This window comes from Serratia sp. FS14, from assembly GCF_000695995.1.
Lineage (GTDB): Bacteria > Pseudomonadota > Gammaproteobacteria > Enterobacterales > Enterobacteriaceae > Serratia > Serratia nematodiphila.
Genome location: NZ_CP005927.1, coordinates 4236659 through 4292761, shown reverse-complemented (window position 1 = coordinate 4292761; position 56103 = coordinate 4236659). Strand labels below are relative to the sequence as shown.

The following is a 56103-nucleotide window of genomic DNA, read 5'->3' as shown; positions in this document are numbered from 1 at the left end:
TGACCGGATCGCCGATAAAGTGGCAACCGAAGAACCATAGGTCCGGATTAATATCCAGCTCCGCTTCCACATAACCTTTGTTGTGAGTCCCGCCGTCTTCGGTCATCTTGACCACGCGGTCCATCATCAACATGTTACCTGCCGGCAACGGTGGGCCACCGGCGCCGAACAGCTCGCCACGGCCGGATGCTTCGAGGTCTTCTTTCGTATAGGAATCGCGTTTATCTACCATGTTCTCAGTAAGCCTTATTTTAATGAAGGACGCAGGTTAGCTAACACGTGTACGCTGAACAAGTCCGATCAGCCGTGGTTGAACCAGTTGAGCCAGCGCAGCGGCCACGGACGACGGCGTTCCTGCAGGCTCACCTGCGCAATCCGTTCCTGAATGGCCGCCAACAAATTCGGCTGTTGTTCGTCAGAGTAGAGGCAACCTGTGAGTAAAGGCAAGGCTTCCGCCGCGCTCTCTACCGCCCACAGATGGAACTGCCCCTCGCGCACCGCGTCGACGATATCTTGACGCAGACACAGATGGCGCACGTTGGTCACGGGCAATACGACACCCTGTTTGCCCGTCAGGCCGCGGCGTACACAAACCTCGAAGAAACCTTCGATCTTTTCGTTAACGCCACCTATCGGCTGTACGTTGCCGAATTGGTCGACGGAGCCGGTGACGGCGATCTGCTGGGTGATCGGTTGCTGTGACAGGGCGCTGACCAATGCGCATAGCTCAGCCAGCGAGGCGCTGTCACCATCCACTTCACCATAAGATTGCTCAAAGACGATGGAAGCGGAGAAGGGCAGCTGCTGATCAAGATCCAGTTCGGCGATCAGAAACGCCTGCATGATCATCATGCCTTTAGCGTGCAGGTTGCCGCCCAGTTCGGCTTTGCGCTCGACGTCGGTGAACTCGCCGTCGCCGAGATGCACAACGCAACTGATCCGTGACGGTTCGCCAAAGCTGCGTGGATGACCGGGATAATCCAGGACAGACAGACCGTTGATCTGTCCGACCACTTCACCCTCGGTCTCAATCAGGATCTGACCCAACTCAATCTCATCCTGCATACGCTCGGCCAGATAGCTTTCGCGCCATTCTCGGGCATTTAACGCCGCCTCGAACGCTTTGGCCGTAATGCGATCTTCTTCGGCATACAGTGCGGCTTCGGATAGCTGCTGGCCAAGCCAAACCGGCGAGAGTGGCAGAATGCCCTGATCGCCACTGTAACGCACAGCCTGGACGATCAGCGGCGGCCAGGCGTCGTTCGCCAGCATCGGCAATTGCTGGTCGGCAATCACGCCGTTGACGTAACCGCACCACTGCGTCATATCATCAACTTCAGTCAGCTGCAGATCGTCTTCGAATTCACCGTAGATCGCTTGTTCACTCAGTTCCGGCTCGATATCGTGAAAATCGGCCAGGCCGTGACGATCGCCGACTACAATCAGCCGCAGATCCAGCGGCATCGGTGGAATGGCTACCGGCAGCGGGCGGGTTTCGTCTGGCGAAACCCAGTGGAACTGACGCTGGCCGATCATTTGCTTCAGCCGCAGCCACAGCAACGGCTGAGCAAGCAGCGCCCGCGCCGACAGAATCAGAATGCCGCCGTTGGCCTGGTGCACCAGACCCGGCTGCAGGGTAATGTCGCCATTGTGGATCCGTACGCAGCCAAACAGCTGTTCCGGTTCAATCCACTCCTGGAACAGACAAGCGCCGCCGGCGGCAAAAGGTTCATCGCCACGGCTGGCTGGCTCGACGCTGACCTTGCCATCCTGAATGACATAGTGGCTGCCGCGGCATGCCGTATTTTTCGGCAGCAGTGGTTTGACGGCGTGAGCGATCAGTTCCAGATACTCTCGCGTTTCTTGCGCTTTCAACAGCATGAAACGCGGTGGCGATTGGGGGTGGCAAAATAGCGTCAGGGCATTTTCCAGCCGAGGCTGAATGGCGGAAAAGGGCACGGGTGCCAACTGAGCGGCGGTATCAAATATCGCCTGATAAGGCGTTACGTCCGGCAATAAAGATTGCCATTCAAGTCGGTTATTGGTCAAAGTGTTAGATGCAATCGTTAAAAAGGGAAAGGGCGATTATACAAGAATAACGGCGGCTTGATACATGTGGAGTGCCAGTTGGCATCAGGGAGTTTGACATCGCGCGGTGACTGTGCAAAAAACAGTCTAAAAGACGGTTTAATTGCCGGGGAAATTCGGCGCAAAGCTGTTATGCTTATTTGAAGTTACGCGGTCACTGAAGAGCTCAAGATGAAATATCAGCAACTGGAAAATCTGGAGAGCGGTTGGAAATGGAAGTACCTGGTGAAAAAGCATCGGGAAGGGGAACTCATTACCCGCTACATTGAAAACAGCGCTGCTCAGGAGGCGGTTAACGAGCTGCTGAAGCTGGAAAATGAGCCGGTAAAGGTACTTGCATGGATTGCCGCTCATATGAATCCGGAACTGGATAACCGGATGAAACAAACGATCCGCGCCCGCCGCAAACGTCATTTTAACGCAGAACATCAGCATACGCGTAAAAAATCTATCGATCTGGAGTTTTTGGTTTGGCAACGATTGGCTGCCCTGGCGCGCCGCCGTGGCGTTACGCTGTCGGAAACCGTCGTGCAGCTTATCGAAGACGCTGAACGCAAAGAAAAGTATGCGAACCAGATGTCGTCGTTGAAAGAAGACTTGAAGGCGATTCTTGGCAAAGATCCCAAGTAAGCGCGTGAGAACGCCCCTATGGCGCCAGGCATTGAATGTTCTGGCAACAAGAGGACGAAAAAAAACCCCGCATTGGCGGGGTTTTTTATTAGGCGAGTAAACTTAGCCCTGAGGCTGAGTTACAACGTCTTTGATACCTTTAACTTCGATCTCTACGCGACGATCTGGTGCCAGGCAAGCGATCTGAGCTTTGGTTGCGCGGCCAGATTTGTAGCCACAGGTGTTGCCTGTAACTGCATCTGCTTCACCCATACCACGTGCAGAGATTTTGTCTGACGGGATGCCTTTGGAGACCAGGTAGTCAACAACGCTCTGTGCGCGTTGTTCAGACAGTTTCTGGTTGTACTGGTCAGAACCAACGGCGTCGGTGTAACCCAGAACAACTACGGAGCCGTCTTTAGGATCCATGGAGCTCAGCTGGGTGTACAGCTGATCCAGAGCCTGCTGGCCTTCTGCTTTCAGAGTAGATTTGTTGAAGTTGAACAGCACGTCAGACTTCAGAGTGAAACGCTTGGTTTCAACAACTGGAGCTGGAGCCGGAGCTGGTGCTGGAGCAACTACGTCATCCTGACCGAAGCGGTAAGAAACGCCCAGGCTCAGCATGGTGTTGTCTGGACGTGCGCCAACGGTACCTGCGTCACCGATGTTGCTTACGAACTGGTAATCCAGGCGGGTAGCCCAGTTTTTGGTCAGTGCGTATTCAACACCAACAGCAGCCAGCGGAGAAACGCCGGTGTCGTGGTCGCTCAGACGCTGACCAGTACGGCCGTAGTTAGCTTTGGAGTCTGCACGCCATACCATACCACCCAGACGAGTGTAGATGTCCAGATCGTCAGCAATTGGGTAGCTCAGTTTAGCGGCCAGTTGAACGCCCTGCGCTTTGAAAGCACCGTTGTTCACGCTGCCTTTGTAAGGCATGCGGCCGAGCCAGTCATAGCCCAGCTCGAAGCCCAAGTATTGGTTTGCCTGGTAGCCCAGGAACGCGCCGGCACCCAGCTGATCTTTGTGGGTTGGGCCGTTGCCGATACCGTTCTGGTAACCGTTACCGTAGAAACCAGTGTCGTGGTACTGGGACCAGCCCAGTTTAGCACCGGTGTACCAGGTGTTATCTTTTGGAGCGGCTTGCGCTACGGTAGCGAAACCTGCCAGTGCCACTGCTAATGCGATAGCTGTCTTTTTCATTTTGCGCCTCGTTATCATCCAAATAGGCAATGAGCTTTAAAGCTGTTTAAGCCCTTGGTTAAATTCCTTCGCCAAGGTTTAAGCCCTCGTTTGTTACTCGCCAGTTTTTCTGACGTTATAGAGCAACCTTGGCGATGTAAAGTCTACAACGTGGCGCGAAAGTTACAAGTGTGATGTGATAAGGCTCTAAAAAAAACGCGGAATCGTACATATTTGCTAACATTCTTAGCCTAAAAAAGCGGCGATTCATCGAGCGTTTTTGCCTGCCAAACCGCAGCCGGACTCGCTTTTTGCCTTCCCCCACAAAGGTTCCGCTTAGGGGGTGCGAAAATGATGGGAAAAATCCTAAATTTACTTAATGATACAAAGAAGAGTGAATTTTTAGGGTAGAACAGTGTCCGTGAGTCGGGCTAATGTCACGTTGAGGGCGCATGATAAACCCATAGGCATTACCCAATTCTGCCGCACGTCTTAATTTTAGACGATCCTCCTCCGTTAGCTCGGGCAACCAGCCGAGAACCACGCTGTAATTTCCCGTTTGCAGCGCTTTTTCCATCGCCTCGACCGTATTCACCGGGCTGATCTGGCTCAGTTGCACCATTTTATCTACAGGCAGACCGGATTGCTGCAGCCATTGCTTGCTTAATTTTTGCTGCGGCGTCAGCCACAGAAGCCAGCGAGACTGCTTGCCCAATTGCAGCAGCAGGGGCAACAGTAATTGAGCCACTGCGGGCTGGCGCTCGTTGTAAACAAGTTCACTGATCAAGCCATTCTCTTTGCCGATATCCGTGTTCTTCGCAACATTGCGCGTTGTATAAGAGCCATGGCCGAAATGAGGTTGGTAGAGTGATTGAGTACGCATAAAGTTCCCGCCCGTCGTGTTACTGTATGTTTATACAGTATCTCTGATTTAGGATAAGATCAACCCAAATTTTCGTAGCGGCTCGCATAATTGCGATCATTTTTTGTACTGGCGGTTTTTGTGATTGGCAGGCGGGCGGATAGTGCGTATTTTTCTAATTAGTTGTTCACGTTACTTTTTTCATTGATGAGAGAAATAATACGGCCAGAACCTAAAAAGGAGGAACGCTATGAAAAGGATGTCGACGAGAAGGATCGCGCAGGCTAAAAATTGCTTTGCGGCGCTGGGCGCCATCACAACACGATCACAGTTTGGCGGCTATGGGCTGCTGGCTGAAGGGGTAATGTTTGCGGTGGTAGCGGAAGGTGAATTGTACTTGCGGGCTACGGCGAGCATGGAACCGGCCTTTCGTGCCCGGGGCATGGTCAATATGGTCTATTCCAAGCGCGGTGTGCCCATCACCTTGCGCTATTACTGGGTTGACGAGTCGCTGTGGCGGGAACGCAACGAGCTGGTAGGGCTGGCCTGGCAGGCCATCAGGGAAGCACGCCGAGAGCAGCGGCTCAAGGCTGGCGATCACGGCAGATTGAAGGCGTTGCCAAATATAGATGTCAACATGGAGCGCTTGCTATGGCGAGCGGGTATTCGCAATGCCTATGACCTGCGGCTGCATGGCGCCAAACGTAGCTATCTTCGCCTGCTGCAACAGCAGACCAATCTGGGGTTGCGCGTGCTGCTGTCGCTGGGCGGCGCGATAGCCGGCTATCATCAGGCGGCATTGCCGACCGAATTGCGCAACGAACTGGTGCGCTGGTTCGATCATACGATGGCTATGCGCCGCCATGGGCATGAGCCAGTAGTTCAGGGCCCATCGAGCGGGCCCTGAAGAATTAGGTTGCCTTATTGATTTGGGTATGGAGTGCGGTGAGTTCCGGCAGCAGCTCGAGCATTAGCCCCACCTGCTGCAAAACCAACTGTTCTTTGCTTTCAGGTTCCGGAACGGCTGTGCGAATGCGCTCCGCCAGCTGTTCCAGCGCTTGCGCAATGCGCTGGCTGTTCCGTTCTTCTTGATGTAAGGCGCCGTCCACGTAACACACGGCATCATTGAGCAGATCGAGTGTGGCAGGGGTATTCAACCGCTCGCGGTGCGCCCCCAACGCCGAGATATAACTCAGGAGAGTGTGGTTCAGGCAGAGCAGACGGAAGGCGGCTTCTTGCAACGCCTTGTCGGCCTTGGGATCGGCGGACATGTTGGAGATGACCGAAGCCAGTTCAGCATCGCTGTTGTGGGCATCTCGCCGCGCGATGCGGTAAGCGAGCCCGTTATCCTTACCCTGATGATATTGCACCAGAATGGCGTCCAGATAGCGACAGTTGGCATTCAGCGTTTTATCCACTATCGCCGGCAGTTGGCGGAACTTCCAGTCCGGCCAGATAAAGCTGACCGCCGCCCAGGCGATGGCGCAACCCAACAAGGTATCGTAAACGCGCGGGGCTGCTACTTCGAAACCTTCACCCAACAGGTTAAAGCACAGCAACACAAGCAGCGTAATGAACATCGTTGCATGGGCATACTGCACGGTGCGAAAAGCGAAGAACAGGACACCGGTGATGACGATCAACACCAGTTGTCCTTCCACGGAAGGCACGAAATAGAGGATTGGCAGGCCGATCAGGATACCGGCCAGAGTGCCGATGATGCGCAGCGCCAGGCGCCGGCGGGTTGCGTTGTAGTTCGGTTGGCAGACGAACAGGCTGGTCAACAGGATCCAGTAACCGTGTTGCATGCCGGTGAACTGGATGAAGGCGTAACCCACGCACAGCACTACCGACATGCGGATCGCATGGCGGAACAGGGCCGACTGCGGCGTCAAATGGCGGCTGATGCGCAGTCGGATGTCGCTCCAGCCGGTTAAGCGATCGTCGGCCAGGCTGTTCTCTTCCGCCTGCCCGCTGGCCAGCGTCTGCTCTGACTCGATATTGGCCAGCTGCGCATCGATCGCATGCAGGTTTTTCAGCAGGTGCGCCAGCGCTTTGGTTTGCTCTGAATTGCCCTGGGTTTCGGTTATGCGTGCCAAGGCATCCTGAATGCGGCTGAAGGCTGGCTCAAAACGCGGGTTGTGCTGGTATTTTTGCCGCAGCAGGATCGATTGTGCCAGCTGGCGGCAGGCGCGCGCCTGCATGCTCAGCAAACGCTGGAAGCGGAATAAAATATCGCTGTGACGGAATTGCCGGCTGAGCGCGTGGTACTGAACATGGGAAGAGCTGGCGCGTTCGTGGATATCCTGCGCGACAAAATAGTAGTGCAAGGTGCGGCGGGTGCCGCGTTGGCCGCGATCGCCTTTCAGGCGCGTCAGCAGCGAGGCTTTGGTCTGGTTCAGCAACGCGACCAACGCGCTGTTGGCCATCGCGACATCCATCCATGGCAGGTCGGCGTCGCGTTCGGCGTCGGGATCGAACAGGTTGGCCTTGGCATCCAGATAGTTGGCCAGCTGCTCGTAGCAGCGTGCCAGGTTCTCTTGCAGCGGCCGGATAGGGAACAGCAGGTGGCCCGCCAGCGTCAGCAGGTTATACCACAGCGCGCCGATCACCAGCAGCAGCGGTTGCTGATACCAGGCATCGTACATGGCGGTGCCGAGCATGGTGTAAACCGCGATCAGCAGCGCGCCGAAGGCGATGGTGGCGTAACGTTGCCCTAAGGCGCCCAGCAGGATAAAACCGCAGGTTGAGGTGGTTAAGCCAAGGGCGAACAACCAGGGATAGGGAAACAGCAGTTCGATTGAAGCGGAGGCGACAAAGAAGCACACCAACGTGATCAGCAGGTTGCGTAACCTGCCGGCCAGGCGGTCGTCCAAATCGGTCAGTGCCGCTGCCACCACGCCCAGCGTCAGCGGGATAGTCAGCTTGGGAATGCCCAGCCACCAGGGAACGGCGGTGGTGCCGATCAGCGCAATAAGAATGCGCAGGTGGTACAGCAGATTGCTGTTGTAGGTATAACGACGTACTGCGGGTGCAAAAGAGAGCACAAAAAACTCCTCAAACGGAGAAAAAATTAACGCTGATGATAGTGGCGGCGAGCATTCTCAATACGCGCTTGCTGAGCCATTTCTACCGAGACGACGCGGCGCCCCACCGGCCACAGCGCGATGGCGGCTATTTTGAAATTGGCGATACCGACCGGAATGCCGATGATTGAAACGCATTGCACGATACCGGCGGCGATGTGCGACAGGCACAGCCACCAGCCGAACAGCACCAGCCAGATAATGTTGAGCAGTGAGCCGCCGGCGGAGAGCAGCGCATTGCTTTTCTCCGGGTACAGTTCATCGACATGTATCGCCTCGTTGCCAAACGGCACCAGCGACAGCTTGGTGATTTCCCAGCAGGAGCGAGTGAGCGGCAGCGTGATGACCAGCAGCACGCTGAACACTGTCGCAATGAGCCAGCCTAGCGTGGTGAAGAAACCGCCCAACACAAAATTAAGAATATTCAGTACAGTACGCATAGACGTCATTCTGCTCTAATGATAGCCAAACCGCGATGCGGGCGTATTCACGATAAAAACGCAAAATCTATTCTACCCTTTTTTTAGCGCTAGAGTGCCACTGCTTATCGCAGGTAAACTGGCAGATATCCGTTATTTACTCTCAACATAGTCATGGCGCGACGATATGGAACTTAAAGCGACATCGCTGGGGAAACACCTGGCTCAGCACCCTTATAACCGCGTGCGGTTGCTGCACGCCGGCGTTGAGGTGAGCGGGGAAAAACATGAATACCTGATCCCCTTCAATCAACTGATTCAGGTCAGGTGCAAGCGTGGCATCGTCTGGGGCGAGCTGGAATTTGAATTGCCGGACGAAAAAGTGGTGCGGCTGCACGGTACCGAATGGCAGGAAACGCAGCGTTTTTATCACTATCTGCAGCAGGCGTGGCAGCACTGGAGCGCCGAAATGAGTGAGGTCAGCGCCGGCGTGCTGCAACAGCAGGTGGCGCAGATTCAGCGCATTGAGCAGCAAGATAAATGGTTCAAAAAGTCTGAGCTGGGCAAGCTGCAGCAGCAAATTCGTGAGGCTTTCTCCGCGCTGCCGATGCCGGTAGCGCGCCTGGATGAATTCGATAACTGCCGGGCCGATTACCATCTGTGTCTGCAATGGCTGCAGCAGGGGCAACGCAGCGTTGAACAACGCAACCGGCAGTGGACCGATCGCATGCTGGAGCAACATCACGACTTCTTCCAGACCGTCGAGAGCTCGCCGCTCAACGACGCCCAGAGCCGGGCGGTGGTCAATGGCGAGGATTCCGTGCTGGTGTTGGCCGGCGCCGGCAGCGGCAAAACGTCGGTGCTGGTGGCGCGCGCCGGCTGGCTGCTGCGCCGTCAGGAGGCGGAGCCGGGGCAAATCTTGCTGTTGGCGTTCGGCCGCCAGGCCGCCGGCGAGATGAACGACCGCATCAAAGAACGTTTGGGCGATGTCGGCATTCAGGCCAAGACCTTCCATGCCTTGGCGCTGCAAATCATTCAACAAGGCAGCCGCAAAGCGCCGGCCATCAGCCGGTTGGAAACTGATGCCAACGCGCGCAAAGCGCTGCTGATTACCCATTGGCGCCAACAGTGCGCGGAGAAGAAAGCCCAGGCCAAGGGGTGGCGTCAATGGTTGGCCGAAGAGCTGGAATGGGAAGTGCCGGAAGGCGACTTCTGGCAAGATAAACGCCTCGCGGATCGCCTGGCGGGCCGGCTCGAGCGGTGGCTGGGGTTGATGCGCATGCACGGCGGCAGCCAGGCGGAAATGATTGAGCAGGCGGATGAAGAAATCCGCGATCTGTTTTCAAAACGCATCCGGCTGATGGCGCCGCTGCTGAAAGCCTGGAAAAGCGCCTTGAAAGAGGAAGGGGCGGTAGACTTCTCCGGCCTGATCCATCAGGCAGTCAACATTCTCGACAAGGGGCGCTTCGTCAGCCCGTGGAAACATATTCTGGTCGACGAATTTCAGGATATCTCACCGCAGCGTGCGTTATTGCTGGCGGCATTGCGCCGACAGAACAAGCAGACCTGCCTGTTTGCGGTGGGGGATGACTGGCAGGCGATTTATCGCTTCAGTGGCGCAGAGTTGACGTTAACCACGGCTTTTGCCACCCACTTCGGCGAAGGGGCGCAGTGCGCGCTGGACACGACTTATCGCTTCAACGAACGTATCGGCGAGGTGGCCAACCGGTTCGTGCAGCAGAATCCGCACCAGCTGAAAAAACCGCTCAACAGCCTGAGCAAGGGCAATAAAAAGTCGGTGGCGATCCTGCCGCACGAGCAGTTGGAACCCTTACTGGACAAGCTGAGTGGCTACGCCAAGCCAGATGAACGCATCCTGGTGCTGGCGCGTTACCATCATCTGAAACCGGAAGCGTTGGCGAAAGCGGCCACCCGCTGGCCTAAACTGAATCTGGAGTTTATGACCATCCACGCCAGCAAGGGGCAGCAGGCGGAATACGTCATCATTGCCGGTTTGCATGAGGGGCGTGACGGTTTCCCCGCCGTGGCGCGCGAGTCGGTGTTGGAAGAGGTGCTACTGCCGCGGCCGGAGGATTTCCCGGATGCCGAAGAACGCCGTCTGCTGTATGTCGCGTTAACTCGCGCTAAACATCAGGTATGGCTGTTGCAGGATCGTGAGCACCCTTCGGTATTCGTTGAACACCTGCAGGATCTTGGCGTACCGGTGCAGAAAAAACCGTAAGCTCGGGCCTGGCGGCAGCCAGGCCGTGAGGACTACTTCAGGCGGTCTTGCAGGTAGCGCTGATAGTCGGGGATAGCGATCTCCACCTCGCTTTTGAACAGCGGAGAGTCGATCAGAAAGTCCGCGGTCGAGCGGTTGGTGGCCACCGGAATATTCCATACGGTCGCCAGCCGTAGCAGCGCCTTCACGTCCGGATCGTGCGGCACCGCGTTCAACGGATCCCAGAAGAAGATCAGCATGTCTATCTTGCCTTCCGCAATCAGTGCGCCAACCTGCTGATCGCCGCCCATCGGCCCACTCAGCATGCTGGTGACGGGAATGCCGCTGGCGCGCTGTATCAGGTTGCCGGTCGTACCGGTGGCGTACAGCTGATGCTGCGCCAGAATAGTCTTGTGGCTTTCTACCCACTCCAACAGGGCCTGTTTGCGGTGATCGTGCGCCACCAGCGCAATGTGTTTGCGCGCGGCGATAGCGCGAGTAGTCAATTCCATCTCGGTGTCCTTCGCTAATCAGGGGGATGTGCGACAGATTACTGAAACTGTTTTTCACTGCCTAGCGTTTGCGCTTGAAAATGCGAAGAAAAGGCGCCTTTGCGGGGAAAGACGCCGGGAGGGATCAGCGAATCGGTTGTTTATTGGCCCAGCGCAGGAAGCGCTTCTGTGTTTCCTTGTCGGCCTGTTGGAACCAGTATTGCAACATCTGTTCCGACACGTTTTCACCTTTCAACGTCACCGTCGGGGCATTCAGCGGTGCGCCGGCCAACGCGGGGGTTGAGGGATTGCCTGCGTTCGCCTGCACAAAGGTCGGAACGGAGGCTGGTCGGTTCTGGCGGTTGTAATCGGTCATCACCTTTTCCAAATCGGTATTGAAGGTGACGCTGTCGGGATGCAGCGCATCATGCCGGAATGGCAAGGCGTTGCCGTCTTTATCGACCACTAGATAATTTAACGTTCTGTCAAAGCGTTGCGCATCACGATCGTTCTCGATGCGCGGCAGTTCGATCGCCACTTGGCTGATCTTTTGCGTATTGAAGCTGGCAACCAGCGGCAGGGAGGTATAGGCCTGTGTATGCTGGCCGGAACGTACGGTTTTGGTCACTTTAAACAGCAACTGGTGCTGTCCGCCATCCAGTTCAAGGCTGTCGGCACCTTTTAACAACGAACCTGTCATTTTCTTGCCGTCGACCACCAGCAGGTCGATGTCCGGGGAGAGTTTCAGGGTCGTAGCCGCGGCAGGCATACTGATGCTGAGCAACGCCGCAACCACCAGACCAAATTTCATCATTATCTCCTTATAAAGTGACGTAGCTCTAAGTGTTGAACACGGCATAGGTTGTGTCAAAATTTTTCAATCGGGTATTTTGTTTACATTTTTACATATTTTATCGCGATTAGACACGGCCGTGCGCAGCTGAACCGCGACAGCCTCTGACCATAAGATTGCGGTGAAGTTTCCTTCGCATTAGCGTTTAACCGAGCGAATGCCGATCGGTTACACTCGAAATGGAAAGTGACGAAGTGATAAACGGGAGTTGAAGATGCAAGATCAAGAGATTGTTGAGCTGTTGCAGCAGGTGAAAACCATCGCGCTGGTCGGCGCCAGCGATAACCCGTCGCGGCCCAGTTATGGTGTGATGGCATATCTGTTGGCACAAGGGTATCAGGTGATCCCGGTCAGCCCAAAACTGGCGGGGCAGACGCTGCTGGGGCAGCAGGTTTACCCTACGCTGGCCGCTATCCCACAGCCGGTGGATATGGTTGACGTGTTTCGCAATTCGGAGGCGGCTTACGGCGTGGCGCAAGAGGCGATAGCGATCGGCGCCAAGGCGCTGTGGTTGCAGATAGGGGTGATCAACGATCAGGCGGCAGCGCTGGCGCAACAGGCTGGGCTGCGCGTGGTGATGGATCGCTGCCCAAAAATAGAAATCCCGCGTTTAGGGCTGGAGCGCTAAATAAAAAAAGGGCCTGGCGCGATGCCGGGCCCTCTCGGGGTTTCTCAGGTCTTGGCGCGGTCAATTGCGCAAACGTGGCGCCTGTAACTGGTGACGGATGGATTCCGCCAGTTCATCCAGCGATGGTTGCTCGGGATGCGCCTCCTGGGGCTCACCATCCAGCTGCGCTTCCGCCAGATAGGTGTGCACCGGTTGGCCTTCCTCGTCTTCCATCACCACGTGGTACCAAGGGGCGGAACGCAGTTCGTCGTTCGCCGCTATCTCGTCAGCTTTGGGTTGTTCTAAAGAGTATTCCGGGTCGATATCGATAACGACCCCCAAATACCCCAGCAGCTTATGCCTAACCTGTTGTCCGATACCGAATTTGCTGGCAATCATGATGACCTCCTGAGAAACAATGCCTTGCTCATATATGGGGGCAAGGCAGCGCATTTCAAGTTACATCACCCGACAAGCGAAGCCTTTCAGATACAGCCCCTCAGGATACGTGGCGATCACCGGGTGATCGGCAGCCTGGCGGAACTGCTCTATAAATTGTACATCACGTCCGGCATCTACAGCGGCATCGGCCAAAATTTTCTGGAACAGGTCGGTCGGCATCAGGCCGGAGCAGGAGAAGCTGAGCAGAATGCCGCCTGGATTCAGCAACTGCAGCGCCAGCATGTTGATGTCTTTGTAACCGCGGCAGGCGCTGGCCAGCTGATTCTTGTTCTCGACGAACTTAGGCGGATCCATGATGATCAGATCGAATTTTTCGCCTTGAGCGCGGTAGTTGCGCAGCAGCTGGAACACGTCATCGCGAACGAACTCCGCCTTGTTCAGATCAAGCTTGTTGAGTTCGACGTTCTGTTTGGCGATGTCCAGCGCCGCCTGCGAGGTATCCACGCTGATCACCTGCGCGCAGCCGCCCATCAGAGCGGAAACGGCGAATGCGCCAGTGTAGGAGAAGCAGTTCAGCACTCGGCGGCCGGCAGAGTAGTTCCGCGCCGCCAGGCGGCTGTCGCGTTGGTCGAGGTAGAAACCGGTCTTGTGCCCTTGCTGAATGTCCACCAGCAGCTTCATGCCGTGCTCGGTAATAGGCAGCAGTTCCGGCGGCAAATCGCCCAGCACCGGGCCCTGCGCCAGCGGCAGGCCTTCTTTTTTACGCACCGCAACGTCGGAGCGATCGTAAATCGAACATTCCGGGTAGCAATGCTGCAGGGCGGAAAGCAGGGCCGGGCGCTGGTATTCGGCACCGGCGGACAGCAGCTGCAGCACCAGGAAATTCTGGAAGCGATCGATAGTGATGCCCGGCAGGCCGTCGGACTCGCCGGCGATCAGGCGGTATCCGTCCAGACCGTCACGCTGCGCGACCCAGTCGCGCCAGCTTTGCGCTTGCTGCAGGCGGCGAATGAAGAAATCGATGTTAATCTCTTCATCCTGCTGGAAAGTCCAGACGCGTGCGCGGATCTGCGACTCGGGCGAATAGGCTCCGCGCGCCAGCCACTTGCCCTGGCTGTCGAGGATATCGATGGTTTCACCGGAGAGGGCTTTACCCTCAACGCGTTGAACGGCGCCGGAGAACACCCAAGGGTGGCGACGGAGTAAGGACTTTTCACGTCCTTTGGCGAGAAACAGGCGTACGGTCATAATTAATAATGCTGCCAGCTAGGATAGAAAGAGTGACACGGCGGTGCAAAGGCACGGCAATGCCATAATGAAAACTGAATTAAGGGGGCGATTATGACACAAGTTTGCATTGCTGCGTATGTGTATGGCGTGGTGCAGGGGGTAGGGTTCCGCTATTCCACTCAGCGGCAGGCTGAGGCGTTGGGGGTGACCGGCTATGCGCGCAATCTCGATGACGGCAGCGTTCAGGTGGTGGCCTGCGGCACACAGGCGCAGGTGGATAAGCTGGTGGAGTGGTTGAAACAGGGCGGCCCGCGCAGCGCGCGCGTCGAACGCGTGCTGGTGGAACCGCAGGGGGTGGCCGATTACGCCGGGTTTGGCATTCGCTATTAAATGCTCGCCTGCAGCGGCGCTGCGGGCGGCGCGGTCAGATGCATTTCACCGGTTTCGGCAAGCCGGCGATTTTGGTGGCTTGTTTGGCTGGCCCTTTCGGGAACAGGCGATACAGATAGCGGCTGTTGCCTTTTTCTTCGCCGTATTTCTGCGCCATGGCTTTGACCAGCATGCGAATAGCCGGCGACGTATTGAATTCCTGATAGAAGTCGCGCACGAAGCGCACCACTTCCCAGTGTGCTTCGGTGAGCACGATCTCTTCCTGCGCGGCCAGCAGCGGCGCCAGGCCCTCATGCCAGTCGGCGCTGTTTTTCAAATAGCCCTGCGCGTCAGTGTCGATAACCTGACCTTCAAACTCCAACATACTGCCTCGATAACGGATAATTCGGAACGGCCGCCAGTTTAGCAAATTTTTTCGGCCGCAAAAAACAAAGCCCCGCCGGAGCGGGGCCTGGAAGACATGCGTAACGCGCGATCAGTTGCTGCGGGCGAAGCCCAGAATGCTCAACAGGCTGATGAACATGTTGTAGAGCGACACGTACAGGCTAACGGTGGCGCGAATGTAGTTGGTCTCGCCGCCGTGAATGATGTTGCTGGTTTCCCACAGGATCGCGCCGGCGGAGAACAGGATGAACAGCGCGCTGATAGCCAGGTGCAGAGCAGGGATCTGCAGGAACAGGTTGGCGATCACCGCCACCAGCAGCACCACAAAACCGGCCATCATCATGCCGGACAGAAACGACATGTCTTTACGAGTGGTCAGCACATACGCCGAGCAGCAGAAGAACACCGCGGCGGTGCCGCCCAGCGCCAGCATGATCAGATCGCCCGCGCCCGCGTTCAGGAACGAACTGAGGATCGGGCCGAGGGCGTATCCCATGAAACCGGTCAGCGCGAAAGCCGCCAGAATGCCCGCCGGGCTGTTGGCCAGTTTATGGGTCAGGAACATCAGGCCGTAGAAACCGACCAGCATCAGCAGCAAGCCTGGTGCAGGCAGACCCAACATTGTACTGGCGGTCGCGGTCAGGGCTGAGAAAGCCAGGGTCAGGGATAACAGGAAATAGGTGTTGCGCAGGACTTTATGCGTGCTGAGCAGCGAGTCGCGCGAAGAAGATGAGACGACAATGCGGTCCATAATGCTCTCTCTTATCAGGCCATCACAAAATAATCCCGATGATAGGCAGCGCAAGGGCTTGATTAAAGTTTGTTTACCAATCTTTACCCTTAGTTATCATTATGGCAACAGCGGGGTGGGTGTTCGTTTGATCGCCGTTTGCTTTGCCTGCGGCGATTTTTCGCGCGGTTGAACGCGTTCGGGCTTTACAAGCGAATAAGGTCTGTTTATAGTGCGCGTCGTTGCGGAGGGGTGGCCGAGTGGCTGAAGGCAACGGTCTTGAAAACCGTCGACGGGAAACCGTTCCAGAGTTCGAATCTCTGCTCCTCCGCCATACATTCTGACCCCGTGCTCTCTGAGCACGGGGTTTTTTGCTTTTGCGTGCGGATAAACCGGGGCGCTTTTGCAGGAAACGCGATCGGCTATTGATAAGGGCCATGCGTCGGTGAGATTATGCACCTATCAAGGCCGGCCGCTCGGCTGCCTGCTGTTGCCAGGCGTTACCGGTGCGACAAGCAACGCCGCCTTATCAATTTCGTTTAATGCTCTTATGGAGACAGAGATGAACTGGTATCAAGTCGCCTTATGGACCATGATCTTTTTGAAGTCCGGCGCTTTCCTGGTGTTCGTATGGTGGTGGATGTTCAAACGCGCGACCAAACCTTATGTCCGCCCGCAAGACGTCGTGGTTGACGATACGCCGTACGATGAGAACCTCACCATGGAAGAGGTGATGAAAAACCATGGCATCGTCCGCACGGATATGTCGGTAAAATAGTCCTCCCGCCTCCCCAACCGTTATCTGGGGCGTGTTTGCCAAGAGCGCGCCCCCTTGTGTTTCTTCGCTGTCTCTTTATGGCATTCTGCTTTCACGTTAACGGCATAACGTGACCGGGAAAAGCACGCCATGAACGATGTACGCATCCTGTCGCACTTTACGCATCGAAAAAACGCCGTTCTTAATGCCGAGAGAGATCATGGGGATTTCTTTGGTCAGCTCATCCGGCGCGTTATCGTCGGGGGCTTTGCTGATTTCTCGGTGGGTGGTCATGTAAAACCCGTGATCCAACCTCTTTATATCAAAGTTTATTTTTCTATCCAGGCTGTAGGTTTTTCCTCCCACGGTAATGTCCCCACGTTGAACGATCATGGCGCGATGCTCGTCATAGATGAATAAACTGCCCGTCACTTTTAGTTCCAGGTCATCGCCTGAAGCTAATCGTTTTTTTGTGATCGTATCGGCTTGGCAATTCATATGTACAGGTGCGTCGGGTGTGAAAACGCGAAGCAGGACAATGAAGAGAATCACTGCCAAAAATCCGATAATCAGTATTTTTGGGTTGCGCAATGCGGCCATTTATTTTCCATTGAGAATTTTGTAGGTAACACACTGGGTATATCGACCTTGCGAGCCGAGATAGCATACACCGAGGACGGTGTTATAAATCAACGTATGTTTTTCGGAGGAAAAATAGATATCCGCCTTACTGGCTAGACAATCCACACCGCTGCCTTCTAATGCCTGGTTGACCATGCGCTTTTCCAGTTCGTCATCAATATGTTTATCTGCATCCAGAGAATATAAGGTGCAATTTTCTTTTTTCCTAACGCAACTAAATTCTCCCGAGGTTGATCAGCAGGTTCGATAGGATAAAGCGTCGCTACGATCAACAGAGGAATAAATACGCAGCAGACAGTGGCAACAGCGCTAACCTTTACCTTTTTCTGCGGCGGCACCAGGTGTGGTTCGGCAACAGGTGCCAGGGGCGAAAGCGGCTCTGAAGCATAAGAAGGCGGCGTTTCGCTGACGGTTACCTGCGGTGGCGGATAAATTTCAATCATAGCGGTGAAACAAAACCCGACTTTCGCCAGGGTTTTTATTGGGGAGGTCTCTCTACCCAGAAGCTTGAATGCTTTCCTTATTTCACTGACGGCTACATTTAGACTGATCGATGAGCCTGAAAAACCATACTCTTCCCATACCTTTTTTATCAACATCTCACGTTTCAATGGGATATTGGGGTGAGTCAGCATTTCAATTAACAGGCGTGAAGCCGGGTTGGATATCCGTATCGATGACTCATCATTATCAATGAGTTGGAGACGACACGCGTTTGCGTCATAGATCACGCAGAGGTCGATAATATATTTCATGTATTCAGGTTTTTATAATGATATAGGCTTCCAGTTCGCGGCTAGTATTTAGTGAAACTTCGGGTAGGTCAAGGTTCTGGGCGGAAAACATAAATAATCAAGGACGTTTTTTTATTTTCTCGGCGAACGGAAAACGCAGTCCTTTGCCGTTTTTTATGTCATTTTTGGAGTTAAATTCTAAAAAAATTAGTTTTTACAGATTATAATAATTAAAATTTAGGTTAATAAAAATAATGTTCCTGTCGTTAATGATTTGATGCAGAATTATCTTAGTGTTTACGGCGCTTGTTTATGTGCCAATCGCTTATTGTTTGCTCCCGAACGGCAATGTGAGTTTTCCAAGGAAAAGACAGGTATTTAGTGCAAAGTATCGACGTTGTCTTTGGCCATGGATGGAGGAAGTATGCTCAGTATCGGTATCGTATCTGAAAACATTTTCTTCAGAGAGGCGATAAAAAGAATATTGATGCCAAGGATTTTTCATAAAGATCACGTTATTGCCTACTATGACGATCTGCCTTTGGCTATGGGGCGAAATTGCCACGATATTCTGATCGTCGATGATGCGGTAAAAAGCATGTTGCGTTTCAGTATGGCTGTGGCGTTATTGGCTGCTATTCATGGTGTAAAGATTTTTTTGACGACGGAAGAGAAGCGCCGTCTGTTATTTCGTTCTGTCTCGCATGATGTCGTCGTGCTCGATAAAAAAGGCAGTGTCCCCGGTATCAGTAAAGAGCTGTCTTTTCTGATGGATAATATCTCGCAGCGCCCTGCATTGAATGGAGGCGTTGCGAGTGGAGTGGGCCGCCATACGAAAAGTTGTCTGACGGAAAGTGAAGTGGAAACGCTCCATTTGCTTTCCTTCGGCTATACGGTGACTCAGGTTTCCAAGATTCTTGATAAAAGCGTAAAAACGGTCAGTACGCAGAAATGCAGTGCATTACGCAAAATGGGATTGAAGAATCGGGTGCACAACTTACTGGAAATCTCATCCGGTTTCTCGGAGGTTCCCTAGAGATTCGTTATTTTCATCGTTTTTATTGTCGGGTGATTAATAACGCTATTGCTTGATTTTATAAAAACAGGAATGTGTTCATCCTTTTGCCTCTGTATTACGGGGAGGGGTTTCTTTATCCCGCCGGCAGCGGCTGATTTTTATTTATTCTCTTAAACCAAACTGTTATGGAGTTTTATCTCATGATGAAGAAGATGTTTTCTGTTGCAATCATGGCGGCTGCGGTCGCTGCGCCAACGGCTTTTGCTGAAGACAATTCCGCCGGTGGCATCATTAACTTTACCGGTGCCATTACCGACACCACCTGTACGATTAACGGCGGAAAAAGCGCGGATTTCACCGTTGCGCTGAGCCCGATCTCGGTGACCGACGCGGGTAACGCCGTTGGGCCAATCACCAAGAACAAGAAGTCCTTCTCGCTGACCTTCTCCGGCTGTTCGCCGGCGGCCGGCACTGCAGGCACCCCGCTGAAAATCTACTTCTCCTCCGCGGATAACATCTCCACCGACGGCAAATATTTGCTGAACAACTCGGTCAACGAGAACGACGCTTCCGTTGCGAAGAACGTGGGCTTCTCTCTGGCTGAAACCGGTTCTTCCACCCCGATCCAGCTGAACGTGCCTTATGTCACCGACATCATGGGCGATAAAGCGGCACCGGATTCAGAAACCCTGACGCTGGACGCGTACTACTACAAAACCAACGCTGAAGCGGCAAAAGTGGGCGCTCTGAGCTCCAACGTGACTTACACCATTTCTTACCTGTAATCGCGCTGAAAGCCAGGCCCTTGATGGGCCTGGCCACCCGGGGGAACGATGAAAAAATATATGATGATAGCGGCGCTGTTGCTCGGTTCCGTTGGCGCGCAGGCCAATGTGGTGGTTAACGGTACGCGGGTGATCTACCCGGCAAACAACAAGGATGTGATTGTCCAACTGCTGAATAACGGTGCCGATCCCTCACTGGTTCAGGCCTGGATCGACGACGGCGACATCAATTCCACCCCGGAAACCGCCAACGTACCGTTTTTGCTATCGCCACCGGTGGTGAAAGTGAACGGCAACAGCGGGCAGCAGCTGCGCATTCAGAAAGTCGGCGCCGCGTTGGCGGCGGATCGTGAATCGGTGTTCTATCTCAACGTGCTGGATATCCCGCCGACGCCGGAAAACCTGCAGGGTACCAATACGCTGCAGCTGGCGATCAAATCGCGCATCAAGCTGTTCTACCGCCCGCAGGCCTTAACCCGCGGCGTAGAAAACGCATTGGAAAAACTGACGCTGCAAGCCAATGGCAAGGGGTTCAACGTCATCAACAACAGCCCGTATTTCATCACGGTAGCGAATATCGGCCAGGGTGAGGACAAGCATCTGCTGGTTGATTCGCTGATGGTTGCGCCGTTTTCCACCCAGTTTGCTGCCAGCAAACGATCGGTCAGTAAAAACGCGCGTTATGACCTGATGTATATCGACGATCTGGGGGCTTACAAGTCTAAAGCCATCACCGCACACTAACCTGAAAGAACAACAATGAAGCTGAATAAAAAAGTCCTCTCGCTGCTGACCGCCTCTTCATTCTTGTTGCCGGATACGGCCTGGGCGGTGACGTTCGATACTTCGCTGTTGGCCGGCGAATCGCGCGATTCCGATCTTTCGCGTTTTTACCTCAACAATGACATGCCTGCCGGCCGGCAGGAGATCGATGTGTATGTCAATCATGACTGGAAAGGGCGCTACGCGCTGCTGTTTGGCACGCAACGCGACGATATTCAAATTGCCTACCAGGATGCACAGCGGTTGGGCATCGATCTGAGTCAATTGCCGACACCTCAGGCGCCCCAGACGACGCTGTCGATCGCCTCGCTGGTACAGGGCGGGCGGTTCGATATGGACGTCGGCGCGCTGAGCCTGCGGTTGACGGTGCCGCAGGCGCGGGTCAACCGATCGGAAGCAGGGTACGTGGATCCGGCTTTCTGGAATCGTGGCATCTCCGCGTTGACGCTGGCCTACAACGCGACCTACTACCACGCCGAGGCGCGTGGCGAAGGCAATCGCAGCAATAATGACGATTTTTATACCGGGCTGGAGTCCGGGATCAATCTGGCCGGCTGGCAATTTCGCGACAGCAGCAGCTTTCGCCACGGCAGCGGGCGGGGGAGCCAGTGGCAAAACAACACGCGTTATCTTCAGCGCGGGTTCGCCGACATCAAATCCAACCTGACCGCCGGTGATTTTTATTCGCCGGGGGAGCTGTTTGACTCGGTACGCATTCGCGGGGTGGCGCTGGCGTCGGATATCAGCATGCGGCCCAACTCGCAGCAGGGGTTTTCACCGATTGTGCGTGGCGTGGCGCAATCCAACGCCCTGGTGAAAGTGGTGCAGAACGGCAACGTGATCTACCAGGAAAACGTGCCGCCGGGCGCCTTTACCCTCGACAGCATTCAGCCGACCGGTTCGGCGGGCGATCTGTGGGTGACGGTCAAAGAGGCTGACGGGCGCGAGCAGTCGTTCAGCGTGCCGTTTTCAGCCGTACCCAACATGTTGAAACAGGGTGTCAGCCAATACAGCGTACTGGCCGGCAAGGTAAACGAAAGCAATACCGATTACGAACCCGGCTTTGTACAGGGCACCCTGCAGTACGGTTTCAACAATCTGGTAACGGGTTATGCCGGCAGCATTTTGAGCGACGACTATCAGGCCTGGCTGCTCGGCAGCGGCTGGAACCTGCCGATAGGGGCGGTGTCCATTGATCTGACGCATGCCGATACTCGCCTGAAAAACCGCCGTGAAAGCGGGCAGAGCTTCCGTATCGCCTACAGTAAATTTCTCGATGTCACCGCGACCAACTTCACGCTGGCTGCCTATCGCTACTCCACCCGCGGTTACTACAGCTTTACCGACGCCATTTACTCCAATGACGGCTATCGCCAGCTGGAGCGTCAGTTTGATCGCTGGCGCGACGAGGAGGGCGTGTCCGAACTGGATATGAACACCTGGGATGCGCTGCGTTCGGCTCGGCCGAAAAATACCTTTACGCTCAACCTGAACCAGCGTCTTAACGAAGGGTGGGGCACGCTGTTCTTCTCCGGCTCCCAGCGTGATTACTGGACGGCCAATGCGAAAAGCCGCGAATACCAGCTGGGGTATTCCAACAATCTGGGGCGCGTCAGCTACTCCGTTTCCGCCAGCCGGGTGCGCAACAGCCAGCGTGAGGAAGAGACGCGCTATTACCTGTCGTTCAGCCTGCCGCTGTCGGTGTTCGATAACAACGCCTACCTCAGCACCGGCCTGTCTGCGACAGACTCTCACTATCAGCAAAGCACGGTCAGCCTGAGCGGCAATGCGCTGGAGTCCAACCGCCTGAGCTACTCGCTGAGCGGCAGCAATCGCAGCGGCGGTGACAATATGGCCAGCGTCAATGCGGCCTATCGCGCCCGCGCCTCGACGCTGGGCGTCTCCTACAGCGAAGGCAACGATTATCGTCAGAGCGGCCTCAGCGCGCGCGGCAGCCTGGTGGCGATCCCCTGGCATCTGCTGGCGTCGAACGAGATCGGCAACACCATGACGGTGGTCGAGGCGCCGCAGGCCGAAGGGCTGATGGTCAACGGCGACGAAAGCATCGTGACCAATGCGCAGGGTTTGGCGCTGGTGCCTTATGCCACGCCGTACCGGCAAAACTCGGTCACGCTATCGGATACCGGCCACAGCAGCGGGGCGGAAATCAGCGGCAACGTCGCCAACCATGTGCCTTACTACGGCGCGGTCAGCTACCTGAAATTCGAGACCGATCAACGTCGGCCATTCCAGCTGCGTGCGCAGCGCGCCGATGGTGCACCGCTGCCGTTCGGCGCCGAAGTGATGGATGAAAACGATCGGTCGGTAGGTTTTGTCGGCCAGGCCAGCGTGTTGTACCTGCGCGCCGAACAGCCGCCAACGGCGTTGACGGTGCAATTGCGCGACGGCAGTTGCCACATTGCCAAACCGAATCTGGCGCTGGATGCGTCGCCCGGCGTTTGCCGCTAATACAGGATAACCGAATCTATGATCAGGCTGATTTTTTTGCTGCTGCTGTCCGGGTTGTTCAGCGGCTATAGCTATGCTTCCTGCTATGGCAAGGGCATTGAGTACGCCCCAGCGCTATTTGTAGACCTTTCTGACAAACTGAGCGCCGCTAACCCGGTCTGGGAATACCAGACGTCTACCCAATATAGCGGGACCTTCCGATGTTCAGGCCGCAAATTCGAATTTTCCTATACGCCGATGCTGTCACCGAAAGATAAATATGCCACCTATATCGGTTTCAATGATGGCAAGCAGTGGGTACGCGCTGAAATCACCAATGACATCAAGAATATTACGTTAAGAGGGGCGGGAAGCCATTCGGCCAGCGAACTGAATACAATGATGACGGTGCGATTTTCGCTGGTGCAAAAACCCAAAGACGGGTTGTTGGTCAATGGCGATAGCTATCCGTTTGAAGACGTGCTGTTCGTCAGTGATATGAGCGGTATGTCATTGGGAGAGATCCTTGGCTGGCCGTTAAAAATGTTGAGCAAACTCCTGTCGTGGATCGCGAGCGGTTTTCGAAAATGGCCTTATGACGACCGTGATATGTACGGTCAACCGATGACGGTGAGGTACGCGCCGAAAACCACCACCTGTCATTTCGACAATGCCGGCCTGACGGTCAGGTTGCCCAAAATGGGCGTGGCGCAGGTGCTGAATAACAATCAACCCGGCTACACGCCGTTCTCGCTGAACATCAGCTGCCAGAACATGCAGCAGGAAGGCATCGCCGATCGCGCCGTTGAGATGTTCCTGTCCAGCAATAACCTGCTGGCCTCTGACGCCAGCGTGTTGACCAATGCCAATGCGGGCGGTGCGCAAGGGGTGGGGCTGCGCCTGGTCAAGCGCGACATGCCGAGCTCGCCGGTGGTATTGTCACCTTCCAACGTCGATCGCGGCAGCGCCACCTCACTGTTTCACGTCGCCGCCGGCGGCAGCCTGAACAGTCATTTCATCATCGGCATGGGCGCTTATTATTACCCTTATCAGCGCGATGGCGTGACGCAGGGGGAACTCAACACCTCGGCCACGTTGAACATCATCTATCCCTGAGAGGTTCGGGAGAACCGGTGCGCAACCTGTTTCGTTCACCGGTGTTCCGTCGGGTGTTCGAAAATATGCGCGCCGGCGCCCTGTTGGCCCAAAATATCGTTTGGGTTGCGCAGCGGGCAGTCGGTGAGCGACAGGCAGCCGCAGCCGATGCAGCTGTCGAGATGGTCGCGCAGCACCGTTAGCCGTTGAATGCGCTCATCCAGCGTTTTGCGCCAGGCGGAGGACAAAAGCCCCCATTGTTCTGAGGTCAGCTTGCTGCCGGCGGGAAAGCGGCCCAGCGTGGTGCGGATCTCCTCCAGCGGAATGCCTGCGCTTTGCGCGATCTTGATCACCGCGATGTAACGCAGCACCACCGGCATGTAGCGGCGCTGGTTACCGGCGTTGCGCGTTGCCTGAATCAACCCCTTGCTCTCGTAAAAGTGCAACGCGGATACCGCCACGCCGCTGCGCTTCGCCACTTCCCCAACGGTCAATAGCCGATAGGTGTTAATCGGTTCATTTCTTGCCATTCCACGTTCCTCGGCTTGACCTCAAGTTAACCTGAGGTTTTATAGTGCAGCCAGCCGGGCTTGGCAACCGGCATCTTTCGTCACCCGCCTGCGCTGCGTCGGGGGAAGGGTGGCTTTGGCTGTAAAATCAGGAAGAAACCGTTACATGATGAAACGATACCTCATTATTGCCGCGCTGCTGGCGGCGCTCGCCGTCGCTGCGGTAGCGATGCGATCCACCGCCCGGCAAAGCGAAGGCGCGCCGGCCTATCCGCCGGTGAAAGTGGCGCTGGCGCCCGCCCTGCGTGAACAGGCGGCGCGCAGTTACGCCGGCGTAGGCGAGCTGGAGGCGGCCAGTCAGGTGGAAGTGGCGGCAGAGACCAGCGGCCGCATCACGCGCATCCTGTTCGAATCCGGCCAAACGGTACGGCAGGGGCAACTGCTGGTGCAGCTCAACGATGCGGTCGAGCAGGCTGAGCTGGTGCGCCTGCAGGCGCAACTGCGCAATGCCGATCTGCTGCTGGCGCGCATGCGCAAGCTGATGAACCTCAACGCCACCGCGCGGCAGCAGTTGGACGATGCGCTGGCCGAACGGGATATGGCGCTCGGTGCGGTGCAGGAAACGCAGGCCAAAATCGCGCAAAAGGCGATCCGCGCGCCGTTCTCCGGCGTCATCGGCATTCGCCGCGTGCATGAAGGGCAATACCTCAACGCCGCCGAGGCGGTGGCCAACCTGGTGGACGCCGATACGCTGCGGGTCAATTTCTCGCTGGACGAACAAAGCAGCGCCGGGTTGGCGTTGGGCCAGGCGGTGTCGGTGCAGGTCGGCGCCTATCCCGAGCGCGCTTTCCCCGCCGTTATTACCGCTATCGATCCGATGATCGGCAAATCCCGCACCGTACAGGTGCAGGCGACGTTGACTAACCGCCAGGGATTGCTGAAGGCCGGCATGTACGCCGGCATTCGCGTCACGCAGCAACAGCGCGTGGCGGTGCTGACGGTGCCGGAAACGGCGCTGACCTATACGGCGTACGGCGATACCGTGTTCGTCGCGCAGCAGGGTGAAAAGGGCATGACGGTCAAGCGCGTCTCGGTCACCGTGGGCGAACGCAATGACGGGCGCGTCGAGATCGTCAGCGGCCTGCAGGAAGGCGACCGGGTGGTGACTTCGGGCCAGCTCAAACTGAGCGACGGCATGGCGGCCGAGCCGGTGGCGCAGGATGCTCTGAGCGCCGCCCAGGCCGGTTCCTGAGGAGAGACCGATGACATTTACCGATCTGTTCGTGCGCCGGCCGGTGCTGGCGCTGGTGGTCAGCACCTTGATTCTGCTGTTCGGCGCGCTGGCGCTCAGCAAACTGCCGATCCGCCAATACCCGCTGCTGGAAAACTCTACCATCACCATCAGCACCGACTATCCCGGCGCGTCGTCCGAGCTGATGCAGGGCTTTGTTACGCAGCCGATCGCCCAGGCGGTGTCCTCCGTCGAGGGCGTTGACTACCTTTCTTCCTCCTCGGTGCAGGGGCGCAGCGTGGTGACGGTGCGCATGGCGCTGAACCGCGACTCCACCCAGGCGCTGACTGAAGTGATGGCCAAGGTCAACCAGGTGCGCTATAAGCTGCCGGAGCAGGCTTACGATCCGGTGATTGAGCGTTCCGCCGGTGAAGCCACCGCCGTGGCCTATGTCGGTTTTTCCAGTAAAACGCTGTCCACGCCGGCGCTGAGCGAATACCTGACGCGGGTGGTGGAACCGATGTTCACCACCATCGACGGCGTCGCCAAGGTTGAAGTGTTCGGCGGGCAAAAAATGGCGATGCGCCTGTGGCTGGACAGCGATCGGCTGGCCGGCCGCGGTCTGACCGCTGCCGACGTGGCCGATGCGGTGCGGCGCAACAACTACCAGGCGGCACCGGGCAAGGTGAAAGGGCAGTATGTGGTTGCCAACGTGCGGGTGAATACCGATCTCACCAGCGTAGAGGAGTTTCGCAATCTGGTGGTGCGCAACGACGGCAACGGTCTGGTGCGCTTGAAAGACGTCGGCACCGTGGAGCTGGGCGCCGCAGCCACGGAAACCAGCGCCTTGATGGATGGCGAACCGGCGGTGTTCCTTGGCGTCTTCCCTACGCCGACCGGCAACCCGCTGGTGATCGTCGACGGCATTCGCCACCTGATGCCGGCGATCGACAAGATGCAGCCGCCGGGCGTGAAGATGGCGCTGGCGTTCGAGACCGCGCGCTTTATTCAGGCCTCGATCGATGAAGTGGTGCATACCCTGCTCGAAGCGCTGGCGATCGTTGTGGCGGTGATCTACCTGTGTCTGGGGTCGCTGCGCACCGTGTTGATCCCGGTGGTGACGATTCCGCTGTCGATACTTGGCGCCGCCGGGCTGATGCTGGCCTTCGGCTTCAGCGTCAATTTGCTGACGCTGCTGGCGATGGTCCTGGCGATCGGTTTGGTGGTGGACGACGCCATCGTGGTGGTGGAGAACGTGCATCGCCATATCGAAGAGGGGAAAACGCCGCTGGCGGCGGCGATGATCGGCGCACGCGAGGTGGCCGGGCCGGTGATCGCCATGACCCTGACGCTGGCCGCGGTCTATGCGCCGATCGGCCTGATGGGCGGGCTGACCGGCGCGCTGTTTCGCGAATTCGCGCTGACGCTGGCCGGGGCGGTGGTGGTGTCCGGCGTGGTGGCGCTGACGCTGTCGCCGGTGATGAGTTCACTCCTGCTGCCGGCCAAACAGAGCGAAGGGCGCGTGGCGCACGCCGCCGAGTGGTTCTTCGGCGGCCTGACGCGGCGCTATGCGCGCGCGCTGGATTTCTCGCTGCATCACCGTTGGCTGACCGGCACGCTGGCGCTGCTGGTGATGATCAGCCTGCCGCTATTGTACCTGATGCCGCAGCGCGAGCTGGCGCCGACCGAGGATCAGGCCATCGTACTGACCGCCATCAAGGCGCCGCAGCAGGCCAACCTGAACTATGTCGAACGCTTTGCCTACAAGCTGGACGAGGTTTACAACCGCATGCCGGAAACCGAAAGCCGCTGGATCATCAACGGCAGCGACGGCACGGCGTCCGGCATCGGCGGCATCAACCTGACGCTGTGGCAGGCGCGCCAGCGCTCGGCGTCGGCGGTGCAGGCCGATCTGCAACGGGCGGTGAACGATGTTGAAGGCACCAGCATTTTCGCCTTCCAGCTGCCCGCCTTGCCAGGCTCCACCGGGGGGCTGCCGGTGCAGATAGTGCTGCGTACGCCGCAGGACTACCCGCAGCTGTACCGCACCCTGGAGGAGGTGAAACAGAACGCCAGAAACAGCGGCCTGTTTATGGTGGTGGACAGCGATTTGGACTACAACAACCCGCTGGCGGAGGTGCACATCGATCGCGCCAAGGCCAACAGTCTGGGGATACGCATGAGCGACATCGGTGAATCGTTGGCGGTGCTGGTGGGAGAGAACTACCTCAACCGCTTCGGGATGGACGGGCGCGCTTATGACGTTATCCCGCAGAGCCTGCGCGAACAACGGCTGACGCCGCAGGCGCTGGCGCGGCAATATGTTCGCGCCCAGGACAATACGCTGGTGCCGCTCTCCACCGTGGTATCGGTGGCCGTTAAGGTCGAACCGAACAAGCTGACTCAGTTCAACCAGCAGAACGCCGCCACCCTGCAGGCGATTCCCGCGCCCGGCGTTTCGATGGGCGAAGCGGTGGCTTTCCTCGAACGGCAGGCCAATGCGCTGCCGGCCGAATTTAGCCACGACTGGCAGGGGGATTCGCGCCAATACACCCAGGAGGGCAGCGCGCTGGCGTTCGCGTTCCTGGCGGCGTTGGTGATCATTTACCTGGTGCTGGCGGCGCAGTACGAGAGTCTGAAAGATCCGCTGATTATCCTCATCACCGTGCCGCTGTCGATCTGCGGCGCCTTGCTGCCGCTGGCGCTGGGCTACGCCACGATGAATATCTATACCCAGGTCGGTCTGGTGACCCTGATCGGGCTCATCAGCAAGCACGGCATTCTGATGGTGGAGTTCGCCAACGAGCTGCAGATGCATCAGGGGCTGACGCGGCGCGCCGCGATTTTGCAGGCGGCGCAAATTCGTCTGCGGCCGGTTCTGATGACCACCGGGGCGATGGTGTTCGGTTTGATCCCGCTGCTGTTCGCCAGCGGCGCCGGGGCTGCCAGTCGCTTCGGCCTGGGGCTGGTGATCGTCTCCGGCATGCTGGTGGGCACGCTGTTTACCCTGTTTGTGTTGCCGACGGTGTATACGCTGTTGGCGCGCGATCACGCGGTAGCCTCACCTCGTCAGCGTGAGTTGGCCGCCGCGCAAAAGGCGCTGACGGAATAATCCGCCGGCGCCCGCGTGAAGAATAAACCCGCTTCGGCGGGTTTTTTCGTCAGTTTTTGCAGCCCATCAACTCCGGCAGAACGCCCGGTTTGCTCTTCAGCGAAGCCTGCACGTCGTCCGGCAGACCGGCCCAGATGATCAGGCCGGTGCGTTTCTCGATCTCGTCCACCGTCACGCGGAATTGGCAGAAATCGGCGCCCTTCGGCGTGTTCTGGTCGAACAGGAAGGCGGCATAGTGGTTCACCGCCGGGCTGTTGTTGATGAAAATCACCTTCCAGTAGGCGCTGGGGATGGTGTGCGCTTTCTGGGTGCCCGGCAGTTTGCCCATATCGCGCTCATACAGCGGCCCGGTCACGGTATAGACCGAGGATATATCGGCGCGATCGATCAGCTTGCGTTCCTGATCTTCCAGCCGCGCCCAGGCGCCCTGGTTCAGATCGGACTTTTGCGGCGTGATGTTGGACAGGTAGTTCAACGATTCCCAGTCGGAGACGCCCGCCAGCGAGGCCAGCGGCGCCTGATGACCGCGATCGACCTTCAGCGCGGCGTTGGCGCCGGTGTAATCGGCGGGCGCCAACGTGTCCGCCGGGTTGAGCGCCGGATCGGTTTTCCAGTTGCGCGTCTTGCCGCTGGCCGGCGTGTCTTTGGTGATGTGATAGGCCACCCAGTTGGCGAACTTGGTGGTGCTGTTGTTGTTCAACGTATAAGCATGACGCACGATAGACACGTTGCTGCTGCCGCCGGTCGGACAGCCGACCGCGCAGTTGTCGATGGATTCGAGCGTGTCGGCCGACGCCTGCGCGGCGAACAGCAGGGCGGCCAAGGCCAACATCTTGTTGTTAAAGCGCATATTCATATCCTCAATAAGTTAAAAAGCACTGTACATATTTACAGTAAATTAAACTTATCGCAGTGAAACGAATACAACAATGCAACATATTCATGTTGTGAATGTGTCAGTCATGGCAAAACGGAACGGCATCCTGCGCATTGTTAGGCGGATCAAAAACGCCAAAATGCGCGTGAACAAAGGATCAACATCGGGTAGATCTCGAGGCGCCCGAGCAGCATGGCGGCGCACATCAGCCATTTCGCCGCGTCGTTCAACGTGCCGAAGCCAGCGGCGGTTTCCCCGTATCCCAGCCCCATATTATTGATGCAGGCGGCGACGGTGGCGAAGGCGGTGACCAGATCATAGCCCATTAGATTCAGCAGCCAGATAAACAGGCAGGTGAACAGCACGTAGAGGAAGAAAAAGCTCCAAACGGAGCGCAGCATCCGATCCTGGATAGGCGCATTACCGACCTTGATGGTGTACATGGCGTTAGGATGCACCAGCTGGTTGATCTCGAGCCGGCTTTGCTTGTACATGATCAGAAAACGCAGCGCTTTAATGCCGCCGCAGGTAGAGCCGACACAGCCACCGAAGAAACTCGCCGCCAGCAGCAGCATGATGGTGTGGGACGGAATTTGGGTGTAATCGGCGATGGCCAGACCGTTGTCAGTCATCATCGAACTGGTGAGGAAAAAACCGTGCACGAAGGCGTCCTTGACGCCGTACATGCCCGAGCGATACAGCTCGACGCACACGATCGCCACGACGATGGCCAGCACCAACAGGAAAAAGCGCAACTCGGGATTCCGGTACATCGGTTTCAGGCTGCGGCGGCCGACGGCGACGAAATAGAGCGTGAAGTTCACCGCCGCCAGAACAGAGAAAATGCCGCCGACCATTTCCACCGCCGAGCTGTCGTAGTATCCCAGGCTTTCATTGCGGGTGGAAAATCCGCCGAGCGAGACGGTAGAGATGCCGTGGCACAACGCATCGAACCACGGCATGCCCGCCAGGCGGAAGGCGACGGTGCAGGCCAGCCCCAGTCCAAGATAAATCAGCCACAGGTTTTTCGAGGTGTCGGCCAGCCTCGGTGTCAGGCGTTCCTCTTTGAATGGACCGGGCATTTCCGATTGATAAAGTTTGGCGCCGCCGATACCCAGCAGCGGCAACACGGCCACCGCCAACACGATAACCCCCAGACCGCCAATAAAATTGAGCTGCGAGCGATAGTAGAGGAATGATTTGGGCACGTTGGAGACGTCGTTCAGCACCGAGGCGCCGGTCGTAGTAATGCCGGAGACGCCCTCAAACATCGCGTCCACCAGACGGACGTTCAGCGTGTCATCCAGCCACAGCGGCAGGGCGCTGATCGCGGAAAACAACAGCCAAAACATGACGATGATCAGGAAACCGTCCTGGGTGCGCAGCTGTACTTTCGACTGCCGGGTGCCGAACCAGCCCAATCCGCCGAGTGTGGCGGCGAGCACCAGGGTATAGAAAAACGAGAAGGCGCTTTTTTCTTTATACAGCAGGCCCATCAACAGAGGCGGGATCATTGAAAGGCTGTAAAGAAGGACTAAAAAGCTGCAAAGATGAATAACGACCAGGATTTGTTTGGTTTTGACCATGCTGTTGCTCGGAGTGCCCGCCGACGATGCGTCAATTTATTGAAGTGTATCAAGCATAAAGCAGGCGATATAAAAATAACGTAAAAATTCATATCGCCGAATACGCATGGCGTGGAGGGGGAGAACGCTATTCCAGCAGGTCGTTGACCGTGCGGCGAACGTAGTGCGTCATCTGCGCCAGATCGCCCGGTGACACCGGGCCGCCGCCGGCGCGCACCACTTGCTGTTCGATCTGGGCGATTTCCTGTTCGACCTTGTTGGCGATCTGCACTTTGACTATCTTGTCCACCGAAGACAGCAGCACCTTCAAGACGACTTTCAGCGCGATGTTTTCGCAGAACGAGTCGTAGTGATGAACCGGCGGGGCCGGAGCCGGCTCGGGCGCGCGCGGAGCCAGAGCCTTGAAGCTGTCTACATTTTCAATAATAAGATCCATGTCTCTTATTAGTTCATCAAAATCTTTAGACACTGACTTATTCCCTTCGCTGTGCGCAAAAAACAGAACGCCCGTCCTCGGGCTGAAAGCGGATGAGCGACGGGCAGAACGAATTCGGGCCTGGCCTTCAGACGTTGAATGGCCGGGGGAGGGGCATTCTAACCTTGCGGCGGGTCGGCAACAAGATGGGGCCGTGCGAATGCGCGGCCCTTTGGATCACGAGGCTGGAGGGCGCTTAACTTTTCAGCTTGGCGGTGATTTTGGCCACGTGTTCGCCCTGATAACGGGCAATGGTCAGCTCTTCGTTGCTCGGCTGCCGCGAACCGTCGGCGCCGGCGATGGTGGTGGCGCCATACGGGGTGCCGCCGCGCACCTGTGAAACGTCAAACAGCTCCTGCGTCGCATAGCCGATCGGCACGATGATGAAACCGTGGTGTGCCAGCGTGGTCCAGGTCGAACTGATGGTCTGTTCCTGGCCACCGCCGGTGCCGGTGGAGGAGAAGACGCTGCCTACCTTGCCGTACAGCGCGCCGGAAGCCCACAGGCCCCCGGTCTGATCGAGGAAGGTGCGCATTTGCCCGGCCATATTGCCGAAGCGGGTCGGCGTGCCGAAAATAATGCCGTCATAGTCCGCCAGCTCTTGCGGGGTGGCGACCGGCGCCTGCTGGTGTTGCTTGCCCCCGGCCTTGGCGAAGGCTTCCGGCGTCATGGTTTCCGGCACGCGTTTGACCGTCACGTCCACGTTATCGACCCGATTCGCCCCTTCGGCCACCGCCTGCGCCAGGCGTTCGATGTGGCCGTACATTGAGTAATAAAGCACCAACAGTTTCGTCATGTTCCGTACTCCCGCTCAGATGATTAACAAAAACCCCTGATAAGCATAGAAGCGAATGACGAACTTGGCGTTACGACGTTACCTGATGTCGGCGATCGCCAGCAGGGCGCCAAAGGCGATCAGCAGCCCGCCAAAGGTACGATCGATGCCGCGGCGCAAACGCAAAAAGCGCGCATTGACGCCCGGTGCGGAAAATAGCAGCGCGACGGCGGCAAACCAGAAGATATGGACGGCGGCGATAAAAAGACCATAGCCGATTTGCACGCCGAGCGGGGTGTGCGGAGAAACCACCTGCATGAACAGGCTGACGATGAAGATGGTGGTTTTCGGGTTTAACGCGTTGGTGAGAAAGCCGGTTTTCAAGGCGGCGAAATCGCTGATGGCGGCCGGCGCTGTTGTGGGGGCTGCATCATGGTGCGCCGCGTTGCGCAGCAGCGTAACGCCGAGGTAGATCAGGTAGGCGGCGCCGATGGCTTTAAGCAGGTTAAACAACCAGGGCGACTGTTGAATCAATACGCCGACGCCAATCAGCGTATAGCTGACATGGACCAGCACCCCGGCGCCAATGCCGCAGGCGGTCAAGACGCCGGCGCGGCGCGAAAGCAACAGGCTATTGCGCGAGACCATGGCAAAGTCCGGCCCCGGGCTTATCACGGCGAGTAAAGTAATGGTGACGACAGCGATGAGTTCAGTCATAGTTATCCTTGCGATGTTTATCAATAGAGTGACTGATTTATAAGAGTAATTTTTCTCGGTGACAAACGATGAATAGTGACAGTATCGGTGAGAAAAACTCACGCAAAACCGGCAGGCCGTTGCCGTTGGGCGGGCTGCGTTGCTTCGAGGCCGCCGCGCGGCTGGAAAGTTTTACCCAGGCGGCGCAGGGGCTGAATTTGACGCACGGCGCCGTAAGCCGGGCGGTGCGGGCGCTGGAAGAGGAACTGGGCGTGGCGTTGTTTGAGCGCCGCCATCGGCGGGTTCTGCTCACGGCGGCGGGGCGCAAGCTGTTTCAGGCGACGCAGCAGGCATTCGGCATTCTGGATCATACCGCGCTGGAACTGCGCCAGCAGGCGCTCGACGCGCCGCTGGTCTTGTCCTGTGAACCGACCTTGTTGATGCGTTGGCTGATCCCGCGCCTGCCGGCTTTTCAGCAGGCGCACCCGGATATCAACTTACAGCTGGTGGCCGGTGGCGGGCCGTTTTCGTTCCATGACGGCATTACGGCGGCGATCAGGCGCAATGACTTCGATTGGGGAAAGCAGGTGCATAGCCTGGCGCTGTTCAGTGAAAAGGTTGGGCCGGTGTGCCAACCCGAGGCGTTGGCAAGGATGACGATCGCCGAGGGCAGCCTGCGGAGTTTACGGCCCGGCACTAAACTGCTGCATTCCGCCACCCGGCCGGATGCCTGGCGGCACTGGGCGCAGCAGCAGGGGATGACGTTGGCAGGACATTCGGAGCAGCGCTTTGATCATTTCTATTTCAGCCTGCAGGCGGCGGTCGCCGGTCTTGGCATCGCGATCGGCCCGTGGTTGCAAGTGCGAGACGATCTGGCCGCCGGTTTGTTGAGTGCGCCGTTCGGTTTTACGCCCGACGGCAGCGGCTATTACCTGCTGTCGCCGCAGGCGATCGTGCCGGGCAGCGCGTTGGCCCGGCTGGCCGAGTGGCTAACGCTCACGGCAGACGCCTGAGTTTTTGCGCCAGCCGCTGTTCCTGCCAGCGGCTGAAGACGTTGCGCAGCAGCAGAGTGCGCACCGCCCGCATGACCAGCGCGAGGCTCATGCCGCCGATCGCCCACAGCGACCAGAGATAGTGCGGGTGAGTAAACCAATTAATGGCGAACAACATCACGCCAATCACGGCGAAACGCACCGCCATGCTCAGCAGTTTGCCTTCTGCCGCGACCTGGCTACGAAGGCGCTGTTCGTCAGGCTCCTCCTCCTCCATTGTCTGTTGCGGCTGTGCGTTGAGATCGCGGACCTGCACGCCCAGCGCGGCGGCGATTGCGGTCAAGGTTTCCAGGCTGGCCTGTTCGCCGTTTTCAATCCGCTGTACGGTGCGGGTGCTGAGGCCGGCGATGGTCGCCAGCTGCTCCTGCGACCAGCCTTTTTCCAGACGTAACGGCCTGATGCGGTACTTTTGCATGATGCACTCCCGAGTTCGCTGTCACTGTCATCCAGTGTAGGAGGCGCGGGGTAGCGGCGCCACGACAGCAGCACGACAGCGACACGACATCCGCCGCCGGCGCGGGCTGGCGGGCAGTCAGAAGGCGACGTTGCGAATAAAGCGCAGCGGGAGATCGCCGTGGTTGGCGTAAGCGTAACGTTGATCGCTGTTGAAGGTTTGCGCGGCGCCGGCGGAAAGGGTCAGCGTGCCTTGTTCCAGTTCCAGCGTCAGGGTGCCGGCAATCACGTAGATCATTTCACTCCAGCCTTCGGCGTCCGGCGCCGAGTCATAGCGCTCACCCGGCATCAGCGTCCATTCCCACAGCTCGGCCCGTTGGCGCGCCGGCACGCTGGCGGCGAACAACGCCTGGCTGCCCGGCTGTGCGCCTTGCCAGGCCAACTCTCCCACCAGATGGCTGCCGCGCGCTTCCGGCGCCTGAATCAGATCGGTAAAGGAAATCGCCAGGGCGGCGGCAATCTTGTCGAGCACCGCCAGGCTGACGTTGCGATCGCCGGCCTCGATGCCCGCCAGCATGCGGCGGCTGACGCCGGAAAGTTCGGCCAGCGCCATCTGGCTCAGGCCCGCCTGTTGGCGGTAGCCGCGCAGATTGCTGCTCAGGTACTGCAGCACTTTGGGGGGATCGGTTTTCGCGTTATGCGCCGTATTGCTCATCGCCGGACTTTATCTCATACTGGCAGGATCTGTGCATTATATTGCACTCAGCAGGAAGGGCAAGCCGGTGTCAGCAGCAAAAAAATCCTTTATTTCCGCCGTGGTTCCGCAGATCAGGCTGCCGGAAGCGGTGTTGATTTTCATCACCATGATCTGGGGTGGCACCTTTTTGGCGGTGCACCACGCGATGCAAGTCAGCGGGCCGTTCTTTTTTGTCGGCCTGCGTTTCGCCACCGCCACGCTGGCGTTGACGCTGTTTTCGCTGCGTGTGCTGCGCGGCCTGACCCTGTATGAACTGAAGGCGGGCGTGCTGATCGGGCTGGCGATCATGTTCGGATATAGCATGCAAACCGTCGGCCTGCAGACCATCACCAGCAGCCAGTCGGCGTTCATCACCGCCATGTATGTGCCGATCGTGCCGCTGTTGCAATGGTTGGTGCTGGGGCGGTTCCCCGGCATCATGTCGTGGATCGGTATTCTGCTGGCCTTTACCGGCCTGATGCTGCTGGCGGCGCCGAGCAGCACCGACATGACGCTGAGCCTCGGCGAAATTCTGACGCTGGCCGGCACGCTGGGCATGGCGGCAGAGATCATCCTCATCGGCGCTTTCGCCGGCAAGGTGAATATCCGCCGGGTGACCATCGTGCAGCTGGCGACCGCCTCGCTGGCCTCGTTTTTGATGATGGCGCCGACCGGCGAGTCGCCGCCGCCGTATTCGGATTACCTGCTGTACAGCGCCATAGGGCTGGGGCTGGCCAGCGCGTTGATTCAGCTCACCATGAACTGGGCGCAGCGCAGCGTTTCACCCACGCGCGCGACGGTGATTTACGCCGGCGAACCGGTCTGGGCGGGCATCGTCGGGCGGCTCGCCGGTGAGCGTTTGCCGGGCGTGGCGTTGTTGGGGGGCGCGTTGATTGTGATCGGGGTGGTGGTCAGCGAGCTGCGCGTACGGCGCAAGGATAAAGCGGCGGTGGCGACGGAAGCGGATTAGCGCAGAGGCGTAAAAAGAAAGGGGCGGAGAGATCCGCCCCTTTTTGCATCACGCGATTTTCTTCTTACGCAGGAACACGTAAGACAGGCCGAGCACGATGAACCACAGCGGGGTGACGATCAGTGCCTGGCGGGTGTCTTCGCGCAGCGACAGCAGCACCAGCACGAACACGAAGAACGCCATGCACACCCAGCACATCAGTTTGCCGGCCGGCATTTTGTAGATCGATTTCTGGTGCAGCGCCGGGCGCCGTTTGCGGTAGACCAGATACGAACACAGGATGATGGTCCAGACGAACATGAACAGAATCGCCGATACGGTGGTCACCAGAGTGAAGACCGTCATCACGTTCGGGATCAGGTAAATCAGCACCACGCCGCCCAGCAGGCAGATACAGGAGAAGGTGAGGCCGTTGGCCGGCACCGCGCGCTTGGACAGGTTAGCGAACGATTTCGGCGCGTCGCCTTCCTGCGCCAGCCCGAACAGCATGCGGCTGGTGGAGAACACGCCGCTGTTGGCGGAAGAGGCGGCGGAGGTCAGCACCACGAAGTTGATTACGCTGGCCGCGGCCGGCAGGCCAATCAGCACGAACAGCTCAACGAACGGGCTCTTGTCAGGCACCACGGAGTTCCATGGCGTCACCGACATGATAACGATCAGGGCGAACACGTAGAACATGATGATGCGGATCGGAATCGAGTTGATGGCGCGCGGCAGCGACTTCTCCGGATCCTTGGTTTCCGCGGCGGTGGTGCCCACCAGCTCAATGCCGACGAAGGCGAATACCGCGATCTGGAAGCCGGCGAAGAAGCCGCTGATGCCTTTCGGGAACATGCCGCCGTCATTCCACAGATGGGTGAATGAGGCTACGGTGCCGGTCGGCGACTGGAACTGCATGGCGATCATCACCAGCCCGGCGACGATCAGCCCGACGATGGCGACGATTTTAATCATCGCAAACCAAAACTCCATTTCGCCGAACATTTTCACCGTCGCCAGATTAAGGCCGAGCAGCAACAGCACGCACAGCAGTGAAGCGATCCACTGTGACAGCTCGGGGAACCAGAACTGGGCGTAGGCGGTGATCGCCACGACGTCGGCGATGCCGGTGACCACCCAGCAGAACCAGTAGGTCCAGCCGGTGAAGAAACCGGCCCACGGGCCGAGCAGATCCGCGGCGAAATCGCTGAACGATTTGTATTCCAGATTGGACAGCAGCAGCTCGCCCATGGCGCGCATCACGAAGAACAGCATAAAGCCGATGATCATGTACACGAAGATGATCGAGGGGCCGGCCAGGCTGATGGTTTTACCGGAGCCCATAAACAGACCGGTGCCGATGGCACCGCCGATGGCGATCAGTTGAATATGTCGGTTAGTGAGGTTTCGCCGTAGATGATCTTCTGAAGCGGGCGTCGCGTCAGTCGCTATTTTAGAGTGATCTACCATCTGATGATGTCCTGTTTTACCTGTCATTAGTGAAGTCGCGAGCTCTGAAGTGGCTCTTTTTTATACATTTATCCGGTTGGTCCGGCTTTAGTAAGGTAGTGCAATAACGCCACCTTTGTGCAACATGTTAACAACATTTATACGCGGGATAAAAGTCGATCAATCTTTACACGAGAGGAGGCAAATCGGACGTTCAGGGAGCGGAAGATTACTCTTCAAACGGTGGGATTAACAGACCTTATGCGGCTTATCTCGTTGATTAAACAAAGGGTTGTAAAATTCGCATGAGAAAAAGTAATGGGTGTAAGCGTTTGACAGCGCCTCCGACGAGGAGGACAATTTACCGCGTTGGGTCGTTAGCTCAGTCGGTAGAGCAGTTGACTCTTAATCAATTGGTCACAGGTTCGAACCCTGTACGACCCACCAACCAAATCAGCGTGTTACGCTCAGACTTTTCTTCGTTTCTTCCCGCATTGCGCCGTTTTAAGCGCGCTTTTTGTAAAAAAATTCGCATTTTTCGACTGATGTTCAGAAAGGTGATCTGGCGCAAACTGCAATGTTGCACCGGACTTTATACGGCAAGGAAGGCTGTGCGCTGGCGCAACCTCGGCGTAGGGGAGAGCCATTTGCCCAAGAATCTTTCAGGTCAGGAAACGGGGAATAAATGCGCAGCCGACATCAAAAGCAGCGCCCAGACGGCGGCCGAGAGCGCGGCGGTGGCATAGACGCGCCGCGCCGGCAGTTGCAACATGCCGGCCATCAGCGGCACGGTGTAACGCATCACCGCCAGAAAACGCGAGGCGAACAACAGCGGTAGCCCGCGCTTTTGCAAGGAACGTTGCGCTTTGTGCAGCGGGGCGTGACAGCGTGCCGGCAGCCGGCGGCCAAGATCGCGACGGCATAGCAGCGCGCCGAAGTGGAAAGACAGGATCGAGCCCAACGCGGCGCCGAGGGCGATGGCCGCCCAAACTGCGCCGAAGGGCAGCGCGTGCTTGCCCGCCACGATGCCCATCAGCAGCGTCACCGAGGCGGGCGGCAGGGCGGAAGACACCACGATCACGGATTTACCCAGCGCAAACAGGAAAATCAGCAGCAGCAACATCTCCGGTTCCGGACTGTATTTGGCGATAATGTGCGTCAATTCATCCATTTAACACCTGCGGGCGAGAGGGCTGAGTGCCAGTGTCCCATCCGCAGGTTCAATAAGGGTTAAATAACGCGCCGCTATCCGGCGATCTCCGCGTCTTGCTTGCTCACGTCGGTACGCCGGTTTCTGAGCGCCCACAACAGCGTGGCGCAGAGCAGTGAAAAGGCGGCCAGCACCAACGGCCCGGCATGCGGGCTGTGAAAACGCTGTTCCGCCTGGGTGCGGATCAGCGGGGCTAAAAAGCTGAATGCGGCGCCAAGCGTGGTGCAAAAACCGATGCCGGCCGCCAGCGCCGGGCCGGTCAGCACCTGGGCGGGAAACGTCCAGAAAATCGGCTGTACCGCCAGGAAACTCACTGCGCAACAGCTCAGGGCGACGATGGCGAGCAAAGGGCCGGCATAGGAAGACACCACCAAACCCAGCGCTGCCGCGACCATGCAGCCGACGGCGATCGGTAATCGTCTGGCGGTTTTTCTGTCGGCATAGCGCGGCAGGAAATAGACGCCCAGCGCGGAGAACGCCCAGGGAATGGCGGCCACCAGCGAGGCCTTGAAGCCAAGATGGGTGCCCATCAGCGAGGCGACCTGCGACGGCAGGAAAAACATCAGGCCGTATACGCCGATCTGCAGGGTGCCGTAGATCAACGCCAGATGCCAAACTTTGCCGCTGCTCATCGCCGCTTTGACGCTGCTGGTTTCGGTCTGCTGCTGTTCATCGGCCAATTGTGCCACCAGCGCCGTGCGTTCTTCCTCGCTCAGAAAGCGGGCCTGCCGTGGATTATCGTCGAGATAGAAAAAGGCGAAAACGCCGAGGACGACGGCCGGCAATCCTTCCAGCACAAACATCCAGAACCAGCCGGGTTTACCCAACACGCCGTGCATCTCCAGCAATGCCCCCGATAGCGGTGAACCGAGCGTCAGCGCCGCCGGCACGCCGAGCACGAAAATGCCAATCACCGAGGCGCGCACCTTATTGGGAAAATAGATCGACGCCAGCAGCAGGATGCCGGGGTAAAAGCCGGCTTCGGCGATCCCCAGCAGAAACCGCAGGACGATAAATTGCTGTTCATTGGTCACCAGCCCGGTGCAGGCCGACAGCGTCCCCCACAGCGCGGTGGTGGCGCTGAGCCAGCGTTTGGCGCCCCAGCGGTTCATCAGCAGGTTGGCCGGGATGCCGAACAGCGCATAGGCGGCAAAAAATATCCCGGCGCCCAGGGCAAAGGCGGATTGCGACAGCGCGATATCGATGGCCATCGCGTCCTTGGCAAAGCCGACATTAACCCTGTCGATAAAGGCGATGAAGTACATGGCGAACATCAAGGGCACCAGTCTGCGCCAGGTTTTGCGAATGGCGGCGTTGAGCGCAGGAGCGGCATAGGTGGCGTGATTCACTGGCGGTAACCTCTCTTCTGAGAATGACAAGCGTCGGTCATAAGGACCGTCCTGGCGCCGTTGCCCTCAACACGACGGTAACAGCGGACCTTTTTCGTAAACCCTAAAGGTCTAATGGTCAGGCCTTTTAGAGTGAAAAAAATGCCGCGTATCGGGTCGGCAGATTGATGCAGACATCACCATGGTGAATGGTATGTTGCTTTTTTGTTAATCAGACGTTCACACAGGGCCAGGGCGCGTTCAAGCGCTTTGATCGAGATCTGTGTGCGCTATCACCGAATTGGCAACCCGGTGTTAGAGCTGGAGTGTGGCGCTTTCATCTCGGGAGTGAGGACGATAAGGTGAGGCACGGCAAAACAGAATGCAGGAGCGCAACATGCTGAAGGTCATCGCTGAAGATTTTATCCACCCGGAACACATTGACACCGTTATGCCGTGGTATCGCGAGCTGGTGGAGAAAACCCGTCAAGAGCCGCTGTGCATCAGCTATGAACTGTGCATCGACCAGCAGGATCCCGGGCATTTTATTTTTATCGAAAGCTGGCCGGATCGCGCCGCCCTGGATGTGCATTGTCAGACCGAGCATTTCACCCGGCTGGTGCCGCAGATCAATCAGTATCAGCGCAAGCCTTGCGCCTTCCTGTTTATGCAGGCGTTCCCTGAAACAGGCGATAAATAGGCGAAAAAATCCCCGCAGGGGGCGGGGAATGGCTTCTCAACACTATCTTGTTGTGATTAAAAAATAGGCTGATAATGATTTTCATTCTCTAAGAATGCTCTTAAATTAATCAATCTGGTGAATGATTCGCCGTCTGCTTTTCGCTGGCGGTTTTAATGGCGCGCAGCATGCGGCGTCTTATCAATCCACTCACCAGGCGAATCGCATACCAGTAGGGGGTAAACCGCCGCCGGCTGGCGCTGTCGGGGCAGAAGATGCGCGTTTCCGTTACCAGGCGGCAGCGCCCGCCCTCCAGCGGGCTCGCGGCATACCCCAGCGCCAGTTTGGCGACGCCGGGCTGAGCGAAGGCCTGAAAGTCTGCCCCGTCAGCGACCGTCACCAAACCGTATTCCGCCTGCCAAAACCGGCCGATCAGGCCATAGACCAACGCGGTTTCATCTTGCTCAAGCAGGCAAAAGTTTTGCAGGCCAAACGGCGGAGGACGAGGCTTATCGCGTGGCATCAGTCGCGCGGGCAATTCGCGCAGCGCTATCATGCTGCGGAAAAAACGATCGTGCCTGGGATCATAAGCGGCCACGGCCTCCAGGATCCGCGCCTGCGGTGCGGCGATGGCGATCGCATGCCGCTCCGAGAACTGGTATTGCCCAAGGTATTTATTCAGTAGCGTCATGCTTTGCATTCTCCCGCCATTCGCTTTGCAGCAGGGCGAAACCGAATTCGTCGCCCCATGCGCCTTTGAAAAACACGTTTTGCCGCCAACAGGCCTCACGGCGAAAGCCCAGCTTACTGAACAACGCGGCGGCGCGAAGATTACGCGCGTCTACCACCGCAGTAATGCGGTGTTTCGCCAGCGGCCCGAACAGCAGGGCGATGACGGCGCTTAGCGCCTCGCGCGCTTGTCCTTGCCGCTGATGAACCGGATCGAAGGTCACGCCCAGTTCAGCCTGACGCCCTTCATCGAAAAAATGCACCGCGACATCGCCCAGCAACGCGCCGTCCTCGCGGCGCTCGACCGCCAGTTGAAACCAGCTGTCGTCACGGTTGAATTCGAGCTGCCGTTGCTGTGCGAAAAAAGGCCTGTGCCTCGGCGGCGCTGTAGTCGCTCCAGCTTTGATAGCGCGCCACGTCAGGATGGCTGCGGTAGGCGGTAAAGTGGGGCAGATCGTCGGCGGTGAACGGGCGCAGGATCAGTCTGGGGGTCTGTAGAGGCAAATGGCGCATTGTTTTTCCTTATCAGCGCATTAGGGCTACCGGCAGTGTAGCCCAGCGCCGACAGGCAGGCTGTGTAAAATGAGCGGTGGAGGACAAACGGGAAATGCCGGTTCAGGCGAACCGGCAGGGGCATTATCGGCGGGCGGCAGCCTGACGCAGGCGCTCGACCGGGCCTTGTTGAAAATCGAATGAGGGGGCTTCTTGCCGCGCCAGCCCCTGACGCACGATGGCCTTAACCGCCTGGCTGGCGGCAAGATCTTTTCCGGCGATCTGTTCGGCGATACGCAACGCTTCTTCCCGGGCCGAACTTGCGCTGATGCGGGAAATGGCGCCGTATGACAACGCTTCCTGTGCGCCGACGGTTCTGCCGGTCAGCAGCCAGTCGAGCGCGACATAGGGGGAAATACGCGCCGGCAAGCGCGCGCACCCGCCTTGTGCGGCGACTAACCCGAGCCCGGTTTCGGGGAAGCTGAAGCGTGCGTTCTGGCCGGCGACGATCAGATCGCACGCCAGGGCCAGCTCAAATCCGCCCCCGTACGCGATGCCGTCAACGGCGGCGATGATCACCTTGGCGATCTGTGCATGGATCAGCCCGCCAAACCCCTCCGGCGTGACGATGGGCAGTTCACCCTGATGAAAGGCGTTGATATCCATGCCGGCGGAAAATACCGCCGGTTGACCGGCCAGGACGATCGCTCGCACCGAGTCATCGTTATCTGCCTGCCGCAGGTAGGTGCGGATCAGCTCGGCCATCTGCAGGTTGATGGCGTTCTTTTTTTCCGGCCGATTGAGGGTGATGACCGCAACCTGCGCGCCATAACGTTCGTAAAGCACCGGCGGTGATTCACTCATTGCTGGCCTCCCCGCGGAAAAAGATCAGCGTCAGCAGCAGGGCGATGGCGCCGAGCGGCAGCGAAAACAGCGGCAGGTAATAGGCCGGCAGCGCATAGAGCGCCAGGCCGCCCAGCATGCCGCCCGCCGCGATGCCGGCGTACAGCACCGAGCTGTTGAGCGATACGGTCAGCGCGCCAAAGCGTTTCGATAGCGACAACAGGTGATGCTGGATCGGCACCAGATACATCCAGCCGGTGATACCCCAGACCAGAAAGATGGCCAGCACCCACCAGGGGGAAGTGACATAGAAGGCCAGCAGAAACAGGGACAGCGTCTGGATCGCCACGGAAAACAGCAGCACGAACTTGCTGCCGAGGGCATCGGTTAACGCGCCGGAGGCAAAATTGCCGATCACCGCGCCAATGCCGAATACCAGCAGCGCGAGGGGCAGGATCGCCTGCGGGCCGAACTGGGTGTTTTTCAGCAACACGCTGACGTAGCTATAGACGATGTGTTCCGAGCAAACGGCAAAAAAGGTGATCAGTAGCGTGGTCAGCACCGCCTTTTGCCGCAGCGGGGCGAGTCGCTCTTTCAGCGAATGCTTGCCCGGTGGCGCAATGGCCCGCAGCGCCAGCGACAGGCCCAGCAGCGCAATTGCCCCCAGCAGGGCGATGAACAGGAAGATTTCTCGCCAGCCGATCAGTTTGGCGAGAAAGGTGCCGAACGGAATACCGAGCGCAATAGCCAACGTCATGCCCCCATAGACGATGGAAATGGCCAGGCCGCGGCGTTTTTCCGCCACCAGCCCTACCGCGGCGGCGGCGGCCTGCGGCGTGTAACAGGCCGCCCCCAATGCCGCCAGCACTCTGCCGAACGAGATCTGCAGGTAGCTGGTGGCCCAGGCGCAGGCCAGGTTGCCGGCGATGAACAGCACCAGCGCCAACTGCAGGATATGCTTGCGGTTGACGTTGCCCAGCAGCCAGGCGGTGAGAGGGGCGAACAGCATATAAGCCAGCGCGAATACCGATATCAACTGCCCCGCTTGCGCGGGGCTGACGGCAAAGGTACCGGAAATGTCGCTGAGCACGCCGGCGACGATAAAGGCGTCGGTGCCGATGGCGAACGTGCCGGTCGCCATCAGACAGAGCGTGATCAGATGGCCGTTATAATCCGCTAACTTCATCCCGCCCTCCGCAGATCGTTCGCCGCCCAGACTCGTCCCAGCGCCGCCAGGAAGGTCTCCACGTCGGCATGGGAGTGCGCCGAGGTCGGCGTCACCCGCAGCCGCTCGCTGCCTGCGGGCACCGTCGGTGCATTGACCGGTTGCACGTAAATATCGTGTTCATCGAGCAGCACTTTACTGATGTGTTTGTTGCGGTGCGGATCGCCGACCAGCAACGGCAGGATATGGCTGTCCGCCGACACCAGCGGGATGCCGGCGGCGCGCAGGCCGGTTTTCAGGTGATCGACGATCGCCAGCAGGTGTTTGCGTTGGGTGTCATGCTCGAGGTTGTATTTAAAACTGGCCAGCGCGGCGGCCACCACCGGCGCCGGCGACGAGGTGCTGAAGACGAATGCCGGGGCCCAACTGCGCACCGCCTCCACCACCGAACGGGGCGCGGCGATATAGCCGCCCGCCGCACCGTAAGATTTGCCGAACCCGCCCTGAATAATGGTGATTTTATCCAGCAGGCCCAGTTGTTCGGCGTAACCCAGCCCCCGTTCGCCATAGACGCCGGCGGAGTGGATCTCGTCGAGATAGGTCAGCGCCTGGTACTGCTCCGCCAGCGCCACGATCTGCGCCAGGGGGGCGAAGTCACCGTCCATGGAATACAGCGACTCGAAAGCGATCAGCTTTGGCCGCGCCGGATCGGCGGCCTGCAGCAGCTCGGCGAGGTGTGCCACATCGTTGTGGCGGAAGATTTTTTTCTCCGCTTTGCTGTAGCGGATACCGTAAATCATCGAGGCGTGATTCAGCTCGTCGGAGAACACGATCAGATCGGGAATGGCGTCGCACAGGGTGGATAAGGTGGCGTCGTTGGCGCCGAAACCGGTGGTGAACAGCAGCGCCGACTCTTTGCCATAGGCGCTGGCCAGCAGCGTTTCCAGCTCGCTGTGGTAGACCGAGGTGCCGGAAATGCTGCGGGCGCCGCAGGTGCCCAGCCCGACCCGGTTAACCGCATCGGTGGTGGCCAGCAGCACTTTGGGGTGGTGGCTCATCGCCAGATAGTCGTTCGAGCACCAGACGTTGAGACGGCGCTCACCGTGATGGCCGTGGCTGGTGGCCCAGGGTTTGTCCTGCACGCCGCGCTCAAGGTTGAGGAACTCGCGAAAACGCCCCTGTTTTTTGGTTTCCGCCAGCTTTTCTTCAAGAATGTTCAGTACGCTCATCGTATGTTCCTTGTGTTAAACGGCTTTAAGGTTTAATGACAGCCCCTGACCGACGCCGACGCACATCGTCACCAATGCGTTGTTCGCCTGTTGGTCGCGTAATTCCAGCGCTGCCGACAGCACCAGGCGCGCGCCGGACATCCCCAGCGGATGACCGAGTGCGATGGCACCGCCGTTCGGGTTGACCCGCGCGTCGTTGGCACCGATACGCCAGTGTTTCAGCGCCGCCAGAACCTGTGAGGCGAACGCTTCGTTAATCTCGATGATGTCGAAGTCGTTCAAGGTGAAGCCGCCGCGCTGCAGCAAGCGCTCGGTGGAGGCGATCGGCCCCAGCCCCATCAGCGCCGGTTCAACGCCGGCGGCCGCGCTGTCGCCGATCTCCGCCAGCGGTTGCCACCCCTGGCGCTTCACGTAGCGACCGGAAGCCAATAGCAGCGCGGCGGCGCCGTCGTTGATGCCGGAAGCGTTGCCTGCCGTGACCGAACCGCCGACGGAGAATGCCGGTTTCAGCGCCTGTAGCTGTTGCAGCGTGCTGAGCCGGGGAAATTCATCCTGCGCGAATGTGCGGGTCGTTTTACGATCGGCCGGCACGTCCACGGGCGTGATTTCCCGCGCCAGCCGGCCGCTGTCGATCGCCCGGCGGGCCTTCTGCTGCGAGGCCAGCGCGAACAGGTCCTGTTCCTCGCGTGAGATATGTTGCCGTTGGGCTACGTTTTCCGCCGTGATGCCCAGCGGATCGCTGCCGTAGCGCTCCGCCAGCCGCGGGTTAACAAAGCGCCACCCCAGCGTGGTGTCGTACAGCTTCACGCCTTTGTCGAACGGCGTTTCGCCTTTGCTCAGCACATAGGGCGCGCGGCTCATGCTTTCCACACCGCCGGCCAGAATCAGTTCGCTGAGGCCGCTGCGGATTTTCGCCGCGGCGTAGATCACCGCATCCAACCCGGAGGCGCAAAGGCGGTTGAGGGTGATGGCAGGCACCGACGGATCCAACCCGGAAAGCAGCGCCGCCATGCGGGCGACGTTGCGGTTGTCTTCGCCGGACTGGTTGGCGCAGCCCAGGACCACTTCGTCCAGATCTGCTTCCGCCGCCGGATGGCGCTGCAGCAGGCCGCGAATGATCGTCGCCGCCATGTCGTCGGGGCGGGTATGCGCCAGGCTGCCGCCATAGGCGCCGATCGCCGTGCGCGTGCCGTCGATCAGATAAACGCCGTCATCTTTAATGCTCATCATGGATCCTTAAGGCGTGGTCGTCAGCGCCGGTTGCGCGGCGTGCAGAAGGGTGTAATGCGGCGCATAGCGCGCCGCGTGCAGCAGCTGTGCCAGATTGCTCAGCGTCGTCCTGACGTTTTTCTCCCCCAGTTTGCCGAGCCAGTCGAAAATGCCGCCGGCGTAGTTAACGCCCGCGACGGCGGCGACATCGATGTCTTCCCGGCTGCAGACGCCGCTTTCCACCATGATCACCGACTCATTGATCAGGCTGCTGAGGACGCGGGCGACGATAAGCGCCGGAGAGTCCTTGATAAATTCAACCTGTGGGATTGCCGTGTGCAGCAGGCGTAAAAACAGCGCCTTATTGGCCGCAGAAGCGTGGCGACTGTGCGCCGCCACCAGGTACGTGGTGTCGGCGTAGTTCAGGGCGACATCGACCACAAAGGCATCCGCTGCCGTCTGCTCGGCCAGTTGGCTCGCCGTGCGGCCATCGGTGATGCTGACGGTGAAAGCGTCATTGATCTGGACGGCCGCTCCCAGCCCCGGTAATGCCGGCCGTTGTTCCACGCGCAGCTGTGGCCACTGAAGCGCGGCTCGCTGCTGCAACAGGGTAAAAAAAGGATGCTCGCCGTAAACGCGCAGCGTCTCGACGTCTGCATTGTTGGCGGCCGTCACCGGCGGGGCGGTTTCTTCGGCGGCAAAATAGGAGCGGCCGTTCTTTTTCCCCAACAGACCGGCATCGACCAGTGAACGCTGCAGATGACCAGGGGTATAGCGCGGGTCGTATTGCATGTCCTGCCAGATTTGCCGGCTGACCTGATAGTTAATGTCTTGGCCGATAAAATCGGTCAGCTCGAGCGGCCCCATGCGGAAGCGCCCGCCGGCCTTGAGGGCGCGGTCGATCTGCGCCGCGCGCGCCACATGTTCTTCCAACAGGCGGAACCCTTCCAGGTAGTAGGGGCGGGCCATGCGATTGACGATGAACCCCGGCGTGGCCTGGCAGACGACATCGCGTTTCCCCAACGCCGCCACCAGTTGGCGGCAGCGTTCCGTGGTGGCGTGCGCGGTAAAGTAGGCCGGAATGATTTCAATCAGCTTCATCAGCGGAGCGGGGTTGAAAAAATGTAAACCGATAAAGCGCTCGCTGTGCGTCACCGCAGTTGCCAGCTTGTTAAGCGACAGTGAGGAGGTATTGGTGGCGATCAGCGTGTCGGGCTTGACCACCGCGGCGATGGCCGCCAGCACCTCAAGTTTGGTTTGTTCTTGCTCGGCGATGGTTTCTATCACCAGCTCGCTGTCGGCGATGGCCTCAAACACGGAAGTGAACATCAGATTGGCCAGCACCGCGTCTTTATCCTGCAACGCGATCTTGCCCTGTTCGACTTTCTTGTTCAGGTCTTGCGCGATATATTCGCGAGCTTGATTGAGGGTATTGCCGTTGCGATTATAAAGCATCGTGGGAATGCCTTTTTGCGCGAAAAGATAAGCGATGCCTCTGCCCATCGTTCCCGCGCCGATAATCGCAGCCGATTGAATTGCCGCATTACTTTCTGCCATAGAAAATCCCCGTCACTGTATGCCATGCGAAATTCGCAAATGCTTATTATCTCTTTGGATTTACGGCGGCACTGGGTGCCTGTCTGGAAAGTAATTGGTGGTGTCCTGGCTGTCTAACGGTAGAAATGACAGGTTTACGTGCCGAGGAGAGTATGCTATTCGCGTAGTTTTCCTGTTCGGCGCAATAAAAAGGCTTATTTTAAGGGGAATAGCTGTTTTCGTTATAGCGTTGGTATTTTTTATTATATGAAACGGCTACTGGCGCCGGGCGGCGATATTCTATAGTGAATCTGACCTATCGATAAATCGGCATCGCTATCTGGAGAATCTGCGTTATGGATACCCGCACTCAACGGCTCATGGCGGAGGTGATTGGCAGCCTGGCCGATCGCGAATGCTTTCTGACGCAGCTGGGGCCCTGCGCCGAGGCGTTGGGGTTTGATTATTTCTCCTACATCGTGTTTTCCTGTTATCCGGCCAGCAGCCCCAAGATGCTGATCGAAGGGAATATTTCAACGAACTATCTCGAGGATTATCGGCGGCAGCGGGTATATTTGCAGGATCCGGTTATTGAGCGTGCTCACCATTCCACGCTGCAGTTTCAGTGGGACGAAAGCTTTTATCATGAGCGGCCGACGCTTTGGCGGCGTATGGCGCAATTCGGCTTGTGCGCCGGTTGGTCGCAGTCGGTCAAGGATTGCTATGGCAGGTTGGGGATCCTGACGTTTGCCGGTAAAGCGCTACCTGAGCAAACGCCGCAAGCGCGTGCGGCAAATGAAACTTTTTTCCTTTGGCTGGCGCAAACCGCCCATAAAACGCTGCGGGAGGCCTTGATATCGGTGAATGATGACGCGATAAAAGATGTGTTGACGCTGCGCGAAAAAGACATTTTACGCTGGAGCAGCGAAGGAAAAACGGCGGAAGAGATCGCGTTGTTGATGGGGGTGAGCGAGCGCACGATCAATTTCCACATCGGCAACTCGATTAAAAAGCTTTCTGTCGCCAATAAGACCGCCGCTACCGCCAAAGCGGTTTATTTACAGCTAATTTAATCTCGAGTAATAAATAATTAATCGCCTATCCGTTATCGGTGTAATGTTTATATTTTGTTAAATTAAAAACTATCCTTGTCAGTATTTACCCCTCGATCACAAAAGCGTGATAAAGCGATTCACCGCGCCCGTGCGCGGCAGTATTCTGTTGGCACCCGGTTTACATAGAAAGGACGTGATATGTACAAGACTATTTTAGTGCCGATCGATATTGAAGAGGATCTGTTGACCGAGCATGCGCTGAAGCATGTGGAATATTTGGCGAAGATGTCCGGCGCTAAAGTGCATTTCTTCCATGCGCTGCCGGATGCCTCGGCTTTTGTTACTGCCTATTCGTTCGGCCTCAAGGAGTTTGAGAATCAGGCGGAGGTGAAGGCGGTGGATAGACTGAAGAAAATCATGTCGGAAATCGATCTGCCGTTGGATCGCCTCAATTACACCGTCAGCTTCGGTTCTGCACGCGATCAGGTGTTGGAACTGGCGGAAGAGATCGACGCCGATCTGATCATCATCGGTTCGCGTCGCCCGAGCGTGAAAACCTATCTGCTGGGGTCCAATGCCGCCGCTATCGTTCGCCATGCCAATATTTCGGTGATGGTGGTCAGATAATTCATCTTAAACTCACCGTTTTCGGGCACGTTCTGCGGTTACCGGCCGGCTGCAGAGCGTGCTTTGCGTTTTATTGCCATCCCAGTCTGAACTGCTACGATTTTAGCTGACGTTTTTATGCCAACCGGGCCACCGGCCTTGCGCATATTTTTCATTTCAGCCAGAAGAGGGGCAGCTATGCCATTAGAAGTCGATGGGATTATCAGAGGCGATCGGGGCAGTGAACCGAGCCGTTGGCAACATGCGTCAACCAAACCGCTTATCACGCTAACCTGGCACCACACCATTCCCTGGAACTGTTTGCGTAATGTCTGGAATGGTTTGGTGGCGGGGCAGCATTGGAACGCGCTGGACGAGTTTATGAATCTGATCGGTGTGCCAAACCGCGCCGCGGTGCTCAAACAGATCCAGAATAAAAACCTGCAGGATCGCGATGAATTACACACTCTGGTGACCTGGCAAGGATGGAATATCGTCGAGGGGCCAGGTAATGAGTATCGCGCGCAGGGGGACGATCCCGGTGAAAACTTCGACGGTTGGTCGGGTAAGGGGATGAGCACTAATCAGCAAGCGACGCTGCAGCAGGTCAACGTGTTGTATCAGGTGATGGCGCCGCTGGGAAGCCGTGCGCTGGACGCCGCCAGACAGGCGCCGCCCATTACTGCGGAAGAAGCAGACGTCTTGCAACGGACGATTAAACAGACCCGCCCAACGTTGCGAGGAAAGGAACCGATCCGGTGGCAAGAAGACATGTGGCATCAGGTGCAGCCGGGTAAAGAGGCGAAACACTTTGCACGCTGGGACACCAAACCGGTATGGCGCAAGCGCCTGCACAGCGACATGGCTCAGGCTGGATAAGCCTCTCCCCGCGCCGGGTTGCCGGCGCGGGGCATAAATCCAGCGTTAATCGCACAGCGCCACTATTTCGTCGTACAACGCCTTGGGGATTTCCACGCCGTATTGCTCGCTCTGGCGCCGTTGCCGATAACGGCGTTCGCCGGGGATGCGGGCGCCTTGCGCCTGCATATCGGCAAACATCGCCTCCGCTCCGACGAAATATTTCGCCTTATCCGCACCGAGAAAACGCTCGGGATCCAACGCGATGACCAGCTCACCACCGTAAGGCGACGAACCGGTGCCATCGTCATAGGCCAGCGATTCCTTGCTGGTCATATCGCCGATCAGCGGCCCTGCCAGCAATTCAACCATTGCCGCCAGCGCCGAGCCCTTATGCCCGCCGAAGGTCAGCATCGCGCCCTCCAACACGCTGGCGGCATCGGTGGACGGGTTGCCTGCCTTATCAATGCCCCAGCCTTCAGGCAGCGGGGTGCCGGCGCGGCGGTGTAATTCGATTTCGCCGCGCGCTGCCGCGCTGGTGGCCATGTCGAACAAAAACGGCGGCCGATCCGGACGCGGCCAGCCGAAGGCGATGGGGTTGGTGCCGAAGAGCGGTCGCGAACCGCCGGCCGGCGTCACCCAGGCGTGGCTGGGCGTGCAGGCCAAGGCCACCAACCCCTGCTCGGTCAGCGGTTCGATATCGGCCCACAGCGCGGAGAAATGCACGCAGCGGTTGATCGCCAGCGCGGCGACACCGTTGGTGCGCACTTTCTCGATAAAGGCCGGCAGAGCGGTGCGGTAGGCCAGCAGGGAAAACGCACCGCCGGCGTCGGCGCGCAAGATGGCCGGCGCCTGGTCGAGCAATCTGGGCATCGCATCGGCAGAAACCTTGCCTGCCCGCAGCGATCGCACGCAGCCCAACAGCCGGTACAGCCCGTGAGAAGCGCAGCCGTCGCGTTCGCCCTGGGTGACATTTTGCGCCACCGCCTCGGCATGCGCCTGATTGAAACCGTTGCTGCGCAGCGTACGCAACGCCAGTTGATAAGCCTGTTCCAGCGACAGCACATGCATGGATGTCATTTCGATCTCCTCCCTGGGTTCATTCTTCTTCATCGCCGATAAAATTGGCCTGGGGTAAACAGGTATAGGCGCCCCAGTAGTAAATCGCCAGCGCAATCACCGCCATGGTGAGGGTGTCCCATGGATGAGCAATAGCGCCGATGCCGCCGAAGCTGCTGAGGTAGGAAAGCCCGATCACCAGCGCATAGAAGACGATCAGCCACAGCGAGGACCAAATTTGCTGCCTGAGGCTAACGGCGTGGGTCGGCACCTGATTCTTGAACAGGATGTAGATGAAGAACATCAGGATCTGCAAGCCGAGCAGCCAGGAGACGGTGTCCCAGCCGGACCAGAAGACGATCAGCGCCGAAATGATAAACGACAGCGGGCCGAGCACGCAGAAACCGCGGACCCGGAACGGACGCGGCATATCGGGCGCATTGCGCCGCAGCCCGGCGGCGGTGACCGGGGCGATGGCGTAGCTCAGCACCAGTGCGGCGGACACCACACCGATCAGTTTTTCCCAGGATGGGAACGGCAGCGTCCAGAATACCGAGAGAGCGAAGGTCAGCCACAGCGCCGGGCGAGGAATACCTGACTCGCCATCCACCCGGGTGAACAGTTTGAAGAAGGTGCCGGCGCGCGCCCAACCGTAGATCACGCGGGGCGTGGCGTTCATATAGATATTGCCGGTGCCGCTCGGCGAAACGATCGCGTCGCTGACCACCAGAAACGCCAGCCATCCCATGCCCAGCGTGATGGCGATGTCGCGGAACGGCAGGGAGAACTGTTGGCTGATGCCGGCCCAGCCGCCGCTCAGCATCTCGCTGGGGATGCTGCCGAGAAACGCTATCTGCAGCAGCACATAGATGATGGTGGACAGCACCACCGACAGGATCAGCGCGATGGGAATGGTGCGCTGCGGCCGTTGCACCTCGCTGGCGACCGAAATGATCGGCGTCAGGCCGAGGTAGGCGAAGATGATGCCGCCGGCGGAAATGGCGGCCTCAACGCCGGCGGAACCGAAGGGAGCAAAGCCCTGGCTGTGCAGGTTTTCCGGTTTGAAAAAGCTGAACAACACCACGATCACCAACAGCGGCACCAGAAACTTCAGCACGCTGATCAGGTTATTGGATTTGGCGAAGGTTTTGACGCTGTAATAGTTGAGCGCGAAGAAAAAGCACAGCAGCGCCAGCTGCACCAGCCAGCCGATCGCGGTTGGATCGCCGGAACCCGGCTGACTGAGGAACGGGAACCAGGCGGCGGCGTACTGCCGGGCGGCGACGACTTCGATGGCGATCAGGCTGGAGAAGGCGATCAGCGTGATAAACCCCAGCAGATAACCCATCAGTTCGCCGTGCGAGAATACCGGATAGCGAATGATGCCGCCGGCGCGCGGCAGGGCGGCGCCCAGCTCGCAGTAAACGATGCCGAGCAGCAGCACCGCCAGGCCGCCGATCAGCCAGGAATAGATGCCGGCCGGGCCGGCGATGGAGGAGACATGGCTGGCGGCGAACAGCCAACCGGAGCCGAAGATGGCGCCCAGACCGATGAACGTCAGGTCGGTGAGCGTAAGCTGCTTCTTGAATTTGCCTTGGGTTGTCATGGTATTACCCTTTTGTTATTGAGTGGCAGGCAGATGCGGCCGGGCTAATGTTGGGCAGGTGAAACCAGGGGGGCTCGGGTGTAAACGCCGTTAACCAGCCGCAGCAGGTTGAGCGGGTTGGCGTCCTGCAGCGCCGGCGGCAACAGCGCCGCAGGGGTGTTTTGCAAACAGACCGGCCGCAGGAAACGCTCGATGGCCAGCGTGCCTACCGAGGTGCCGCGTGCGTCGCTGGTGGCCGGGTAAGGGCCGCCGTGCACCATGGCGTCGCACACTTCCACCCCGGTCGGATACCCGTTGAACAGCACCCGACCGGCTTTGCGCGCCAACAGTGTCGTCAGACCGGCGGCCACATCGAGATCGTCGTCGTCCGCCAGCAGCGTGGCGGTTAACTGGCCTTGCAATGCCGTTAGCGCCGCATGCAGCTGCGTTTCGTTATCCACCGCCACCAGGATGCTGACCGGGCCGAAGACCTCTTGTTGCAGCAGCGGGTCAGCCTGCAGCAACAGCGCCTCTTCCGCCTGATAAAGCTGCGCCGCCGCCCGAAGCGTGGGCGTTTCGCTTCGGCCTGCGAGACGCCGCATACCTGGATGGGCTTCGAGGGCAGCCAGCCCGTGACGGTAGTGCTCCAGCGTGCCGGCATTCAGCATCGGCTGCGGCTCGGCGGCGTTGACCAGGGCGCTCATCGTTTCGGTTAACCGATCGAAGGCGGCGCCGCGCAGCGCGACGATCACGCCGGGCTTGGTGCAGAACTGACCGCAGCCGAGTGTGAAGGAAGAGACCAGTTCCTGCGCAATGCGCTGCCCGCGCCGCGCCAACGCCTTGGGCAGGATCACTACCGGATTGATGCTCGACATTTCTGCGAAGACCGGTATAGGTTGAGGGCGTTGCATCGCCAGATCGAAGAGCGCCCGGCCGCCCTGCAGCGAGCCGGTGAATCCCACTGCCTGAATCGCCGGATGTTGTACCAAATCGGCCCCCACGCGGTTGCCGAAGATCATGTTGAAGACGCCGGCGGGCATCCTTGTGCGTTCCCGAGCGCGCTCGATCGCCTGAGCGGTCAGCTCGGCGGTGATCATATGGCCGCTGTGCGCCTTGAATACGACCGGGCAACCGGCGGCGAGCGCGGCGGAGGTATCACCGCCCGCGGTGGAAAACGCCAGCGGGAAGTTGCTGGCGCCGAAGACCGCCACCGGGCCGAGCGCCGTGCGGTATTGACGCAGATCGGGGCGCGGCAGGGGGGAACGCTGCGGCAGCGCGCAGTCGATGCGCACGCCCTCGACGTCACCGCGCCGCAGCAGCGTGGCGAACAGCCGCATCTGGCCGCTGGTTCTGGCGCGTTCGCCGCTCAACCGCGCAGACGGCAAGGCCGTTTCCTGCATGGCGAAGGTGAAGAAAACATTATCCAATGCGTCTAACTCTTCGGCGATGGCGTCGAGAAAGTTCGCGCGTTGTTCTGCACTGAGCTGTGAATAGGGCGCAAAGGCTGCTGCGGCGGCTTCTGCGGCGGCGGCGGTTTCTGCCGCCGTGGCCTGGTGGAAGCGGTAGCCGGTTGGCTGACCGTCGTCGGCGCGCAGGCTACACAGCGACGCTTCCCCTTCGGCGCGGCGTTGGCCGCCGATAAATTGTTGGCCGCTGATGGCGGCGTAGCGATCGTTGGGCATCGGTTCCCCCGGTAGATAAAGCATGACGCCCGGCATGGCCGGGCGATGAAGGCGTCACAGGCCGACGTTCGGCAGCGCAGGGCGGGTGGCCAGCGCTTTATCGATCACGGCGTTGATCTCGGTGAGCGTTTCTCCCTGCAGCGCCAGGCGCGGAGGGCGAGTGACAGCGCTGCCGCGGCCGACCCGCTGTTCGCAGAGTTTGATGCACTGCACCAGATCGGGGCGGGCATCGAGGTGCAGCAGCGGCATAAACCAGCTGTATAGCGCCAACGCTTCCTCATAGCGTTTTTCCTTCGCCAGCCGGAACAGGGTTTCCCCTTCGCGCGGGAAGGCATTGGACATGCCGGAGATCCAGCCTTGCGCGCCGACGGCGATGCTTTCCAGCACCACATCGTCCAATCCGGCGAACAGCACGAAGCGATCGCCGACTTCATTGCGCAGGTCGATAAAGCGGCGGGTATCGCCCGACGAGTCTTTGAAGCACACGATGTTCTCGCAGTCGACCAGCGAGGTCAGAATGTCGGGCGTGACGTCATTTTTGTAAATGGGAGGGTTGTTGTAGACCATTATCGGCAGATCGGTCGCGCCAGCGACGCTGCGGAAGTGCGCGGCGGTTTCGTGCGGTTTGGCGGAGTAGACCAGCGCCGGCATCACCATAATTCCGTCGACGCCGGCCTTTTGCGCTTCACGCGCCATGTTCTGCGCGAAGGCGGTGGTGAACTCGGCGATGCCGGCGATCACCGGCACTTTACCGTCGGCGGCGTCTTTCGCCACCTCGATCACCGCCAGCTTTTCCTGCACTGTCATCGAGGTATTTTCACCGACGGTGCCGCACACCACCAGGCCGGAGACGCCGTCGCGCACCAGGTTTTTGATCACCGTATGGGTGGCGTCGAGATCCAGAGAGAAATCGTTGCGAAATTGGGTCGTCACCGCCGGGAATACGCCGCTCCAGCTTAGGGTTTTATGGCTCATCGTGTTTGTCCTGTCGTCCGAAAGTGTTAATGAAAAGTGAATCTTTGGTAAGGCTCACCGACAGATTGACCGGTATTGCGCAGGGAGGCTTGACGCTTTTCGCCGATTGCCGCGACGAAATTGGCACAATAGCGGCGGAAATCGGGCGTGAAAAATCGGGCGTCGGTACGCCGTGAGAAGAGAGGGTTAACGGGGTAAATCAGTGCG

The 56103-nt window shown here is 58.3% G+C and carries 55 protein-coding genes, 2 tRNA genes and 1 pseudogene (1 of these 58 running past the window's edge); 22 read left to right on the top strand and 36 right to left on the bottom strand.

The window, feature by feature from the left end:
* Both fabA and L085_RS19675 read right to left on the bottom strand, forming a co-directional pair.
* Positions 1 to 232, bottom strand: the start of a protein-coding gene (gene fabA, locus L085_RS19680) for a bifunctional 3-hydroxydecanoyl-ACP dehydratase/trans-2-decenoyl-ACP isomerase (protein ID WP_004928144.1). Its footprint begins 287 nt before the window's first position; 232 of the gene's 519 nt are visible here — the first part of the coding sequence; the start codon lies at positions 230 to 232; the stop codon falls past the left edge of the window.
* 68 nt (positions 233 to 300) lie between these two features.
* The gene (locus tag L085_RS19675; protein WP_031300128.1) at positions 301 to 2049 is read right to left on the bottom strand and encodes a Lon protease family protein; all 1749 of its coding nucleotides are present in this window, start codon (positions 2047 to 2049) and stop codon (positions 301 to 303) included.
* Positions 2050 to 2259: 210 nt separating this feature from the next.
* Between L085_RS19675 and matP the strand changes: the two genes are divergently transcribed.
* A complete protein-coding gene (gene matP / locus L085_RS19670; RefSeq protein ID WP_004928138.1) occupies positions 2260 to 2718 on the top strand; it encodes a macrodomain Ter protein MatP in 459 nt (152 codons plus the stop codon).
* A 102-nt stretch (positions 2719 to 2820) separates the two neighbouring features.
* Here matP and ompA read toward each other — a convergent pair whose 3' ends face one another.
* Positions 2821 to 3900, bottom strand: coding sequence for a porin OmpA (gene ompA / locus L085_RS19665; RefSeq protein WP_015377358.1), 1080 nt, complete (start codon positions 3898 to 3900; stop codon positions 2821 to 2823).
* Between the two features lie 355 nt (positions 3901 to 4255).
* Positions 4256 to 4762, bottom strand: a complete 507-nt coding sequence (gene sulA, locus L085_RS19660; protein WP_015377359.1) for an SOS-induced cell division inhibitor SulA — start codon at positions 4760 to 4762, stop codon at positions 4256 to 4258.
* Between the two features lie 229 nt (positions 4763 to 4991).
* Between sulA and L085_RS19655 the strand changes: the two genes are divergently transcribed.
* A complete protein-coding gene (locus tag L085_RS19655) occupies positions 4992 to 5648 on the top strand; it encodes a TfoX/Sxy family DNA transformation protein (RefSeq protein ID WP_028128001.1) in 657 nt (218 codons plus the stop codon).
* A 4-nt stretch (positions 5649 to 5652) separates the two neighbouring features.
* Here the strand turns inward: L085_RS19655 and yccS are convergent, their stop codons facing one another.
* Together yccS and L085_RS19645 are read right to left on the bottom strand one after the other, a co-directional pair.
* Positions 5653 to 7788 (bottom strand): YccS family putative transporter, encoded by a 2136-nt coding sequence (gene yccS, locus L085_RS19650; RefSeq protein WP_044031520.1) that lies wholly within the window; start codon positions 7786 to 7788, stop codon positions 5653 to 5655.
* Positions 7789 to 7814: 26 nt separating this feature from the next.
* Positions 7815 to 8267, bottom strand: a complete 453-nt coding sequence (locus L085_RS19645; RefSeq protein ID WP_004928120.1) for a YccF domain-containing protein — start codon at positions 8265 to 8267, stop codon at positions 7815 to 7817.
* Between the two features lie 166 nt (positions 8268 to 8433).
* Here L085_RS19645 and helD point away from each other — a divergent pair, with 166 nt between their 5' ends.
* Positions 8434 to 10488 (top strand): DNA helicase IV, encoded by a 2055-nt coding sequence (gene helD, locus L085_RS19640; protein ID WP_044031519.1) that lies wholly within the window; start codon positions 8434 to 8436, stop codon positions 10486 to 10488.
* Positions 10489 to 10520: 32 nt separating this feature from the next.
* Here the strand turns inward: helD and L085_RS19635 are convergent, their stop codons facing one another.
* Both L085_RS19635 and L085_RS19630 read right to left on the bottom strand, forming a co-directional pair.
* Complete coding sequence (locus L085_RS19635; protein WP_044031518.1) at positions 10521 to 10979, bottom strand: methylglyoxal synthase; 459 nt, start codon at positions 10977 to 10979, stop codon at positions 10521 to 10523.
* A gap of 124 nt (positions 10980 to 11103) precedes the next feature.
* Positions 11104 to 11769 carry a DUF2057 family protein gene (locus L085_RS19630; RefSeq protein ID WP_004928109.1) on the bottom strand — a complete coding sequence of 222 codons (666 nt, stop codon included), beginning with the start codon at positions 11767 to 11769 and terminating at the stop codon, positions 11104 to 11106.
* 256 nt (positions 11770 to 12025) lie between these two features.
* Between L085_RS19630 and L085_RS19625 the strand changes: the two genes are divergently transcribed.
* On the top strand, positions 12026 to 12439 hold the full coding sequence (locus L085_RS19625) for a CoA-binding protein (RefSeq protein ID WP_015377364.1): 414 nt from the start codon (positions 12026 to 12028) through the stop codon (positions 12437 to 12439).
* Between the two features lie 60 nt (positions 12440 to 12499).
* Here L085_RS19625 and hspQ read toward each other — a convergent pair whose 3' ends face one another.
* Together hspQ and rlmI are read right to left on the bottom strand one after the other, a co-directional pair.
* Positions 12500 to 12817: a heat shock protein HspQ gene (gene hspQ, locus L085_RS19620; RefSeq protein ID WP_004928104.1), complete on the bottom strand. Its 318-nt coding sequence runs from the start codon at positions 12815 to 12817 to the stop codon at positions 12500 to 12502.
* A 60-nt stretch (positions 12818 to 12877) separates the two neighbouring features.
* Positions 12878 to 14068, bottom strand: coding sequence for a 23S rRNA (cytosine(1962)-C(5))-methyltransferase RlmI (rlmI, locus tag L085_RS19615; RefSeq protein ID WP_031300125.1), 1191 nt, complete (start codon positions 14066 to 14068; stop codon positions 12878 to 12880).
* A gap of 93 nt (positions 14069 to 14161) precedes the next feature.
* Here rlmI and yccX point away from each other — a divergent pair, with 93 nt between their 5' ends.
* The gene (yccX, locus tag L085_RS19610; RefSeq protein WP_004928098.1) at positions 14162 to 14440 is read left to right on the top strand and encodes an acylphosphatase; all 279 of its coding nucleotides are present in this window, start codon (positions 14162 to 14164) and stop codon (positions 14438 to 14440) included.
* A gap of 34 nt (positions 14441 to 14474) precedes the next feature.
* Here the strand turns inward: yccX and tusE are convergent, their stop codons facing one another.
* Positions 14475 to 14804, bottom strand: coding sequence for a sulfurtransferase TusE (gene tusE / locus L085_RS19605; protein ID WP_004928095.1), 330 nt, complete (start codon positions 14802 to 14804; stop codon positions 14475 to 14477).
* 111 nt (positions 14805 to 14915) lie between these two features.
* Positions 14916 to 15575, bottom strand: coding sequence for an FtsH protease modulator YccA (gene yccA / locus L085_RS19600; protein ID WP_004928091.1), 660 nt, complete (start codon positions 15573 to 15575; stop codon positions 14916 to 14918).
* A 225-nt stretch (positions 15576 to 15800) separates the two neighbouring features.
* On the opposite strand from yccA, the gene L085_RS19595 reads away from it, so the two are divergent.
* Both L085_RS19595 and L085_RS19590 read left to right on the top strand, forming a co-directional pair.
* A tRNA-Ser gene (locus tag L085_RS19595) sits at positions 15801 to 15888 on the top strand.
* Between the two features lie 228 nt (positions 15889 to 16116).
* Positions 16117 to 16332, top strand: coding sequence for a hypothetical protein (locus tag L085_RS19590; protein ID WP_016928277.1), 216 nt, complete (start codon positions 16117 to 16119; stop codon positions 16330 to 16332).
* A 96-nt stretch (positions 16333 to 16428) separates the two neighbouring features.
* On the opposite strand, the gene L085_RS19585 is transcribed toward L085_RS19590, so the two are convergent.
* Together L085_RS19585 and L085_RS24230 are read right to left on the bottom strand one after the other, a co-directional pair.
* Positions 16429 to 16911 carry a hypothetical protein gene (locus L085_RS19585; protein WP_015377367.1) on the bottom strand — a complete coding sequence of 161 codons (483 nt, stop codon included), beginning with the start codon at positions 16909 to 16911 and terminating at the stop codon, positions 16429 to 16431.
* 158 nt (positions 16912 to 17069) lie between these two features.
* Complete coding sequence (locus L085_RS24230) at positions 17070 to 17708, bottom strand: winged helix-turn-helix domain-containing protein (RefSeq protein WP_049870690.1); 639 nt, start codon at positions 17706 to 17708, stop codon at positions 17070 to 17072.
* 403 nt (positions 17709 to 18111) lie between these two features.
* Between L085_RS24230 and L085_RS19575 the strand changes: the two genes are divergently transcribed.
* The 5 genes from L085_RS19575 to L085_RS19555 all read left to right on the top strand — a co-directional run bounded on the left by L085_RS19575 (position 18112) and on the right by L085_RS19555 (position 23837).
* Positions 18112 to 18723 (top strand): LuxR C-terminal-related transcriptional regulator, encoded by a 612-nt coding sequence (locus L085_RS19575; protein ID WP_015377369.1) that lies wholly within the window; start codon positions 18112 to 18114, stop codon positions 18721 to 18723.
* 182 nt (positions 18724 to 18905) lie between these two features.
* Entirely contained in the window at positions 18906 to 19490 is a 585-nt protein-coding gene (locus tag L085_RS19570) for a fimbrial protein (RefSeq protein ID WP_015377370.1), read from the top strand.
* A gap of 48 nt (positions 19491 to 19538) precedes the next feature.
* Positions 19539 to 20234 carry a molecular chaperone gene (locus L085_RS19565; RefSeq protein WP_015377371.1) on the top strand — a complete coding sequence of 232 codons (696 nt, stop codon included), beginning with the start codon at positions 19539 to 19541 and terminating at the stop codon, positions 20232 to 20234.
* Between the two features lie 15 nt (positions 20235 to 20249).
* Positions 20250 to 22742, top strand: a complete 2493-nt coding sequence (locus L085_RS19560; RefSeq protein WP_021504877.1) for a fimbria/pilus outer membrane usher protein — start codon at positions 20250 to 20252, stop codon at positions 22740 to 22742.
* An 18-nt stretch (positions 22743 to 22760) separates the two neighbouring features.
* Positions 22761 to 23837, top strand: a complete 1077-nt coding sequence (locus L085_RS19555; protein WP_044031517.1) for a fimbrial protein — start codon at positions 22761 to 22763, stop codon at positions 23835 to 23837.
* A 35-nt stretch (positions 23838 to 23872) separates the two neighbouring features.
* On the opposite strand, the gene soxR is transcribed toward L085_RS19555, so the two are convergent.
* Positions 23873 to 24346 carry a redox-sensitive transcriptional activator SoxR gene (gene soxR, locus L085_RS19550; RefSeq protein ID WP_044031516.1) on the bottom strand — a complete coding sequence of 158 codons (474 nt, stop codon included), beginning with the start codon at positions 24344 to 24346 and terminating at the stop codon, positions 23873 to 23875.
* A gap of 145 nt (positions 24347 to 24491) precedes the next feature.
* Between soxR and L085_RS19545 the strand changes: the two genes are divergently transcribed.
* Both L085_RS19545 and L085_RS19540 read left to right on the top strand, forming a co-directional pair.
* Complete coding sequence (locus L085_RS19545) at positions 24492 to 25577, top strand: efflux RND transporter periplasmic adaptor subunit (protein WP_044031515.1); 1086 nt, start codon at positions 24492 to 24494, stop codon at positions 25575 to 25577.
* Between the two features lie 10 nt (positions 25578 to 25587).
* Positions 25588 to 28668 (top strand): MexW/MexI family multidrug efflux RND transporter permease subunit, encoded by a 3081-nt coding sequence (locus tag L085_RS19540; RefSeq protein WP_044031514.1) that lies wholly within the window; start codon positions 25588 to 25590, stop codon positions 28666 to 28668.
* 49 nt (positions 28669 to 28717) lie between these two features.
* Here L085_RS19540 and L085_RS19535 read toward each other — a convergent pair whose 3' ends face one another.
* The 5 genes from L085_RS19535 to L085_RS19515 all read right to left on the bottom strand — a co-directional run bounded on the left by L085_RS19535 (position 28718) and on the right by L085_RS19515 (position 33098).
* Entirely contained in the window at positions 28718 to 29518 is an 801-nt protein-coding gene (locus L085_RS19535; protein ID WP_015377376.1) for a DNA/RNA non-specific endonuclease, read from the bottom strand.
* A gap of 152 nt (positions 29519 to 29670) precedes the next feature.
* A complete protein-coding gene (locus L085_RS19530; RefSeq protein WP_044031513.1) occupies positions 29671 to 31131 on the bottom strand; it encodes a TrkH family potassium uptake protein in 1461 nt (486 codons plus the stop codon).
* Positions 31132 to 31258: 127 nt separating this feature from the next.
* On the bottom strand, positions 31259 to 31567 hold the full coding sequence (locus L085_RS19525) for a hypothetical protein (RefSeq protein ID WP_044031512.1): 309 nt from the start codon (positions 31565 to 31567) through the stop codon (positions 31259 to 31261).
* Positions 31568 to 31802: 235 nt separating this feature from the next.
* Entirely contained in the window at positions 31803 to 32402 is a 600-nt protein-coding gene (wrbA, locus tag L085_RS19520; protein WP_015377377.1) for an NAD(P)H:quinone oxidoreductase, read from the bottom strand.
* 78 nt (positions 32403 to 32480) lie between these two features.
* Positions 32481 to 33098, bottom strand: coding sequence for a LysE family transporter (locus tag L085_RS19515; RefSeq protein ID WP_044031511.1), 618 nt, complete (start codon positions 33096 to 33098; stop codon positions 32481 to 32483).
* Positions 33099 to 33166: 68 nt separating this feature from the next.
* Between L085_RS19515 and L085_RS19510 the strand changes: the two genes are divergently transcribed.
* A complete protein-coding gene (locus tag L085_RS19510) occupies positions 33167 to 34090 on the top strand; it encodes a LysR family transcriptional regulator (RefSeq protein ID WP_015377379.1) in 924 nt (307 codons plus the stop codon).
* Here L085_RS19510 and L085_RS19505 read toward each other — a convergent pair.
* Both L085_RS19505 and L085_RS19500 read right to left on the bottom strand, forming a co-directional pair.
* Positions 34074 to 34544 carry a helix-turn-helix domain-containing protein gene (locus L085_RS19505; RefSeq protein ID WP_033633407.1) on the bottom strand — a complete coding sequence of 157 codons (471 nt, stop codon included), beginning with the start codon at positions 34542 to 34544 and terminating at the stop codon, positions 34074 to 34076. The two genes, L085_RS19510 and L085_RS19505, sit on opposite strands and share 17 nt — an antisense overlap.
* A gap of 117 nt (positions 34545 to 34661) precedes the next feature.
* Positions 34662 to 35237, bottom strand: coding sequence for an XRE family transcriptional regulator (locus L085_RS19500; protein WP_015377381.1), 576 nt, complete (start codon positions 35235 to 35237; stop codon positions 34662 to 34664).
* A gap of 67 nt (positions 35238 to 35304) precedes the next feature.
* On the opposite strand from L085_RS19500, the gene L085_RS19495 reads away from it, so the two are divergent.
* On the top strand, positions 35305 to 36228 hold the full coding sequence (locus L085_RS19495) for a DMT family transporter (RefSeq protein ID WP_015377382.1): 924 nt from the start codon (positions 35305 to 35307) through the stop codon (positions 36226 to 36228).
* 48 nt (positions 36229 to 36276) lie between these two features.
* On the opposite strand, the gene cycA is transcribed toward L085_RS19495, so the two are convergent.
* Positions 36277 to 37677: a D-serine/D-alanine/glycine transporter gene (gene cycA, locus L085_RS19490; RefSeq protein ID WP_021504871.1), complete on the bottom strand. Its 1401-nt coding sequence runs from the start codon at positions 37675 to 37677 to the stop codon at positions 36277 to 36279.
* Between the two features lie 350 nt (positions 37678 to 38027).
* On the opposite strand from cycA, the gene L085_RS19485 reads away from it, so the two are divergent.
* Positions 38028 to 38103: transfer RNA gene (locus L085_RS19485), tRNA-Lys, on the top strand.
* Between the two features lie 220 nt (positions 38104 to 38323).
* Here the strand turns inward: L085_RS19485 and L085_RS19480 are convergent.
* The gene (locus tag L085_RS19480; RefSeq protein ID WP_044031510.1) at positions 38324 to 38827 is read right to left on the bottom strand and encodes a VTT domain-containing protein; all 504 of its coding nucleotides are present in this window, start codon (positions 38825 to 38827) and stop codon (positions 38324 to 38326) included.
* A gap of 74 nt (positions 38828 to 38901) precedes the next feature.
* On the bottom strand, positions 38902 to 40215 hold the full coding sequence (locus tag L085_RS19475) for an MFS transporter (protein ID WP_044031509.1): 1314 nt from the start codon (positions 40213 to 40215) through the stop codon (positions 38902 to 38904).
* Between the two features lie 376 nt (positions 40216 to 40591).
* On the opposite strand from L085_RS19475, the gene L085_RS19470 reads away from it, so the two are divergent.
* The gene (locus L085_RS19470; RefSeq protein ID WP_044032099.1) at positions 40592 to 40894 is read left to right on the top strand and encodes a putative quinol monooxygenase; all 303 of its coding nucleotides are present in this window, start codon (positions 40592 to 40594) and stop codon (positions 40892 to 40894) included.
* Between the two features lie 109 nt (positions 40895 to 41003).
* Here the strand turns inward: L085_RS19470 and L085_RS19465 are convergent, their stop codons facing one another.
* The 7 genes and pseudogenes from L085_RS19465 to L085_RS19435 all read right to left on the bottom strand — a co-directional run bounded on the left by L085_RS19465 (position 41004) and on the right by L085_RS19435 (position 48097).
* Complete coding sequence (locus L085_RS19465) at positions 41004 to 41564, bottom strand: hypothetical protein (protein WP_044031508.1); 561 nt, start codon at positions 41562 to 41564, stop codon at positions 41004 to 41006.
* Positions 41548 to 42115 (bottom strand): annotated as a pseudogene (locus tag L085_RS19460) (GNAT family protein). The gene L085_RS19465 and the pseudogene L085_RS19460 overlap by 17 nt, the downstream one beginning before the upstream one ends.
* A 123-nt stretch (positions 42116 to 42238) precedes the next feature.
* Positions 42239 to 42958 carry an enoyl-CoA hydratase-related protein gene (locus tag L085_RS19455; protein ID WP_044031507.1) on the bottom strand — a complete coding sequence of 240 codons (720 nt, stop codon included), beginning with the start codon at positions 42956 to 42958 and terminating at the stop codon, positions 42239 to 42241.
* Complete coding sequence (locus L085_RS19450) at positions 42951 to 44123, bottom strand: MFS transporter (protein ID WP_044031506.1); 1173 nt, start codon at positions 44121 to 44123, stop codon at positions 42951 to 42953. The genes L085_RS19455 and L085_RS19450 overlap by 8 nt, the downstream gene beginning before the upstream one ends.
* A complete protein-coding gene (gene hemA / locus L085_RS19445; RefSeq protein WP_015377390.1) occupies positions 44120 to 45331 on the bottom strand; it encodes a 5-aminolevulinate synthase in 1212 nt (403 codons plus the stop codon). Before hemA ends, L085_RS19450 begins: the two co-directional genes overlap by 4 nt.
* Positions 45332 to 45346: 15 nt before the next feature.
* Positions 45347 to 46558: an acetyl-CoA C-acyltransferase gene (locus L085_RS19440; RefSeq protein WP_044031505.1), complete on the bottom strand. Its 1212-nt coding sequence runs from the start codon at positions 46556 to 46558 to the stop codon at positions 45347 to 45349.
* 9 nt (positions 46559 to 46567) lie between these two features.
* Entirely contained in the window at positions 46568 to 48097 is a 1530-nt protein-coding gene (locus tag L085_RS19435) for a 3-hydroxyacyl-CoA dehydrogenase NAD-binding domain-containing protein (RefSeq protein ID WP_044031504.1), read from the bottom strand.
* A gap of 335 nt (positions 48098 to 48432) precedes the next feature.
* On the opposite strand from L085_RS19435, the gene L085_RS19430 reads away from it, so the two are divergent.
* The 3 genes from L085_RS19430 to L085_RS19420 all read left to right on the top strand — a co-directional run bounded on the left by L085_RS19430 (position 48433) and on the right by L085_RS19420 (position 50616).
* A complete protein-coding gene (locus L085_RS19430; RefSeq protein WP_004927994.1) occupies positions 48433 to 49149 on the top strand; it encodes a LuxR family transcriptional regulator in 717 nt (238 codons plus the stop codon).
* Positions 49150 to 49329: 180 nt separating this feature from the next.
* Positions 49330 to 49758 (top strand): universal stress protein, encoded by a 429-nt coding sequence (locus L085_RS19425; RefSeq protein WP_004927993.1) that lies wholly within the window; start codon positions 49330 to 49332, stop codon positions 49756 to 49758.
* 177 nt (positions 49759 to 49935) lie between these two features.
* Positions 49936 to 50616 (top strand): hypothetical protein, encoded by a 681-nt coding sequence (locus tag L085_RS19420; RefSeq protein WP_044031503.1) that lies wholly within the window; start codon positions 49936 to 49938, stop codon positions 50614 to 50616.
* Between the two features lie 45 nt (positions 50617 to 50661).
* On the opposite strand, the gene L085_RS19415 is transcribed toward L085_RS19420, so the two are convergent.
* The 4 genes from L085_RS19415 to L085_RS19400 are packed head-to-tail and all read right to left on the bottom strand — an operon-like array spanning position 50662 to position 55896.
* Positions 50662 to 51675 (bottom strand): Ldh family oxidoreductase, encoded by a 1014-nt coding sequence (locus L085_RS19415; protein ID WP_031300116.1) that lies wholly within the window; start codon positions 51673 to 51675, stop codon positions 50662 to 50664.
* A 19-nt stretch (positions 51676 to 51694) separates the two neighbouring features.
* Complete coding sequence (locus tag L085_RS19410; protein WP_015377394.1) at positions 51695 to 53260, bottom strand: APC family permease; 1566 nt, start codon at positions 53258 to 53260, stop codon at positions 51695 to 51697.
* Between the two features lie 44 nt (positions 53261 to 53304).
* Positions 53305 to 54921 (bottom strand): aldehyde dehydrogenase (NADP(+)), encoded by a 1617-nt coding sequence (locus L085_RS19405; protein WP_044031502.1) that lies wholly within the window; start codon positions 54919 to 54921, stop codon positions 53305 to 53307.
* A gap of 54 nt (positions 54922 to 54975) precedes the next feature.
* Positions 54976 to 55896: a dihydrodipicolinate synthase family protein gene (locus L085_RS19400; protein ID WP_015377396.1), complete on the bottom strand. Its 921-nt coding sequence runs from the start codon at positions 55894 to 55896 to the stop codon at positions 54976 to 54978.
* Between the two features lie 29 nt (positions 55897 to 55925).
* On the opposite strand from L085_RS19400, the gene L085_RS25520 reads away from it, so the two are divergent.
* Positions 55926 to 56072 (top strand): hypothetical protein, encoded by a 147-nt coding sequence (locus L085_RS25520; RefSeq protein WP_158497932.1) that lies wholly within the window; start codon positions 55926 to 55928, stop codon positions 56070 to 56072.
* The last annotated feature ends 31 nt before the right edge of the window (positions 56073 to 56103 follow it).

Bases quoted from the DNA above. Each gene is read 5' to 3' on its own strand.
- L085_RS19510 (WP_015377379.1), top strand. From the start codon at position 33,167: ATGAATAGTGACAGTATCGGTGAGAAAAACTCACGCAAAACCGGCAGG.
- L085_RS19455 (WP_044031507.1), bottom strand. From the start codon at position 42,958: ATGAGTGAATCACCGCCGGTGCTTTACGAACGTTATGGCGCGCAGGTT.
- L085_RS19535 (WP_015377376.1), bottom strand. From the start codon at position 29,518: ATGCGCTTTAACAACAAGATGTTGGCCTTGGCCGCCCTGCTGTTCGCC.
- L085_RS19575 (WP_015377369.1), top strand. From the start codon at position 18,112: ATGCTCAGTATCGGTATCGTATCTGAAAACATTTTCTTCAGAGAGGCG.
- L085_RS19425 (WP_004927993.1), top strand. From the start codon at position 49,330: ATGTACAAGACTATTTTAGTGCCGATCGATATTGAAGAGGATCTGTTG.
- yccX (WP_004928098.1), top strand. From the start codon at position 14,162: ATGACACAAGTTTGCATTGCTGCGTATGTGTATGGCGTGGTGCAGGGG.
- L085_RS19565 (WP_015377371.1), top strand. From the start codon at position 19,539: ATGAAAAAATATATGATGATAGCGGCGCTGTTGCTCGGTTCCGTTGGC.
- L085_RS19450 (WP_044031506.1), bottom strand. From the start codon at position 44,123: ATGAAGTTAGCGGATTATAACGGCCATCTGATCACGCTCTGTCTGATG.
- L085_RS19645 (WP_004928120.1), bottom strand. From the start codon at position 8,267: ATGCGTACTGTACTGAATATTCTTAATTTTGTGTTGGGCGGTTTCTTC.
- L085_RS19625 (WP_015377364.1), top strand. From the start codon at position 12,026: ATGCAAGATCAAGAGATTGTTGAGCTGTTGCAGCAGGTGAAAACCATC.
- ompA (WP_015377358.1), bottom strand. From the start codon at position 3,900: ATGAAAAAGACAGCTATCGCATTAGCAGTGGCACTGGCAGGTTTCGCT.
- cycA (WP_021504871.1), bottom strand. From the start codon at position 37,677: ATGGTAGATCACTCTAAAATAGCGACTGACGCGACGCCCGCTTCAGAA.
- L085_RS19525 (WP_044031512.1), bottom strand. From the start codon at position 31,567: ATGGATCTTATTATTGAAAATGTAGACAGCTTCAAGGCTCTGGCTCCG.
- L085_RS19530 (WP_044031513.1), bottom strand. From the start codon at position 31,131: ATGGTCAAAACCAAACAAATCCTGGTCGTTATTCATCTTTGCAGCTTT.
- wrbA (WP_015377377.1), bottom strand. From the start codon at position 32,402: ATGACGAAACTGTTGGTGCTTTATTACTCAATGTACGGCCACATCGAA.
- L085_RS19585 (WP_015377367.1), bottom strand. From the start codon at position 16,911: ATGGCCGCATTGCGCAACCCAAAAATACTGATTATCGGATTTTTGGCA.
- L085_RS19400 (WP_015377396.1), bottom strand. From the start codon at position 55,896: ATGAGCCATAAAACCCTAAGCTGGAGCGGCGTATTCCCGGCGGTGACG.
- tusE (WP_004928095.1), bottom strand. From the start codon at position 14,804: ATGTTGGAGTTTGAAGGTCAGGTTATCGACACTGACGCGCAGGGCTAT.
- L085_RS19420 (WP_044031503.1), top strand. From the start codon at position 49,936: ATGCCATTAGAAGTCGATGGGATTATCAGAGGCGATCGGGGCAGTGAA.
- sulA (WP_015377359.1), bottom strand. From the start codon at position 4,762: ATGCGTACTCAATCACTCTACCAACCTCATTTCGGCCATGGCTCTTAT.
- L085_RS19570 (WP_015377370.1), top strand. From the start codon at position 18,906: ATGATGAAGAAGATGTTTTCTGTTGCAATCATGGCGGCTGCGGTCGCT.
- L085_RS19405 (WP_044031502.1), bottom strand. From the start codon at position 54,921: ATGCCCAACGATCGCTACGCCGCCATCAGCGGCCAACAATTTATCGGC.
- L085_RS19480 (WP_044031510.1), bottom strand. From the start codon at position 38,827: ATGGATGAATTGACGCACATTATCGCCAAATACAGTCCGGAACCGGAG.
- L085_RS19555 (WP_044031517.1), top strand. From the start codon at position 22,761: ATGATCAGGCTGATTTTTTTGCTGCTGCTGTCCGGGTTGTTCAGCGGC.
- L085_RS19540 (WP_044031514.1), top strand. From the start codon at position 25,588: ATGACATTTACCGATCTGTTCGTGCGCCGGCCGGTGCTGGCGCTGGTG.
- L085_RS19430 (WP_004927994.1), top strand. From the start codon at position 48,433: ATGGATACCCGCACTCAACGGCTCATGGCGGAGGTGATTGGCAGCCTG.
- L085_RS19415 (WP_031300116.1), bottom strand. From the start codon at position 51,675: ATGACATCCATGCATGTGCTGTCGCTGGAACAGGCTTATCAACTGGCG.
- L085_RS19635 (WP_044031518.1), bottom strand. From the start codon at position 10,979: ATGGAATTGACTACTCGCGCTATCGCCGCGCGCAAACACATTGCGCTG.
- L085_RS19630 (WP_004928109.1), bottom strand. From the start codon at position 11,769: ATGAAATTTGGTCTGGTGGTTGCGGCGTTGCTCAGCATCAGTATGCCT.
- L085_RS24230 (WP_049870690.1), bottom strand. From the start codon at position 17,708: ATGAAATATATTATCGACCTCTGCGTGATCTATGACGCAAACGCGTGT.
- L085_RS19590 (WP_016928277.1), top strand. From the start codon at position 16,117: ATGAACTGGTATCAAGTCGCCTTATGGACCATGATCTTTTTGAAGTCC.
- L085_RS19470 (WP_044032099.1), top strand. From the start codon at position 40,592: ATGCTGAAGGTCATCGCTGAAGATTTTATCCACCCGGAACACATTGAC.
- L085_RS19545 (WP_044031515.1), top strand. From the start codon at position 24,492: ATGATGAAACGATACCTCATTATTGCCGCGCTGCTGGCGGCGCTCGCC.
- L085_RS25520 (WP_158497932.1), top strand. From the start codon at position 55,926: ATGAAAAGTGAATCTTTGGTAAGGCTCACCGACAGATTGACCGGTATT.
- hemA (WP_015377390.1), bottom strand. From the start codon at position 45,331: ATGAGCGTACTGAACATTCTTGAAGAAAAGCTGGCGGAAACCAAAAAA.
- L085_RS19500 (WP_015377381.1), bottom strand. From the start codon at position 35,237: ATGAGCAATACGGCGCATAACGCGAAAACCGATCCCCCCAAAGTGCTG.
- L085_RS19410 (WP_015377394.1), bottom strand. From the start codon at position 53,260: ATGACAACCCAAGGCAAATTCAAGAAGCAGCTTACGCTCACCGACCTG.
- soxR (WP_044031516.1), bottom strand. From the start codon at position 24,346: ATGGCAAGAAATGAACCGATTAACACCTATCGGCTATTGACCGTTGGG.
- L085_RS19505 (WP_033633407.1), bottom strand. From the start codon at position 34,544: ATGCAAAAGTACCGCATCAGGCCGTTACGTCTGGAAAAAGGCTGGTCG.
- helD (WP_044031519.1), top strand. From the start codon at position 8,434: ATGGAACTTAAAGCGACATCGCTGGGGAAACACCTGGCTCAGCACCCT.
- matP (WP_004928138.1), top strand. From the start codon at position 2,260: ATGAAATATCAGCAACTGGAAAATCTGGAGAGCGGTTGGAAATGGAAG.
- L085_RS19465 (WP_044031508.1), bottom strand. From the start codon at position 41,564: ATGACGCTACTGAATAAATACCTTGGGCAATACCAGTTCTCGGAGCGG.
- yccA (WP_004928091.1), bottom strand. From the start codon at position 15,575: ATGGACCGCATTGTCGTCTCATCTTCTTCGCGCGACTCGCTGCTCAGC.
- rlmI (WP_031300125.1), bottom strand. From the start codon at position 14,068: ATGACCGTACGCCTGTTTCTCGCCAAAGGACGTGAAAAGTCCTTACTC.
- L085_RS19655 (WP_028128001.1), top strand. From the start codon at position 4,992: ATGAAAAGGATGTCGACGAGAAGGATCGCGCAGGCTAAAAATTGCTTT.
- hspQ (WP_004928104.1), bottom strand. From the start codon at position 12,817: ATGATTGCCAGCAAATTCGGTATCGGACAACAGGTTAGGCATAAGCTG.
- L085_RS19515 (WP_044031511.1), bottom strand. From the start codon at position 33,098: ATGACTGAACTCATCGCTGTCGTCACCATTACTTTACTCGCCGTGATA.
- L085_RS19440 (WP_044031505.1), bottom strand. From the start codon at position 46,558: ATGAGCATTAAAGATGACGGCGTTTATCTGATCGACGGCACGCGCACG.
- L085_RS19560 (WP_021504877.1), top strand. From the start codon at position 20,250: ATGAAGCTGAATAAAAAAGTCCTCTCGCTGCTGACCGCCTCTTCATTC.
- L085_RS19435 (WP_044031504.1), bottom strand. From the start codon at position 48,097: ATGGCAGAAAGTAATGCGGCAATTCAATCGGCTGCGATTATCGGCGCG.